Origin of the sequence: Paracoccus sp. MC1854, assembly GCF_014164635.1 — a bacterium.
In the GTDB taxonomy this organism is placed as follows: Bacteria; Pseudomonadota; Alphaproteobacteria; order Rhodobacterales; family Rhodobacteraceae; genus Paracoccus.
Genome location: NZ_JACJFU010000014.1, coordinates 1 through 56902 on the forward strand (window position 1 = coordinate 1; position 56902 = coordinate 56902).

At 67.5% G+C, this 56902-nt stretch carries 49 protein-coding genes, 1 tRNA gene and 2 pseudogenes (1 of these 52 cut by a window edge); 28 read left to right on the plus strand and 24 right to left on the minus strand.

The features are described 5' to 3' along the window. Positions 1 to 194 (plus strand): transposase (locus H5395_RS11705; protein ID WP_182791347.1); only part of this gene is annotated, 194 nt, incomplete at its 5' end. A 211-nt stretch (positions 195 to 405) separates the two neighbouring features. On the opposite strand, the gene ileS is transcribed toward H5395_RS11705, so the two are convergent. Next, complete coding sequence (gene ileS / locus H5395_RS11710; protein ID WP_182792765.1) at positions 406 to 3330, minus strand: isoleucine--tRNA ligase; 2925 nt, start codon at positions 3328 to 3330, stop codon at positions 406 to 408. Positions 3331 to 3558: 228 nt separating this feature from the next. Here ileS and H5395_RS11715 point away from each other — a divergent pair, with 228 nt between their 5' ends. Then, the gene (locus H5395_RS11715) at positions 3559 to 4263 is read left to right on the plus strand and encodes a hypothetical protein (protein ID WP_182792766.1); all 705 of its coding nucleotides are present in this window, start codon (positions 3559 to 3561) and stop codon (positions 4261 to 4263) included. Continuing rightward, the gene (gene zapA, locus H5395_RS11720; RefSeq protein WP_182792767.1) at positions 4263 to 4625 is read left to right on the plus strand and encodes a cell division protein ZapA; all 363 of its coding nucleotides are present in this window, start codon (positions 4263 to 4265) and stop codon (positions 4623 to 4625) included. The genes H5395_RS11715 and zapA overlap by 1 nt, the downstream gene beginning before the upstream one ends. A gap of 260 nt (positions 4626 to 4885) precedes the next feature. Here the strand turns inward: zapA and gltA are convergent, their stop codons facing one another. Further along, positions 4886 to 6178 (minus strand): citrate synthase, encoded by a 1293-nt coding sequence (gltA, locus tag H5395_RS11725; protein ID WP_182792768.1) that lies wholly within the window; start codon positions 6176 to 6178, stop codon positions 4886 to 4888. Positions 6179 to 6230: 52 nt separating this feature from the next. Then, positions 6231 to 7622 carry a glutamate--tRNA ligase gene (gene gltX / locus H5395_RS11730; RefSeq protein WP_182792769.1) on the minus strand — a complete coding sequence of 464 codons (1392 nt, stop codon included), beginning with the start codon at positions 7620 to 7622 and terminating at the stop codon, positions 6231 to 6233. A gap of 179 nt (positions 7623 to 7801) precedes the next feature. On the opposite strand from gltX, the gene H5395_RS11735 reads away from it, so the two are divergent. Continuing rightward, positions 7802 to 9961 (plus strand): ComEC/Rec2 family competence protein, encoded by a 2160-nt coding sequence (locus tag H5395_RS11735; protein WP_182792770.1) that lies wholly within the window; start codon positions 7802 to 7804, stop codon positions 9959 to 9961. Positions 9962 to 10366: 405 nt separating this feature from the next. Here H5395_RS11735 and wecB read toward each other — a convergent pair whose 3' ends face one another. From wecB to H5395_RS11755, 4 genes are all read right to left on the minus strand, one after another. Further along, entirely contained in the window at positions 10367 to 11467 is a 1101-nt protein-coding gene (gene wecB / locus H5395_RS11740) for a non-hydrolyzing UDP-N-acetylglucosamine 2-epimerase (protein ID WP_182792771.1), read from the minus strand. Next, a complete protein-coding gene (locus tag H5395_RS11745) occupies positions 11464 to 12393 on the minus strand; it encodes a hypothetical protein (RefSeq protein ID WP_182792772.1) in 930 nt (309 codons plus the stop codon). Before H5395_RS11745 ends, wecB begins: the two co-directional genes overlap by 4 nt. Before the next feature lie 17 nt (positions 12394 to 12410). Further along, the gene (locus tag H5395_RS19485) at positions 12411 to 15917 is read right to left on the minus strand and encodes a glycosyltransferase (RefSeq protein WP_182792773.1); all 3507 of its coding nucleotides are present in this window, start codon (positions 15915 to 15917) and stop codon (positions 12411 to 12413) included. A gap of 90 nt (positions 15918 to 16007) precedes the next feature. Continuing rightward, a complete protein-coding gene (locus H5395_RS11755; protein WP_182792813.1) occupies positions 16008 to 17384 on the minus strand; it encodes an aminotransferase in 1377 nt (458 codons plus the stop codon). A 159-nt stretch (positions 17385 to 17543) separates the two neighbouring features. Between H5395_RS11755 and H5395_RS11760 the strand changes: the two genes are divergently transcribed. Next, entirely contained in the window at positions 17544 to 17990 is a 447-nt protein-coding gene (locus tag H5395_RS11760) for a DUF2380 domain-containing protein (RefSeq protein WP_182792819.1), read from the plus strand. 60 nt (positions 17991 to 18050) lie between these two features. Further along, positions 18051 to 19358: a tRNA (N6-isopentenyl adenosine(37)-C2)-methylthiotransferase MiaB gene (gene miaB, locus H5395_RS11765; protein ID WP_182792774.1), complete on the plus strand. Its 1308-nt coding sequence runs from the start codon at positions 18051 to 18053 to the stop codon at positions 19356 to 19358. A 57-nt stretch (positions 19359 to 19415) separates the two neighbouring features. Here the strand turns inward: miaB and H5395_RS19490 are convergent. The 5 genes and pseudogenes from H5395_RS19490 to proS all read right to left on the minus strand — a co-directional run. Continuing rightward, a pseudogene (locus tag H5395_RS19490) lies at positions 19416 to 19634 on the minus strand (CcdB family protein); the annotation flags it as partial. Between the two features lie 57 nt (positions 19635 to 19691). Beyond that, positions 19692 to 19856, minus strand: coding sequence for a type II toxin-antitoxin system CcdA family antitoxin (locus tag H5395_RS11775; protein ID WP_182792814.1), 165 nt, complete (start codon positions 19854 to 19856; stop codon positions 19692 to 19694). Between the two features lie 5 nt (positions 19857 to 19861). Continuing rightward, the gene (locus H5395_RS11780; protein ID WP_182792775.1) at positions 19862 to 20422 is read right to left on the minus strand and encodes a DUF1643 domain-containing protein; all 561 of its coding nucleotides are present in this window, start codon (positions 20420 to 20422) and stop codon (positions 19862 to 19864) included. Then, entirely contained in the window at positions 20413 to 20901 is a 489-nt protein-coding gene (locus H5395_RS11785; protein ID WP_182792776.1) for a DUF2937 family protein, read from the minus strand. The genes H5395_RS11780 and H5395_RS11785 overlap by 10 nt, the downstream gene beginning before the upstream one ends. Next, positions 20898 to 22256 carry a proline--tRNA ligase gene (proS, locus tag H5395_RS11790; protein ID WP_182792777.1) on the minus strand — a complete coding sequence of 453 codons (1359 nt, stop codon included), beginning with the start codon at positions 22254 to 22256 and terminating at the stop codon, positions 20898 to 20900. Before proS ends, H5395_RS11785 begins: the two co-directional genes overlap by 4 nt. Before the next feature lie 179 nt (positions 22257 to 22435). Here proS and H5395_RS11795 point away from each other — a divergent pair, with 179 nt between their 5' ends. From H5395_RS11795 to H5395_RS11810, 4 genes are all read left to right on the plus strand, one after another. Next, on the plus strand, positions 22436 to 23851 hold the full coding sequence (locus H5395_RS11795) for an AI-2E family transporter (protein ID WP_182792778.1): 1416 nt from the start codon (positions 22436 to 22438) through the stop codon (positions 23849 to 23851). A gap of 5 nt (positions 23852 to 23856) precedes the next feature. Then, on the plus strand, positions 23857 to 24546 hold the full coding sequence (locus H5395_RS11800) for a chromosomal replication initiator DnaA (RefSeq protein WP_182792779.1): 690 nt from the start codon (positions 23857 to 23859) through the stop codon (positions 24544 to 24546). Positions 24547 to 24697: 151 nt separating this feature from the next. Further along, entirely contained in the window at positions 24698 to 26863 is a 2166-nt protein-coding gene (locus H5395_RS11805) for an RNA degradosome polyphosphate kinase (RefSeq protein WP_182792780.1), read from the plus strand. A 52-nt stretch (positions 26864 to 26915) separates the two neighbouring features. Beyond that, entirely contained in the window at positions 26916 to 28448 is a 1533-nt protein-coding gene (locus tag H5395_RS11810) for a Ppx/GppA family phosphatase (RefSeq protein ID WP_182792781.1), read from the plus strand. A 45-nt stretch (positions 28449 to 28493) separates the two neighbouring features. Here H5395_RS11810 and H5395_RS11815 read toward each other — a convergent pair whose 3' ends face one another. The 3 genes from H5395_RS11815 to groES form a co-directional block, all read right to left on the minus strand. Next, complete coding sequence (locus tag H5395_RS11815) at positions 28494 to 29435, minus strand: glycosyltransferase family 2 protein (protein ID WP_182792782.1); 942 nt, start codon at positions 29433 to 29435, stop codon at positions 28494 to 28496. 202 nt (positions 29436 to 29637) lie between these two features. Further along, positions 29638 to 31281 (minus strand): chaperonin GroEL, encoded by a 1644-nt coding sequence (gene groL, locus H5395_RS11820; protein WP_182792783.1) that lies wholly within the window; start codon positions 31279 to 31281, stop codon positions 29638 to 29640. A 43-nt stretch (positions 31282 to 31324) separates the two neighbouring features. Next, positions 31325 to 31612 (minus strand): co-chaperone GroES, encoded by a 288-nt coding sequence (gene groES, locus H5395_RS11825; protein ID WP_182792784.1) that lies wholly within the window; start codon positions 31610 to 31612, stop codon positions 31325 to 31327. A 171-nt stretch (positions 31613 to 31783) separates the two neighbouring features. On the opposite strand from groES, the gene H5395_RS11830 reads away from it, so the two are divergent. The 8 genes from H5395_RS11830 to H5395_RS11865 all read left to right on the plus strand — a co-directional run bounded on the left by H5395_RS11830 (position 31784) and on the right by H5395_RS11865 (position 38313). After that, positions 31784 to 32851: a TraB/GumN family protein gene (locus H5395_RS11830; RefSeq protein ID WP_182792785.1), complete on the plus strand. Its 1068-nt coding sequence runs from the start codon at positions 31784 to 31786 to the stop codon at positions 32849 to 32851. Further along, positions 32848 to 33189, plus strand: coding sequence for a nuclear transport factor 2 family protein (locus tag H5395_RS11835; RefSeq protein ID WP_182792786.1), 342 nt, complete (start codon positions 32848 to 32850; stop codon positions 33187 to 33189). Before H5395_RS11830 ends, H5395_RS11835 begins: the two co-directional genes overlap by 4 nt. A gap of 254 nt (positions 33190 to 33443) precedes the next feature. After that, the gene (locus tag H5395_RS11840) at positions 33444 to 34361 is read left to right on the plus strand and encodes a manganese-dependent inorganic pyrophosphatase (protein WP_182792787.1); all 918 of its coding nucleotides are present in this window, start codon (positions 33444 to 33446) and stop codon (positions 34359 to 34361) included. 79 nt (positions 34362 to 34440) lie between these two features. Beyond that, on the plus strand, positions 34441 to 35304 hold the full coding sequence (locus tag H5395_RS11845; RefSeq protein WP_182792788.1) for a TIGR01459 family HAD-type hydrolase: 864 nt from the start codon (positions 34441 to 34443) through the stop codon (positions 35302 to 35304). Positions 35305 to 35404: 100 nt separating this feature from the next. Continuing rightward, positions 35405 to 35848, plus strand: coding sequence for a MaoC family dehydratase (locus H5395_RS11850; protein ID WP_182792789.1), 444 nt, complete (start codon positions 35405 to 35407; stop codon positions 35846 to 35848). 52 nt (positions 35849 to 35900) lie between these two features. Then, positions 35901 to 36845, plus strand: coding sequence for a bifunctional riboflavin kinase/FAD synthetase (locus H5395_RS11855; RefSeq protein ID WP_182792815.1), 945 nt, complete (start codon positions 35901 to 35903; stop codon positions 36843 to 36845). Beyond that, positions 36845 to 37285, plus strand: coding sequence for a YcgN family cysteine cluster protein (locus H5395_RS11860; RefSeq protein ID WP_182792790.1), 441 nt, complete (start codon positions 36845 to 36847; stop codon positions 37283 to 37285). The genes H5395_RS11855 and H5395_RS11860 overlap by 1 nt, the downstream gene beginning before the upstream one ends. Then, positions 37282 to 38313 (plus strand): low specificity L-threonine aldolase, encoded by a 1032-nt coding sequence (locus tag H5395_RS11865; RefSeq protein WP_182792791.1) that lies wholly within the window; start codon positions 37282 to 37284, stop codon positions 38311 to 38313. The genes H5395_RS11860 and H5395_RS11865 overlap by 4 nt, the downstream gene beginning before the upstream one ends. A gap of 3 nt (positions 38314 to 38316) precedes the next feature. Here the strand turns inward: H5395_RS11865 and H5395_RS11870 are convergent, their stop codons facing one another. From H5395_RS11870 to H5395_RS11880, 3 genes are read right to left on the minus strand one after another with little or no spacing between them, the layout of a single operon-like run. After that, positions 38317 to 38811, minus strand: a complete 495-nt coding sequence (locus tag H5395_RS11870) for a CinA family protein (RefSeq protein ID WP_182792792.1) — start codon at positions 38809 to 38811, stop codon at positions 38317 to 38319. Beyond that, a complete protein-coding gene (locus tag H5395_RS11875; protein ID WP_182792816.1) occupies positions 38811 to 39299 on the minus strand; it encodes a phosphatidylglycerophosphatase A in 489 nt (162 codons plus the stop codon). Before H5395_RS11875 ends, H5395_RS11870 begins: the two co-directional genes overlap by 1 nt. Then, positions 39299 to 40480 carry a bifunctional 2-C-methyl-D-erythritol 4-phosphate cytidylyltransferase/2-C-methyl-D-erythritol 2,4-cyclodiphosphate synthase gene (locus tag H5395_RS11880; protein ID WP_182792793.1) on the minus strand — a complete coding sequence of 394 codons (1182 nt, stop codon included), beginning with the start codon at positions 40478 to 40480 and terminating at the stop codon, positions 39299 to 39301. The genes H5395_RS11875 and H5395_RS11880 overlap by 1 nt, the downstream gene beginning before the upstream one ends. Before the next feature lie 208 nt (positions 40481 to 40688). On the opposite strand from H5395_RS11880, the gene rpiA reads away from it, so the two are divergent. The 5 genes and pseudogenes from rpiA to H5395_RS11905 all read left to right on the plus strand — a co-directional run bounded on the left by rpiA (position 40689) and on the right by H5395_RS11905 (position 47294). Next, the gene (rpiA, locus tag H5395_RS11885; protein WP_182792794.1) at positions 40689 to 41417 is read left to right on the plus strand and encodes a ribose-5-phosphate isomerase RpiA; all 729 of its coding nucleotides are present in this window, start codon (positions 40689 to 40691) and stop codon (positions 41415 to 41417) included. Next, a complete protein-coding gene (gene gorA, locus H5395_RS11890; RefSeq protein WP_182792795.1) occupies positions 41414 to 42793 on the plus strand; it encodes a glutathione-disulfide reductase in 1380 nt (459 codons plus the stop codon). Before rpiA ends, gorA begins: the two co-directional genes overlap by 4 nt. A 101-nt stretch (positions 42794 to 42894) precedes the next feature. Continuing rightward, positions 42895 to 44166: an FtsH protease activity modulator HflK gene (hflK, locus tag H5395_RS11895; protein WP_182792796.1), complete on the plus strand. Its 1272-nt coding sequence runs from the start codon at positions 42895 to 42897 to the stop codon at positions 44164 to 44166. Next, a pseudogene (gene hflC / locus H5395_RS11900) lies at positions 44166 to 45020 on the plus strand (protease modulator HflC); the annotation flags it as partial. The gene hflK and the pseudogene hflC, both read left to right, overlap by 1 nt. An 822-nt stretch (positions 45021 to 45842) precedes the next feature. Beyond that, positions 45843 to 47294, plus strand: coding sequence for a DegQ family serine endoprotease (locus tag H5395_RS11905; RefSeq protein WP_370576448.1), 1452 nt, complete (start codon positions 45843 to 45845; stop codon positions 47292 to 47294). A gap of 76 nt (positions 47295 to 47370) precedes the next feature. Here the strand turns inward: H5395_RS11905 and H5395_RS11910 are convergent, their stop codons facing one another. Then, on the minus strand, positions 47371 to 48078 hold the full coding sequence (locus tag H5395_RS11910) for an invasion associated locus B family protein (RefSeq protein WP_182792798.1): 708 nt from the start codon (positions 48076 to 48078) through the stop codon (positions 47371 to 47373). Positions 48079 to 48503: 425 nt separating this feature from the next. On the opposite strand from H5395_RS11910, the gene H5395_RS11915 reads away from it, so the two are divergent. Next, entirely contained in the window at positions 48504 to 49997 is a 1494-nt protein-coding gene (locus H5395_RS11915; protein WP_182792817.1) for a helicase HerA-like domain-containing protein, read from the plus strand. Positions 49998 to 50002: 5 nt separating this feature from the next. Here the strand turns inward: H5395_RS11915 and H5395_RS11920 are convergent, their stop codons facing one another. Next, positions 50003 to 50332 (minus strand): DUF6477 family protein, encoded by a 330-nt coding sequence (locus H5395_RS11920; RefSeq protein ID WP_182792799.1) that lies wholly within the window; start codon positions 50330 to 50332, stop codon positions 50003 to 50005. A gap of 199 nt (positions 50333 to 50531) precedes the next feature. On the opposite strand from H5395_RS11920, the gene H5395_RS11925 reads away from it, so the two are divergent. The 4 genes from H5395_RS11925 (at position 50532) to H5395_RS11940 (ending at position 54004) form a co-directional block, all read left to right on the plus strand. Continuing rightward, complete coding sequence (locus tag H5395_RS11925) at positions 50532 to 51737, plus strand: DUF6456 domain-containing protein (RefSeq protein ID WP_182792818.1); 1206 nt, start codon at positions 50532 to 50534, stop codon at positions 51735 to 51737. Positions 51738 to 51838: 101 nt separating this feature from the next. Beyond that, complete coding sequence (gene lipA / locus H5395_RS11930; RefSeq protein ID WP_182792800.1) at positions 51839 to 52786, plus strand: lipoyl synthase; 948 nt, start codon at positions 51839 to 51841, stop codon at positions 52784 to 52786. Between the two features lie 44 nt (positions 52787 to 52830). Next, a tRNA-Leu gene (locus H5395_RS11935) sits at positions 52831 to 52916 on the plus strand. A 143-nt stretch (positions 52917 to 53059) separates the two neighbouring features. After that, positions 53060 to 54004 (plus strand): manganese catalase family protein, encoded by a 945-nt coding sequence (locus H5395_RS11940; RefSeq protein ID WP_182792801.1) that lies wholly within the window; start codon positions 53060 to 53062, stop codon positions 54002 to 54004. 44 nt (positions 54005 to 54048) lie between these two features. On the opposite strand, the gene H5395_RS11945 is transcribed toward H5395_RS11940, so the two are convergent. The 4 genes in view from H5395_RS11945 to H5395_RS11960 are tightly spaced (at most 4 nt apart) and all read right to left on the minus strand, a layout consistent with a single transcriptional unit that may run on beyond the window. Further along, positions 54049 to 54897: an ATP-binding cassette domain-containing protein gene (locus H5395_RS11945; protein ID WP_182792802.1), complete on the minus strand. Its 849-nt coding sequence runs from the start codon at positions 54895 to 54897 to the stop codon at positions 54049 to 54051. Continuing rightward, complete coding sequence (locus tag H5395_RS11950; RefSeq protein WP_182792803.1) at positions 54894 to 55733, minus strand: ABC transporter ATP-binding protein; 840 nt, start codon at positions 55731 to 55733, stop codon at positions 54894 to 54896. The genes H5395_RS11945 and H5395_RS11950 overlap by 4 nt, the downstream gene beginning before the upstream one ends. A gap of 4 nt (positions 55734 to 55737) precedes the next feature. Next, a complete protein-coding gene (locus H5395_RS11955; protein ID WP_182792804.1) occupies positions 55738 to 56640 on the minus strand; it encodes an ABC transporter permease subunit in 903 nt (300 codons plus the stop codon). Beyond that, on the minus strand, positions 56637 to 56902 hold the final stretch of the coding sequence (locus tag H5395_RS11960) for an ABC transporter permease subunit (RefSeq protein ID WP_182792805.1). Its footprint extends 742 nt past the window's final position; the window shows 266 of its 1008 coding nt (coding positions 743-1008); the start codon falls outside the window, past its right edge; it ends in the stop codon at positions 56637 to 56639. Before H5395_RS11960 ends, H5395_RS11955 begins: the two co-directional genes overlap by 4 nt.

A 56902-nucleotide genomic window follows, 5' to 3' on the forward strand; every position in this document is an offset into this window, starting at 1 on the left:
GCATTGCTCGGCGGACAGTGGACAGCAGCGAGAGGTTGGGCTGCCACCGCTGGGTCGTCGAACGAACGCTTGCCTGGCTCAACCGCTTCCGCCGTCTGACTATCCGCTATGAGCGACGCGCCGACATTCACGAGGCCTTCGTAATCCTCGGCTGCGCCCTCATCTGCCTCAACCAGATCAGAAGGTTTTGTTAGATGCTCTTAGTGCCATTCCGAGGTGCAGCACAGATTACCGGTTTGGACGGAACCTCCGTGATTTTCTGACGGTTCAAGGAAAAAATCCTGCGGATCGTCAAGGGAAGGTGAGGGCCGCAACATCAGGCCGGATCAGCGCGTGATATGATCGATCCTTTTTCAGCCTGCGCCGCATGATGCCTGGTTTGCCCGGCACCATGCGGCTGACACGTCACACAGCCGCGTCCAGCACCTCGTCGCAGCGGGTGCAGGTGGCGGGGTGGTCGTGGCTGCCCACGTCGGGCAGGATCTTCCAGCAGCGCTGGCATTTCTCTCCCTCGGCCTGCTCGAAGACGACGCCGATGCCGGGGACTTCGGGCAGGCGGAAGGCCTCGGCCGGGGCGGGGTCGGGGGTCAACTGGATGGCGCTGGTGATGCAGACATCTGCAAAATCGACAGAGCGGAGGGATTTCAGCAACGCGGCATCCTCGACATGGACCACGGGCGCCGCCTCAAGGCTTGCGCCGATGGTCTTGTCGGCCCTTTTCAGTTCCAGCGCGGCCGTTACCACGCGGCGGGCACGGCGGATGGCGTCCCACTTGGCGGCCAACGTCTCGTTGCGCCAGTCGGCGGGCGTTTTGGGAAATTCGTGCAGGTGGACGCTGTCCTCTTCGGACGGGAAGCGCGAGAGCCAGATGTCCTCGGTCGTGAAGGGCAGCATCGGCGCCAGCCACAGCGTCAGGCGGTGGAACAGCGCGTCCATGACCGTGCGGACGGCGCGGCGGCGGGGGCTGTCGGGCGCGTCGCAGTAAAGCGCGTCTTTGCGGATGTCGAACCAGAAGGCCGACAGGTCAACGGTGGCAAAGTCGAAAAGCGCCCGGAACACGCCTTGGAAGTCGTAGGCCGTGTAGCCCTCGCGCACGCGGGCATCGAGTTCGGCCAGACGGTGCAGGACCCAGCGTTCCAGTTCCGGCATCTCGGCGGGCGCGATCCGCTCGGCATCCGAAAAGCCCGCCAGTGCGCCCAGCATGAAGCGCATGGTGTTGCGCAGCCGGCGATAGGCATCGGCGGTGCCCTTGAGGATCTCCTTTCCGATCCGCAGGTCGGCGGTATAGTCCGACTGCGCCACCCACAGGCGCAGGATGTCGGCGCCGTATTGCGAGATTACCTCTTGCGGGGCGACGGTGTTGCCCAGCGACTTGGACATCTTCATGCCCTTTTCGTCGAGCGTGAAGCCGTGGGTCAGCACGCCCCGATAAGGTGCGCGCCCCTTGGTCGCGCAGGCCTGCAGCAGCGAGGACTGGAACCAGCCACGATGCTGGTCGGTGCCTTCAAGGTAAAGGTCGGCGATGCCATCAGGCGAGCCATCCTCGCGGTCGCGCAGCACGAAGGCGTGGGTCGAGCCCGAGTCGAACCACACGTCCAGCACATCCGTGACCTGCTCGTAGTCGTCAGGATTCACGATGCCGGACAGGACGCGATCCTTGAAATCTTCCCGATACCATACATCTGCGCCGTCCTTCTCGAAGGCTTCGAGGATACGGGCGTTTACTGTCTCGTTCCGCAGCAGGAAGTTCGCATCGTCGGGCTTGGCGCCGCGCTTTGTGAAGCACGTCAGCGGCACGCCCCAGGCGCGCTGGCGAGACAGCACCCAGTCGGGGCGGTTCTCGACCATCGAGAAGATGCGGTTGCGCCCCGAGGGCGGCGTCCACTTCACCAGCCGGTCGATCGATTCCAGCGCCCGGGCGCGGATCGTGTCGCCATGCTCGCCCATGCCATCGGCCAGCGGCTTGTCGATGGCCGCGAACCACTGCGGCGTGTTGCGGTAGATCACCGGCGCCTTGGACCGCCAGGAATGGGGATAGGAGTGCTTCAGCTTGCCCTTGGCGAACAGCGCCCCCTGCGCCGCCAGCGCCTTGATGTTTCCGACATTGGCCGGGCCTTCCTTGCCCTCGGGCGTCAGGATCGCCTGACCGCCGAAGACCGGCAGGTCGGCGCGATAGCTGCCGTCGGGCATCACGTTGTAGGTCATCGGCAGGCCATGTTTCAGGCCCATCTGATAGTCGTCCTCGCCGTGGCTGGGCGCGGTGTGGACAAAGCCGGTGCCCGCGTCCTCGGTGACGTGGTCTCCGGGCAGCAAGGGCACGTCATGGTCCCACTCGCCCGCGCCACCCTCGATCCCGCGGTAGGGGTGGGCGAGCACCAGCGAGGCCAGTTCCTTGGCCGGCACGTCGCGCAGGCGCTGCCAGTTCTCGGCTTCCAGCTTCGCTGCCTTGAAGACCTCGGGCGCGAGCCTGTCGGCCAGCAGGTAGGTGCCCGGCTTCTCTCCGCCGACCTGATAAAGCCCGTAGGCGATGTCAGGCCCGAAGGCGACGGCACGGTTCTGCGGGATGGTCCAAGGCGTCGTCGTCCAGATCACCACCGAGGCGTCCAGCAGGTCCGTTCTCATGCAGCCGTCCAGCGGCGCGAAGTCGCGCTGCGACGCGACCGGGAAGGCCACCCAGACCTGGTGGCTGGTGTGATCGTGGTATTCGACCTCGGCCTCGGCCAGCGCGGTCTGTTCGACCGGCGACCACATCACGGGCTTCGAGCCCTGATACAGCGAGCCGTTCATCAAGAGCTTCATGAACTCGCCCGCGATCACCGCCTCGGCGTGATAGTCCATGGTCAGGTAGGGGTCGTCCCACTTGCCGGTGATGCCGAGGCGCTTGAACTCCTCGCGCTGGATGTCCACCCAACCTTCCGCGAAGTGCCGGCATTCCTGGCGGAACTCGACGATGTCCACGGCGTCCTTGTCGCGGCCCGCCTTGCGATATTCCTCCTCGATCTTCCATTCGATCGGCAACCCGTGGCAGTCCCAACCGGGGACATAGCGCGCATCGCGCCCCATCATCTGCTGGCTGCGGACGATGAAGTCCTTGAGAACCTTGTTCAGCGCGTGGCCGATATGCAGGTGCCCGTTGGCGTAAGGAGGGCCGTCGTGCAGCACGAAGGGCTGGCGATCTTCGGCTTGCGCCCGAAGCCGGTCGTAGACCCCCAGCCGTTCCCAGCGTGCCAGCCACTCGGGCTCGCGCTGGGGCAACCCCGCGCGCATGGGAAAATCGGTTTCGGGAAGGAAGACGGTGTTACGGTAGTCGGGTGTCTGGTCGGCGCTCATGGGCGGAAATCCTTGGGGCAGGGCGGTCGGGCAAGCGTCATCCCGGCGGCGCGAAACCTCACGCCGCCGGGTCGCTAATTCGGGATATCCACGCCGCTGAAAGCATGGGGCGCGTTATAGGAACGGTGCCGGGCGGGGACAAGCGGCGGCGCGCCGCCTTTGGTTCGGCCGTCCTTGTCTTGGCGGGCGGGCTTTGTCACAAAGGGCCAACCAGATTGAGGCTCTTTGATGAAAGTCCTTTCCGCCGCCGAACGTCGGCTGATCGCCGCCCTGGACCGCCTGGACAACGCTGTCGAGCAGGCGGGCCGCTGGATGGCCGAGGCGATCGCGGCACCCCCGCCCCGGCCCCCGGCAACGGCCGATGCCGAGATTTCCGCCGAAGTCGCCTCGCTGCGCGAGCGTCAGGCGGCGATGCTCGCAGCCGTGCAGGCGCGCCTGTCCGAGGCGCATGAGCGCATGGCCGTCATGGGCGGAGAGGCCGCGCGGCTTGCGGCGGCCAACGAGGATCTCGCGCAGGCCAACCGGGCACTGATAGAGGCGACCGGCGGCGGACCGGAGTCCTGGGCCGAAAACGGCGAGGTCGCGACTTTTGCCGCTCTGCAGGCCGAGGTGGATGCGCTGCGTGCCGCTCGCGCGGCCGAGATCGCGCAGATGGGCGAAATCCTTGACGCGCTGGACCGAATGCTGGGCGTGACTACCGCGCCGCGCAGTCACGCGACGGACGGCCGGAACCCTGCCGATGCCGTGCAGAAACCGGAAGCTGATGCCGCCAGCACTCAGCCGCAGGACCGTCCTATGGCGATCCCGGAACCCGGCGTCCTTCGCGACGAGGACCCTCTGCCCGAGGACGAGCCTGCCGCCCATGCCGAACTGCCCGAGGACATCCCGGCCGGCGAGAGCGGCAACGGGTCTGTTGAAAAGGAAAGCCGCTGATGCCCATCGTCGAGTTCACCATCGGCCACAGGAAATACGAACTTTCCGCTCAGGAAGGCGAGGAGCGGCTGCTGAAGCGCGCGGCCGCCATGCTGGACACCGAGGCCCGCACCATCCTGGAACAGGCGGGGCGGATGCCGGAACCGCGCCTGTTGCTGTTGGCGGGGCTGATGCTGGCCGACCGGACCTCGGGGCTTGAGGATCGGCTGGTCAATGTCGAACGCGAGTTGGCGCGGCTGAAGTCGAACCCGCCGCGGGTCGAGGTGCCGGTGATCCCGCCGCAGATCGGCGAGGCGCTGGCCGAACTCGCCGCCCGCGCCGAGGCGCTGGCCGACAAGGCCGAGGAAAGTCTGACCCGCTGACTGCCAGCGCCCTGAGGGACCGCGTGCCGCAGGAATCGGGTCGCCTCGTCTGACAGGTGGGGAAATGGGACATGGCGTTGCAAGCTGTCTGGAAAGGGCAGCCGAAGGCCGTCGCTGCCCGCCACTTGTGTTGAGATTTGTCCTGCACACAGGTCCAGCCAGAGGATCAACTTTCGCCAGATCCACAGGCTGACAGACCGATCATCGGCGCATTCCGATGAAAAAGGAGGCCACGGCGGCCTCCTTCGTCTTTCGCAGATTCAGCGCGCGTCCACGGCGACGTAGTCTCGCCGGTCCTCGCCCACGTAAAGTTGGCGCGGGCGGCCGATCTTGCTGTCCGGGTCGCCCAGCATTTCCTTCCACTGGCTAATCCAGCCGACCGTGCGGGACAAGGCGAAGATCGGCGTGAACATCGAGGTGGGGAAACCCATCGCCGACAGGATGATGCCGGAATAGAAATCGACATTCGGATAAAGCTTCTTGGAAACGAAATAATCGTCTTCCAGTGCGATCCGTTCCAGTTCCTTGGCGACCTGCAGCGTCGGGTTGTTCTCGATCCCGAGGATGCCCAGAACCTCGTCCGCCGACTGCTTCATGATCTTCGCGCGCGGGTCGAAGTTCTTGTAAACGCGGTGGCCGAAGCCCATCAGGCGGAAGGGATCGTCCTTGTCCTTGGACCGGCGGATGTATTCGGGGATGCGGTCCACGCTGCCGATTTCCTGCAGCATTTCCAGCGCAGCCTGGTTGGCGCCGCCATGCGCGGGGCCCCACAGGCAGGCGATGCCCGCCGCGATGCAGGCAAAGGGGTTCGCGCCCGAGGAACCTGCCAGCCGCACGGTCGAGGTCGAGGCGTTCTGCTCATGATCCGCGTGCAGGGTGAAGATGCGGTCCATCGCCCGGGACAGTGCCGGATCGGGCCTGTATTCCTCGGCCGGGACCGAAAAGCACATGTGCAGGAAGTTCGAAGCGTAATCCAGTTCGTTCTTCGGATAAACAAAGGGCTGACCGATGGAATACTTGTAGGCCATCGCCGCGATCGTCGGCAGCTTGGCAATCAGCCGGTGCGAGGCGATCTCGCGCTGCTTGCGATCGTTGATGTCGGTCGAATCATGGTAAAAGGCCGACATCGCCCCGACGACGCCCACCATGGTCGCCATCGGGTGGCTGTCGCGGCGGAAGCCGCGGAAGAAATAGTGCATCTGCTCATGCACCATGGTGTGGCGCGTGATGATGTTCTCGAACCACTCCATCTTTTCGCGGGTGGGCAGTTCGCCGTTCAGCAGCAGGTAGCAGACCTCAAGGTAGTGGCTGTGCTCGGCCAATTGCTCGATGGGATAGCCGCGGTACCACAGCTCTCCCTTGTCGCCGTCGATATAGGTGATCGCGCTTTCGCAGGCGGCGGTCGAGGTAAAGCCGGGGTCGAAGGTGAACACATCGCCCTGGGCATAGAGCTTGCGGATGTCCACGCATTCCGGCCCCACGGTCGGGGTCAGGATGGGCAGTTCCACATCCTTGTCGTTCAGCGTGATCCGGGCAGTCTTCGCGTCGGCCATCGCACAATCCTTTTGCCATTGACCCATTCCGGGCCGGTAAGGTCGGGTTCTTTCACGCCGTGGCGTCCGCCAGACGGGAAATCGTTTCATCGCGGCCCAAGGCCAGCATCATGTCGAATACGCTGGGGGTGGCGGTCCGGCCGGCCAGAGCGGCCCGAACGGGCGCCGCGACCTTTCCCAGAACCACGCCCCGCGCCTCGGCAATCCGCTGCGCCGCCGCCTCCAGATCATCTCGCGCCCAGTTAGCATTCTGCAGCGCAGCGGTCAAATCTTCGAGTATACCTTTGGACACCGTATCAAGCGCATTTTTCGCCTTTTCGTCCGCCTCGACCGGCCGCTCGATCAGCGCGAACCTTGCCTGGTCCAGCAGTTGCGGCAGGGTGCGGGCCTTCTGCTTCAGCGCGGCCAGCGTAGGCGTCATGCGCTGCAATTGCACAGACGTCAGGGCAGGCTGGTCCGTGGCCTTCAGAAAGTCGGCCAGTTCCTGCAGCAGCGCCTCGTCCGTCATGGCGGCGATATGGTGGCCCGAGACATGCTCCAGCTTCTTGAAGTCCAGCCGCGCCGGCGCCTTGCCGATCCCGCCGAGGTCGAACCACTCCAGCGCCTGCGCGTCGTCGAACAGCTCGGCATCGCCATGGCTCCACCCCAGACGGGCGAGGTAGTTGCGCATCGCCGCCGCCGGATAGCCCAAGGCCGCATATTCGTGCAGGCCCACGGCGCCGTGACGCTTGGACAGCTTCTTGCCGTCGGTGCCGTGGATCAGCGGGATATGGGCGAAGACCGGCAGGTCCCAGCCGTTCGCCGCATAGACCTGCGCCTGCCGCGCGGCGTTGGTCAGGTGGTCGTCACCACGGATGATATGCGTCACCTCCATGTCGTGGTCGTCCACCACCACCGCGTGCATGTAGGTCGGCGTCCCGTCCGACCGCAGCAGCACCATGTCGTCCAGCTGGTCGTTGCGGAAGGTCACGTCCCCCTGCACCGCGTCATGGATCACCGTTTCGCCCTCGCGCGGTGCCCGCAGGCGGATCGCAAAGGGCGCGTCGGGCCGGGTCGCAGGGTCCGCATCGCGCCAAGGGCTGACAAAGGGCTGGTTCGGGTTCCCGGCACGCCATGCCTCGATCTCGGCGGGCGTGGTGTAGCAGGGATAGGCGGTGCCCGCCGCCATCATCTGCCGCGCCACCTCGGCATGGCGGTCGGCGCGGGCGAACTGGCTGACGGGCTCGCCGTCCCAGTCGAGGCCCAGCCATGTCAGCCCCTCAAGGATTGCCTCGGTCGCCTCGGGGGTGGAACGGGCGCGGTCGGTATCCTCGATCCGCAAAAGGAACCTGCCGCCGCGGCCGCGGGCGTAAAGCCAGTTGAACAGCGCCGTGCGCGCGCCGCCGATGTGCAGATAGCCCGTGGGCGAGGGCGCAAAGCGCGTGACAACGGGGGATGAGGGCATGGCGGGTCCTGCTTTTCGGTCTTCGGGCGGGCCTTAACCTTTCGGAAAGGACCGGAGGGATAGGATCGCGGAAGGGATACGGACAGGAACGGGGAAGAACAAGATTGACGGCGGTCGAGGCGGCGGAACCTTCCGGTGGGCGCTTCCGCGCAAGGTTGCGGGTGCTTCGGACGTTCCTGATGACTCGCGGAAGTTCGCGCGCATTGCCGACGGCCGAACGGGTGACGCGCGCCGGGCTGCTGATCTGGGCGCCAGTGCTGGTTGCCCTGGGGATCGGCGGCTGGTTCCTGCTGCGGTTCGAGCCGGGTTTGGCGCATTACGCCTTTGCCGCGGCGGGAATGGCAGGCGCTCTCTGGGCCGCGCGCATCGCGCGGGGTCGTGCGGTCGCGGGCCGGCTCGACTGGAACCGCGCCGACCTGCTACGGCTCGGCGCCATGGGCATGGCGCTGGTGCTCACAGGCTTTCTTGCGGCGGGGCTGCGCCTGCATCTCGTGGCAGCACCGGTGATGGATTACCGCTATTATGGTCCCATCGAGGGCCGCGTGGTGGAAATCGACCGCTCGGCCCGCGACCGGATGCGGGTGACGCTGGACCGGGTGGTGCTGCGCGACACAGCCCCCGGACGAACGCCCCATCAGGTGCGGCTGTCCCTGATGGGCGAACTAGCGCTTCCTGCGCCGGGCAGCCGTGTCATGCTGACGGGCCACCTGGGTCCGCCGCCCGGTCCGGCCGAGCCTAACGGCTTCGATTTCCGCCGCGCCGCCTTTTTCGAGAGGCTGGGCGCGGTCGGCTACACCCGCACGCCGATCCTGACCGTCGAGCCGGCACCCGCCCGGCGGATCGACGCGACGGCCGTCCGGTTGCGGCTTTCGCAGGCCATGCAGCAGTCCATCGGCGGGCAGGAAGGCGCGGTCGCGGCGGCCCTGATGACAGGAGACCGTTCCGGCATCGCCGAGGCCACGAACCAGATGATGCGTGATTCGAATCTTTATCACATCGTCTCGATCTCGGGCCTGCACATGTCGATGCTGGTGGGGTTCGTTTATGCGGCGCTGCGGCTGGCGCTTGCCGCGCTGCAGTCCCGTGGCGGCGGGGTGCCTGCGGGGATCGCGGTCCACAAGATCGCGGCGCTTGTGGCCCTTGTGGTGGCCACGGCCTATCTATGGATCTCGGGCGGCGGCGTGGCGACCGAGCGGGCCTGGCTGATGGTGGCGGTGATGCTGTCGGCGGTTCTGCTGGACCGCCGCGCGATCTCGCTGAGGACGGTGGCGCTTGCGGGGCTGGTGATCCTGCCGCTGGCGCCCGAGGCGCTGGTGACCTCGGGCTTCCAGATGAGCTTTGCCGCCACCGCCGCGCTGATCCTGCTGTTTCCCGCCTGGTCGCGGCGGGCGCAGGCGCTGCCTTGGATCGTCCGGGGCGTGGCTATGCTGGTGATCTCGTCGCTGATCGCGGGGCTGGCGACCTCGCCCATCGCGGCGGCGCATTTCAACCGCTCGGCGCAATACGGCCTGGTCGCGAATCTGCTGGTGGTCCCGGTCATGGGGGCGGTGGTCATGCCCGCGGGCGCGCTCGCGGCGCTGCTGGCCCCTGTCGGTCTGGCCGAGCCAGCCTTATGGCTGATGGGGCTTGGGACGCGCTGGATGCTGTTCGTGGCCGAGCAGGTGACCGGCTGGGGCGGCGCGGTGCTGACGGTCCGCGCGCCCCACTGGGCGGCGCTGCCCTTTGGCGGAACGGGGGTGACGGTCGGCCTGCTTGCCCTGCATGGAACGCGCGGCCGGCTTTCCCGGATCACCCTTTTCCTCGCAGGGCTGATGGTGCTGGGCAGCGCGGCGCTCTGGCATGCGACCGGGCGCCCCCATCTTCTGATAGCGTCGGATGGGACGGCGGTCGGGTTGATGACCCCGGCAGGACGGTCGCTGTCCAAGCCGGCCGGGGCCTTCGTGGCGGACAGCTGGCTGCGCGCCGACGGCGATCTCGCCAGTGCCGAGGACGCCGCCGCCCGACCGGGATGGCATGGCGAGCAGGGCGCGCGCCGCGCGAGCCTCGCCGGTCGGGACGTCGTTCACCTCACCGGCAAGGGCGCGGCCGGGCGGGCAGCCGACGCTTGTACCAGCGGCACGATCGTCATCCTTGCCGCCCCTGCGCTGGATGGCCTGAGTGGCGGCTGCGAACTGTTCGATCAGTCGCGCCTGTCGCTCGGCGGCGCCACGGCGGGCTTTCTGCAAGACGGGCAGATGCAGTGGATCAGCGACGCATCCGCGAACGGACGGCGGCTCTGGACCTCGCGGGCCGTGCGAAGGCAGTGGATGCCCTCTGCGGCCCCAAGGCTGTCTGACTGACGCCGCGCTGCTGCGGCGTTTCCATAGCGAGATATGGCTTTGCCTCCAGCAAGGTAGGCACGATTGTACTCCCCGAAAGGCTGTTATCGGCTTGAAGCGTGATGAGCCAACGGTGAGCCGAGGAATGGAATCAAGCTGCTCGGGGTTGGCCGCGAGAAGCAGAATCCAGAACGCCCTTCCCTCCTTCCGTCGAACCTCGGGCCTGCGGTCGTGCGTCGCATATTCCCGCGCTGCCCGGCCCGGCTCCATGATCCTGGCCGCGACCTGTTCCATATGCGTGGCTTCGATTGGAGGATGTGCCCTCGCCGGAACCGTCACGGCCAAGCGCATCCATGTCGAAGATCCGCGCGGCGCAAGTGGATGAGGTTGCCTAGAACGCTGTTCCTCCGAAGCAATCCTCTGCCGTCAACAAAGATCGCGGCGCAGGACCTCGACGATTCGGCTAGCGGCCTTGCCGTCGCCGTAGGGCGATCCGCGGGAAGCCATGGCCGCGCAGGCTGCGGGATCGTCCAGCAGGGTTTGGGCCGCCGCGCGGATCGGCTCGGACTCGGTGCCGACAAGCCGCGTCGTCCCGGCGCTGACCGCCTCGGGGCGCTCGGTCGTCTCGCGCAGCACCAGGACCGGCTTGCCCAAGGCCGGCGCCTCTTCCTGCACGCCGCCCGAATCCGACAGGATCAGCGTCGCCCGGCTCATCGCGGCGACAAACGAGGCATAGTCCAGCGGCTCGCACAGAAGGACGCGGTCCATCGCGCCGAAGCGTTCATGCACGACCCCGCGCACATTCGGGTTGTGGTGAACCGGCAGAACCATCTGGACGTCGGGATTGTCCTCGACCAGCCGCGCAAGCGCGTCGCAGATGCGGCCCAGCGGCTCGCCGAAGTTCTCGCGCCGGTGCAGCGTCACCAGCAGCAGGCGCTTGCCGGGGTCGAGGGCAAGGCCGATATGGGGTTTGGTCGCGGCCACATGGTGCAGCGCGTCGATGACCGTGTTGCCGGTCACATGGATGTCGGCCGCGGGATAGCCCTCGGCCAGCAGGCGGTCGGCGGAAAGCCGGGTCGGGGCAAAGTGCCAGCGGCTCAGGCGGCTTGCCACGACGCGGTTCAGTTCCTCGGGAAAGGGGTTGGCGATGTCGCCGGTCCGCAGCCCCGCCTCGACATGGCCGAAAGGCACCTGCGCGTAAAAGGATGACAGCGCCGTCGCCAGAACGGTGGTCGTGTCCCCCTGCGCCAGCACCGCGTCCGGCTGTTCGGCCGCCAGCACCTCCTCCAGCCGGATCAGCAGCCGCCCGGTCAGGCCGCCGAGGGTCTGGCCGGGTTCCATGATGTCCAGGTCGATATCGGGCGTGATCTCGAACAGGTCGAGCACCTGGTCCAGCATCTGCCGGTGCTGCGCCGTCGCAAGCACCCGGCATTCAAAGGAGGGATCAGCCTGCAATGCCCGGATCACCGGCGCCATCTTGATCGCCTCGGGGCGGGTGCCGACGGTGCAGAGAATCTTCTTCCTCATATCCGGTGGTCCGCTGCGATCAGCGCGCAGGCGCGGTCGTAAAGGGCGGCGTCCTGCCAGTTGGCGCGGATCAGCCGGTCGCGCAGGGCAGGGGGCAGCGCGGACAGCATCGCCTCGACCCGCTCGGCCGTGCTGTCGGGCGCGGCATCGGTGACGTTGTGGCGCGTGTCGTCGGGCAAGGACAGCGTCAGCCCGTGGCCGGCCAGGATGTCGCCGAAACGGGTGACGTCGGCCTCGAACTGCTCGGTCCGGCCCAGCAGCTCGATCCCGGCAAGGGTCCTCAGCGCGGTTCCCAGATCATAGGTGATCCCCTCTGCCGTGCGCTTGAGGACGGGCCGCGTCCGGTAGGGCGAGGCGAAGAAGCGGGTCTGCGCATTCGAGACATGGACGACCTCTGCCGGCGAGTTCAGGCAATGCTCGATCCAGCCCGCAAGGTCGTGCCGGCGCGCGGCCATCGCCGTCGTCGTCTTGTCGAAATCGGGCGCGGGCAGCGGCTCTGGCAGGGGCAGCGTTCCTTCGGGCAGGCCGGGGTTCACGGTGCGTTGGGCCTCGGCGGCCTGCCGGGTCAGTTCGGCCTCAAGCTCCTCGGGCACGAGCGAGCCCAGCGGCGTTCCGTCAGCGCGTTCCGGCCCGCGCTTGAAGCGGTAGATCGAGGCGATCCGCAGAAAGGGGTTGCGCAGGAAGATCGCGGCCAGCGCGCGGTAGCCAATCGAACTGGGCGGCGGCAGCAGGATCTGGTGCGAGGAGAACGCCACCGCCTGCGGACGGCGCATGATGATCCGGTCCAACTGGTCCTGGTCGATGGTGAAGAAGGGATAGGGACCGTCAAACAACTCGTGCCGGTCGCCGAAGTTGTGGGTGAGAACGTGATCGAAGGACGTCCCCGCGTTCTTGTAGATATGGTAATGAAGGATGACGGTCCGCATCGGGAACTTCCGGGCGATCAGCGGCCGGGCAGGCTGCCCGAGGGGCGGCCCTGCCGATAACGGTGCGGCATCCATGTGCCCCAGCGGCTTTCGAAGATGTCTCTGTTGCGCTGGAACAACTGCTGCTTTTCGCCCGATGGCAGCGCGTCGAAGCTGGCCGACAGGTGGTGGTGGCAGAAGGCGTCCTCGGCCAGCGCCATCTGCAGCCCGGCCTTGCGGAAGGTGGCGCAGTGGTCGTCGTCCTCGAACATGCCGAGGCCGTAGACCTCGGGCAGATGCCCCAGCCGGTCGAGGTCGGCGCGGCGGAACATGGCGCAGAAATAGGCGCAGACGTGCAGGGGCGTCCATGCCCCCCGGTGCCCGGTCGCAAGAACGCGAGCGGCGCGGATCATCTGGTCCATGTCGGCATAGGCGACCTCGACCCGCGCCTCGTTGCCGATGTTGTTGGTCATCGGGCCGACGATGCCGATGACGGGATTGCGCTGCAGGTGACGGACCATCGCCAGAAGCGCGCCCGGCGCAAGGAAGGTGTCGTTGTTCAGCAGCAGGACATATTCCCCGCTGGACGCGGCGATGCCCCGGTTGTTGCCCCGGGCGAAGCCGAGGTTTTCGCCGTTCTCGACCAGCAGGATACGGTCGTCCTGGCCCGCGCGGTCGCGCAGCACCTCTCGCACCTGGGGGGGCGAGCCGTTGTCCACCAGCACGACTTCGAGGTTTGGATAGACCTCGCCCCGCCCCAGCAGCGCGTGCAGCGTGGCCAGCGTCATGTCGGTGTCCGTGCCGTAATGCAGCACGATCACGGACAGCTTCGGCTCGCGCCGCATCTCGGCCAGCAGGTCGGCGGCGCGGAAGGACCAGGCGTTGTCCAGGGCATATTGCCGCAGCCGCTGGCCGAACACCGCGTCCCGTGCCAGCGGCGCCGCGCGGCGGATGGCCGCGGCGAAGCCCGCCGGATCGTCGGCGCGGAACACCAGATCGCCCGCGCGGTCGAGTTCGGGCAGCGAGGTCGAGACGGTCGGCCGCATGACCGCGGAATATTCGTAGAACTTGACCGGGTCGCAGGCCTTGATGATCGGCAGCAACTGGAAGGGAATGATCAGCACGTCCATCTGGCCGTGAAAGGCCGGCACGTCGGCATAGGGGATTTCCCCGTGCAGCGTGACATTCCGCAACCGGCCCAGCCGCAGCGGAGGCTCGGCCGTGACCGCGCCGCAAAGATGGATGTCGAAGCTCGGATTGTCGCGGGCGACGGCTTCCAGCAGGTCGGTGTCGAACCATTCGGCGATCGCCCCCACATAGCCCACGCGGATCGCGCCGGGCCTGAGCCTGCCGGCAAGCCAGGCGGGGGCGGGGTCGTCGCCCTCGCGGATGAAGTGGCTCACGTCGGCGCCGTTGCGGACCATCGCCACCTCGCGCATCGGGGCGAACTTGTCATGAAGATATTGCGAGCTGACGATCATCTTGTCGGCCCGCGCGATCATCTCCAGCTCGGCCTCCAGCACATGGGGTTCGGTGTTAGAAAAGCCGCCGATGTCGTCCATGCAGTCGAAGGTGATCTGGTATTCCGGCGACAGGTGGCGGGCGAGGTTCCACCAGAAGGGATGCTCGATCACCACATGGCTAACGGGCGAGGCGCCCACCGCATCGGCCAGCGCGTGGAAATGTTCGACCCAGGCACGCGCCTGCGCCCCGGTCGGCACCCCGGTATAGGATTGCAGCCCGCGCATTCCCCGGCCGGGCAGCCGGACCACATGGACCATCGGCGCGACCTCGCGCACGCTGCCTTCGCGCAGGTTCTGCTCCATCTCGATGAAGAAGACGCGGTGGCCTTCGGCCGCCATCCGGGTGGAAAGATGCTGCGGCCGCTGGGTGCGGAAATCCCAGTTGATGATCGACAGCACGAAGATGTCGGGCTTGTCGCCTGTCCGCGCGGGAACGGTCCCGTAGCCTGCGGCGCTGGATGCCGACAGCGGCGGAAAGGCCAGCGCCCGCGGGATGCCGCCCGGCACCGGCAGGCCGCGCTTGACGCGCTCGACGGCGGCGCCGGGCAGCACCCGGCGCAGGGTCCGGCCACCGCTGCGATAAAGCCGGCGGTAGATCGGCTTCAGGATGGTCTGGCGTTCCCGTTCAAGCCATGCCGTGGCCGAGGCGAGCGCCTGCCCCGTCGCCTCAAGCCGGGCCTCAAGCTGGGCTGCATGATCCTGCAGATGCTCGATGGTGGCCCAGCGCGCCTCGGCGATCTCGGTCATCTCGTCGCGCTGCGCCTCGGTCGCGGCGACAAGCCGTTCAAGATCGCCCGCCGCAGCGGCGGCCGCTGTTGCAGCCACGCGATGCGCCTCGCTTGCGCGCCGCTCGGCGGCAAGGGCGGCCATGCCCTCGTCCCGCTGCGCCTCGGTGGCCCGAAGCCGGGCCGTGAAGGTGGCAACGGCCTCATCCCGCTGCGCCTCGGTGGCGCGCAAGCGGGCGGTGAGGCTGGCGGTCGCCTCGTCTCGCTGGGCCTCGGTCCGGGCAAGCTGGTCGGCCATGGCGGCGAGGCTTTCGTCGCGCTGGGCCTCGGTCGATTGCAACTGCTCGGTCAGGATTGCCACGCTTTCGTCGCGCTGCGCCTCGGTCTGGCGAAGGCGGTCCTGCTGGGCGGCCAGATCGCGGCGCAGGGTGGCGGCGGCCAGATGACCGTCCCGCAAAGCGGCGGCATTCGCCTGCTCGACCGCGCGGGCCGGGGCGGACAGCGCATGGAACCGCCGGGCGAAGGGGGCAAGCCCTGCCGCTGCCGGAACCTCGCCGCGCCTTGCGGCTGCGGCGAGGGCGTCGAAGAGTTCAAGCGCAAGGTTTTCGATCAGGCCGGCGTTGGCCGTGATGTCGTCCCGCCCGTGGACAGCCTCGGGCAGAAAGGTTCCCGCAACACGCGACTGCGCCCCGCCTGGCGCGTCCTCGTCAAACAGACCCGCGATACGGGCAAGGACGGGGGAGGGGTCCTGCGCCCAGTCGGGGAACAGCACGATCTGCCGCGGCAACCCCTCGGACCCGGCAACCGCAGAGAGCGTGTGATTGATCCAGGACAGCATCGCTGCATCGGCGGCGAATCCGTTGCGGCGGTTGATCGACCGGGCCACATCGCGCGGATCGCGCAGGGCGATCAGCACCGCCCCGCGCCCGCCCCGCGCATCCAGCCACGCCCGCCAGAGGGGCAGCGTCAGCGACAAACGCGGGTCCTTGACCATGATGCGGTCGGCCTTGCCGAAGCTGGCCGCTACCGCCCTGTCTATCCGGCCCAGGATCGCATCATCCGGCGCAGGAAGGTCCAGCGGCCCGACACGGAACCACAGCGCGCCCTGATCCGACAGGATGGCCTCGTTCAGCGCGACAACGGCCTGCGGCTCGAAATGCCCGCGCGGGTTGTCGTCGGCCGGGCCACCCGCATCGCGCGGCAGCGCAAATCCCAGCGCGCCGCAGCTTTCCCCCAGGAACGAGGTCCCGCTGCGGTGCATTCCGGCAATCAGCAGCACGGTCGGGGAAGAAGGCACTGCGCATTCCTGTCTGGATCAACGGGTCGTGACCTATCGGGCGCATCCACCGGGGTCAACGCGCGGATGGGGCCACCCTGCGCGGATCGGTCAGGCGTGCCCCTCGGCCCGCAACCCGTCGAAGACGCGGCCGAGCGCGCCGTCCAGCTTGTCGAACATCTCGTCCATCTGCGCGTCGGTCAGGATGAAGGGCGGGCAGAGGACGATGGACTGCCCCAGAGGGCGGCAGATCAGGCCCATGTCGGTGCAGGTGTTGGCGATGCGCTCGCTGACCGACAGATGCGGGGGGAACGGCTCCTTCGTTTCGGCGTTCTTCACGGCCTCCAGCGCCCACATGAAGCCGACGCCGCGCAACTCGCCGATGTTCTGGTGGCGCTGCATGATGTCGCGCAGGCCCGCCTCCATCCGGGGGGCCTTGTCGATGACATTCTGCGCCAGCCCCTCGTTCATCACCACGTCGATGGCCTTCAGCGCGATGGCGCAACCGACCGGGTGGCCGGATGCGGTGAAGCCATGGGGGAACTCCTCGATCGGGGCGATGGCGGCATCAAGCCGGTCGCTGAGTTCGGGGCCGAGGATCACGGCGCCCATCGGGAAGAACCCGGCAGTGAGGTTCTTGGAACTGATGATCGCGTCGGGCATGAAGTCGTAGGTCTGGCAGCCCCAAGTGTTGCCAGTGCGGCCGAAGCCGGTGATGACCTCGTCGGCGATCAGCGGGATGCCGTGTTTTTTCAGGATCGGCTGGACCGCCTGGAAATACCCCTTGGCCGGCGGGATCACCCCGCCCGCGCCCTGCACGGGTTCTGCGAAGAAGCCCGCGATGGTGTCCGCACCCTCGCGCTGGATGGTGTGCTCAAGCTCGCGGGCGAGGCGGGCCACGAACTCGGCCTCGGATTCGCCGGCCTTCCCCTCGCGCCAGAAATGCGGGCAGGTCAGGTGGATGAATCCGTCCAGCGGCAGGCCGAAGACCTCGTTATAGGGCTTGCCGGTCATGCTGGCCGAGACGACCGTGACGCCGTGATAGGCGTTCCAGCGCGTCAGGATCTTGCGGCGCTGCGGGTTCCCTTCGGCCCTGTGCAGAAACCACAGCATCTTGACCATGGTGTCGTTCGCCTCGGACCCCGAGTTGGTGTAGAACACCTTGCCGCGCCGGAACGGAGAGACCTCGACCAGCTTTTCCGACAGCATCACCGTCTGGTCCGACATCCGCCCGAAGAAGGCATGATAGCCGGGAAAGCGGTCGTATTGCGCCTTGGCGGCCTCGATCATTCCCGGATGGTCGAAGCCCGCGACCATGTTCCACAGCCCCGAGTTCGAATCGAGCCACTTCCGGCCCTGGGTGTCGAAGACATAAGGCCCTTCGCCATGGGTCAGGACGATGGTGCCCCGGCTTTCGACGCTGGGCAGGTCGGTGAAGCCATACATCGAAACGGTTTCGGCCCGCGCGGCCCAGCTCTTGTCGTCCATGATCGCCTCCAATGCGGTTGGCGCAAGGCTACCCGGGCGGGCTGGCGGGTTCAACAAAGCCTTCGTCACGAGAGGACAGGGTGGCAGTCTAGGACATTGGTCGGGCTGTTGCAGCCTTGTGCGCAGGATCATCCTGCAGGGGCAGGGATGGAGGATGCCATGCGGAAGCTTCTGTTTGCTCTGGCCTTGCTGCCGATGCCGCTGATGGCGCAGGACCTGGCGATCCCGCCGGTCAAGATGCTGGACACCTCGCACGAGGTGCAGGACCAGCAGGCGGACCATGACCGCCGCATGGCGCTGATGGAGAGCATCCTTGCCGACGAGCTTTCGGCCGCGCTGGTCAGCCGCGAGGAGATCGCCGCCGCCTGCCCGCGCGAGACGACAGAATGCCTTGTCGCGGCCCTGCGCGAGCGAGGGGCCGAGCGGGGCCTGTTCATCGTCGTGCAGAAGACCAGCACCCTGATCCTGCAGGCCTTCGCCAGCCTCGTCGATCTGGAGGGCGAGAAGCTGGTGACGCACACCGAACTCAGCTTCCGCGGCGACAATGACGAATCCTGGGAGAAAGCGGCGCATTTCCTTGCTGACAAGCTGCGGGACGCGGGATAGCGGCGCTTTCCCCTGCCGCCCCAAGGCGCTATATGGCCCGGGTTCCACGGAAAGCGCGCCATGACCGACCAGACCCCAAAGCGGCTGTTCATCAAGACCTACGGCTGCCAGATGAACGTCTATGACAGCCAGCGCATGGTCGAGGCCATGGGTGCGGAAGGCTATGTCCAGACCGACCGCCCCGAGGATGCGGACATGGTGCTGCTGAACACCTGCCACATCCGCGAGAAAGCAGCCGAAAAGCTGTATTCCGACCTCGGGCGGCTGAAACCCCTGAAGGGCGCGCGGCCCGACCTGAAGATCGGCGTCGCGGGATGCGTGGCGCAGGCCGAGGGCGAGGAAATCATCCGCCGGATGCCGCTGGTCGATCTGGTCGTGGGTCCGCAGGCCTATCACCGCCTGCCCGCGATGGCGCGGGGCGATGCGCCCGCCGTCGACACCGACTTCCCGGCCGAAGACAAGTTCGACCACCTGCCGCCGCGCGCCGCGACCCGCCGGGCGCCGGCAGCCTTCCTGACCGTGCAGGAGGGCTGCGACAAGTTCTGCGCCTTCTGCGTCGTCCCTTATACGCGCGGGGTCGAGGTCAGCCGTCCGGCCGAGCGCATCCTGTCCGAAGCCCGCGACCTGGTGGCGCGTGGGGTGCGCGAGATCACCCTGCTGGGCCAGAACGTCAACGGCTGGCACGGTGATGCGGGCGAGGGCTTCGGCACCCTGATCCGCCGCATCGCCGGGATCGAGGGCCTTGACCGCATCCGCTATACGACCAGTCATCCGAACGACATGGGGGGCGACCTGATCGAGGCGCACCGCGACATCCCGCAACTGATGCCTTACCTGCACTTGCCCGTGCAATCCGGGTCGGACCGCATTCTCAAGGCGATGAACCGCAAGCACACGGCGGATCAGTATCTGCGCCTGATCGACCGCATCCGCGCGGCGCGGCCCGACATCATGCTGACCTCGGACTTCATCGTGGGCTTCCCCGGCGAAATGGAAGAGGACCACGCCGCGACCCTGTGGCTGGTGGAACAGGTGGGCTTCGGCACCGCCTTCAGCTTCAAGTATTCCCCGCGTCCCGGCACCCCCGCCTTCGACCGCCCGCTGGTCGAGGATGCCGTGGCAAATGCGCGACTGCAGGAACTGCAGGCGTTGCTGGACCGCCAGCAGAAGGCGGCGCAGGTCTCGATGGTCGGTCGGACGCTGAGCGTGCTGTTCGAGAAGCCGGGCCGGATGCCGGGGCAACTGGTCGGCAAGTCGGACTACCTGCATTCCGTCTTCGTCCATGCGCCTCAGGCACAGGTGGGCGATCTGGTGCAGGTGCGGATCAAGGCCAGCGCCTCGAACTCGCTGGAGGGCGAGCTGGCCTAGAACCCTTGGGTCAGGATGTCGATGGCGGGGAAGATTTCGTCGCGCCACGGCGTGGCCGATCCAATCGCGGGGCCGCATCACCGACATCTGCGGGATGCGGACCATCCATGTCCGGCCGTCGAACAGGATCACCGGCGTCAACTGCGCAAGCGTCGCGCGTTCATCCACCCGGAACATCGGCGCGACAAGGCGCGATTGCGGCAGGTCGATCAGATCCGTCTGCACGTCCACGACATGCAGCCCGTCGGGCAGGCGGTGGATGTCGAACTGCGCCAAGGTTCAGAACATCCGGTATTTTTCAAGCGGAAGCCCATGCTCCTCGACGTCGCGGGCCTAGGCCGCAAGCGCCTCGCGGTTCTCCTCGACCCAGCGGCGGTTGCGTTCCAGCTTGACGGCGTGGCGCAGCGCGTCCTCGGCGATGCGGGACAGGTTCAGGCCGTAGTCGCGGGCCTCGTGGACGACAGAGTCCTCGACGGTCAGGTTCAGGCGGGCGCGCATTGGGTTCACCTCGGGGTCATGCGCATGAAGGATGCGCGCCCCGCTGGCGCCTGTGAATCGGCGGCGAAGGGCTGCGGCGCCACTGTGTAGGCCAGATGCAGCGGATGGCGCGGCTGGCCTGCCTTGGTCAGGCCGAGGTGCAGCGGTTCGGCCCCCGCGCGACGGAACAGTGCCAGCGCCGCCTGCGCGCGATCCGGCGCGGCGTGCATCCCCCAGCCGCAGATGACCCGACGCGCCCACGCCGCCGCATCCTGCAGGGCGGCGTCGTTCCCTTCGCCAACCGGATCGACCGCGGTGCGCAGATCCTTCGGATAGGTCGCGCGGAAGGCGTAGAGGTTCACGATCCGGTAGGCGCCGCAGCCCATCGCGCGGCTCCGCGCCTCGCAGCGGGCGATGGTGGGATCGTTGCGGCGCTCGTCGGCGGTCGAGGGGTTCAGCATCACCCAGACCAGCCGCGGCAGCGCCGCATCCCAGGCCCGCGTAAGGGCATAGCGGTAGCGTTCGCAATCCGAGAACACCGCTTCGGACTCGACCCCGCCAGCCTGATGGCGGCGGATCAGCGCCATGCTTCCTGCTCGCTCCGGCGGAACGGCAGCAGCACCAGCCCGGCAAGTAACCAGCCCAGCAGGAAGCCGAAGCCGGTCGCCCAGAAACCGGCCGCCGTCAGCGGCACCGCCGGGCGAAAGTCGCCCCAAGTCGCGGCCAGCGTCTCGGTGTCGCGCATCCGGTGGGGCAGGGCGATGCGTTCCAACGGCGAGGCCGCGCGCAGAAGGTCAAGGTCGCTTTCGATCCGGGCCAGCCGCACGAACACCCGGCCCATGTCCTGCCCGTGCGAATCGAGGAATGCGGACCCTGCGATCTGCTCCAGCGCCGCTTGCCGGGTCAGACCGGCGCGGTCGGCGCTGGTGTCGAACTCGGCCGCGACCTGGCGCAGGGCGTCCGCCTGGCCGCCCAGCCGCTGGACATACTGGTCCGAGAAGGCCGGGAACTGCGACAGCGCCAGCGCGAAGGCCAGCGCCATCAACAGGCGGAACAGCCCGCTCACGGCTTGTAGGCCGCCGCGAGGATGGGGGCGTAGATGTCGGCCAAGCGGGACACGGCTTCCGAGGCCGATATTTCGGCCGACTCGCCCGTGCGGCGGTTGGTCAGTTCGACCACGTTGTTCGCCAGACCGCGCGGGCCGACGGTGATCCGCCAGGGCAGGCCGATCAGGTCCATGGTGGCGAACTTGGCGCCCGCGCGCTCGTCGCGGTCGTCATACAGCACCTCAAGACCCCTTGCGGAAAGTTCCCGCTCCAGCGCCTCGCAGGCGCTGTCGGTGGATGCGTCGCCCTGCTTGAGATTGACCAGCCCGACGTGGAAGGGCGTCACGCCCTCGGGCCAGATGATGCCGCGGTCGTCGTGGCTGGCCTCGATGATCGCGCCCAGCAGGCGGGAAACGCCGATACCGTGCGAGCCCATGTGGACGGGCACGCGCTGCCCGTCGGGACCCACGACCGTGGCGCCCATCGGTTCGGAATACTTGGTGCCGAAGTAGAAGATCTGGCCGACCTCGATGCCGCGGGCGGACTTGCGGCGTTCCTCGGGGACTTCGGCGAACAGCGCCTCGTCATGGGTCTCGTCGGTGCGGGCGTAGCGGCTGGTGAACTCCTCCAGCACGGCGGCACAGGCGGCCTTGTCGTCATAGTCGATCTGCCGATTGCCAAAGGTAAGGTCGGTGATCTGGCTGTCGTAGAAGACCTCGGATTCGCCGGTTTCCGCCAGCACGAGGAACTCGTGCGTGTTCTCGCCGCCGATGGGGCCGCTGTCCGCCCGCATCGGGATGGCCTGCAGGCCCATGCGTTCATAGGTCCGCAGGTAGCTGACGAGGTGCCGGTTATAGGCGTGCAGCGCGTCCTCGCGCGTCAGGTCGAAGTTGTAGCCGTCCTTCATCAGGAACTCGCGGCCCCGCATGACGCCGAAGCGGGGGCGGATCTCGTCGCGGAACTTCCACTGGATCTGGTACAGCGTCAGCGGCAGGTCCTTGTAGCTGTTGACATGGCCGCGGAAGATGTCGGTGATCATCTCCTCGTTGGTGGGGCCATACAGCATTTCGCGCTTGTGGCGGTCGGTGACGCGCAGCATCTCCTCGCCGTAATCGTCATAGCGGCCGGATTCGCGCCACAGGTCGGCGGGTTGCAGCGTGGGCATCAGGACAGGGATATGGCCCGCGCGCTGCTGTTCCTCGTGCACGATCTGCTCGACCCGGCGCAGGACCTTCAGGCCCAGCGGCAGCCAGGAATAGATGCCCGCCGACTGCTGCTTGATCATGCCCGCGCGCAGCATCAGCCGGTGGCTAACGATCTGCGCCTCGGAAGGGTTCTCTTTCAGGACGGGCAGGAAATAGCGCGACAGACGCATGGGATTGACCTTTGGCGAGTTCAGGCGCCGGGTTAGCGGATCACCCCGCGCGGGGCAACGGTCGCGGCCGGGCGCAAGCGTGCTTGCGCCGCTGGGCGGGACGCGACAAAGAAGATCACGGGCGGGGCTTTCCCGCAGGCACCATGGCCGCACCCCGGCCGGGAACGGAGCGTTTCGCAATGCGGTTTGCCGGCAGCAAGCAGGCCATCTGGTGGAGCGCGGTGGCGCTGATCCTCGCGCTGGTCCTCTGGGTGCTGGGCGGCGCGATCATGCCCTTCCTGCTGGGCATGGCCATCGCCTATTTTCTTGATCCCGTGGCGGACCGGCTGGAACGGGCGGGGCTGTCGCGGGTGCTGGCGGTTGTGCTGATCACCGCCATCGTGGTGCTGGCGCTGGCTGCTGCGCTGGTCTGGCTGGTGCCGCTGCTGATCCGGCAGGGCACGCAACTGGTCGAGACCGCCCCCGCGATGATCGACCGCCTGCAGGAACTGGTGCAGCGCCGCTTTCCGCAGCTGCTGCCGGACGGCGGCTTCATCGACACCGCGATCGAGCGGGGGCGCGAGACGCTGGCGGCCAGCATGGGCATGATCGTCGGCACGGTGATGGGCTCGCTCAACGGGGTGATCGGCTTCGTCATGGTCATGGTGATCTCGCCGGTCGTGGCCTTCTACATGCTGCTGGACTGGGACCGGATGGTGCGCCGCATCGACGCGCTGCTGCCGCGCCCGCATCTGGACACGCTGCGCGGCATCTTCGGGCAGATCAATGACAGCATCTCGGGCTTCGTGCGGGGGCAGGCGGTCGTCATCCTGATCCTCGCGGTGTTCTATTCGGTGGGGCTGGCGATCGTTCAACTGCCCTTCGGCATTGTGATCGGGGTCTCGGCGGCTTCGCTGTCCTTCATTCCCTATGTGGGCACGCTGCTGGGTGGCGTCATGTCCATCGGGGTCGCGCTGTTCACCTTCTGGGGGGAACCGGCGAGGATCATCGCGGTGGCGGGCATCTTCGTCGCGGGGCAGATGCTGGAAGGCAACTACCTGCAGCCCAAGATCGTGGGTGGCCATGTCGGGCTGCACCCGGTCTGGCTGATGCTGGCGCTCAGCGTCTTCGGCACGCTCTTCGGCTTCGTCGGGCTGCTGGTCGCGGTGCCGCTGGGCGCGGCGTTGGGGGTGATCGTGCGCTACTCGGTCGATCGCTACAAGGTCAGCCCGCTTTACACGGGGGCCGAGGCGCCGGCCCCCGTGCCCACGCCCACGCTGGTCGAGCTTGTGCCGCGCGGCACCGTCGCGCACCGGGTAGAGAGCCAGCAGCGCACCCACCGGGAGGCCATGCGCGACGCCCGCATCGAATCGGCCCGCGACGAGGCCGCCATTATCGCCATCGAGGCCGCCGAGGAGGATCATGCCAAGGTCGCCGTCGCCGAGGTCGAGGTGAAATGGCCCGACGCGCCGCCTGTGATGGGCACCGGGCAACCGAACCCCCGCGTGCGGACCTGGGGCGGGCGCACCGAGGACGGCACCGACCCGCAGGAGCCGGAGGAGCGACGCGCGCCCCGCACCGCCGCCGAGATGATCGAGGAAGGACGGAAGGGCTGAGCGGGGTGGCGCGGCAACTGACGCTTGATCTGCGGACGCCCCCCGCCCTGTCGCGGGCGGATTTCCTACCCGCACCCGCCAATGCCGAGGCCATGGCGCTGCTGGACCGCCCGCGCGACTGGCCGCAGGGCCGGTTGCTGCTGGTCGGGCCCGAGGCCTCGGGCAAGTCGCATCTCGCGGCCTTCTGGGCGGCCGAGAACGGGGCGCAGCGGGTCCGCGCCTCGGCCCTGCGGCCCGAGATCGCGGATACGCTGGTGGGACAGGACGGCGCGCTGGTGGTCGAGGACGCCCATCGCGCAGGGGGCGCGGCGGGGGCAGAGCTTGCGCTGTTCCACCTGTGGAACCTTTCCGCCGAGCGGGGGGCGCTGCTGCTGATCACGGCACGGACGCCACCCCGCGACTGGGGGCTGGCGCTGCCCGATCTTGCCTCGCGCATGGCCTCGACCGCGCTGGTGCGGCTGGAACGCCCGGACGAGCCGCTGCTGACTGCCGTGCTGGTCAAGCTGTTCGCCGACCGCCAGTTGTCGCCCGGACCGGGTGTCGTCGAGGCGCTGGTGCGCCACATGGACCGGGACTTGGGCCTTGCCCGCCGCCTCGTGGCCGAGATCGACCGCGCCGCCTTGTCCGAAGGGCGGGCAGTGACGCGGCCGCTGGCGATGGCGGCGCTGGAGCGGCTGAACGGCGGCCTTGCCTGAGGCTGCGCGGTCGCAGCGGGGGTTTTCCCCGGGATGTCCGACCCGGAAAGAAGCACAAGGCCTTGAGATGCCGGGCCGCATCCGTTTGACAGCGGGACGCATGGGGGCCACAAGTCGGGCGGTTGCTTGATCCTTGCCGCGTGATCGTTTCATGACCCAGGCTGACTTCCTGAAATGCCCGTTCCCGCCGGCGCGCGCCCTGCCGGACGGGCCGCCGACCGGGCCTGCCCGCTTCTTCAACCGGGAAATGAGCTGGCTCAGCTTCAACTGGCGGGTGCTGGACGAGGCGAGGAACCCGCGCGTGCCGCTCTTGGAACGGCTGCGGTTCCTGTCGATCTCGGCCACCAACCTTGACGAGTTCTATACCGTCCGCGTCGCTGGGCTGATGGAACTTGTGCGCGAGGGGAACGCCACGCCCTCGGACGACGGATTGACGCCGGCCGAGCAGTTGAGCCTGATCAACGCCGACGCCCGCCGCCTGATGGGCGCGCAGCAGACCGTCTGGAACAAGCTGCGCCGCGAGATGGAGCGCGCGGGAATCGTCATCCTGTCGCGGTCCCGCGTCACCCGTGCCGAGGCCGCCTTCCTGCGCCAGCATTTCATCGAACAGGTGTTTCCGGTGCTGACGCCCATGGCGGTCGATCCGGCGCATCCCTTTCCCTTCATCCCGAATGCCGGCTTCAGCCTTGCGCTGGAACTTGCCCGCGAATCCGACGGGCAGCAGATGCAGGCGCTTCTGCCGATTCCGGGCCAGCTCAAGCGGTTCATCCCCCTGCCGGGCGGGCAGCGCTTCCTGCGGTTGGAAGACCTGCTGCTGATGCACCTGTCGCGCCTGTTCCCCGGCTATCGCGACATTGGCCATTGTGGCTTCCGGGTTCTGCGCGATAGTGACCTCGAGGTCGAGGAGGAGGCCGAGGACCTCGTGCGCGAGTTCGAGACGGCGCTGAAACGCCGCCGACGCGGCGAGGTGATCCGCCTGAAGATCACCGCCGGCTCGCCCGACCGCCTGCGCCGCACCATCATGCAGGAACTGGACGTCGGGTCCGATGAGATGGTCGAGGTCGAGGGCCTGCTGGGCATGGCCGATGTGCGCGAACTGGTGCTGGACAGCCGCCGCGACCTGCAATGGCCCTCGTTCACGCCGCGGGTGCCGGAACGGGTGCAGGACCACGACGGCGACATGTTCGCCGCGATCCGGCAAAAGGACATGCTGCTGCACCACCCCTACGAGACCTTCGACATGGTCATCCGCTTCCTGAACCAGGCGGCGCGCGACCCGGATGTGGTGGCGATCAAGCAGACGCTTTACCGCACCAGCCGCGACAGCCCGATCGTGGACGCGCTGTGCGAGGCGGCCGAAAGCGGCAAATCCGTCACCGCGCTGGTCGAGCTCAAGGCCCGCTTCGACGAGGCCGCGAACATCCGCCAGTCGCGGCGGCTGGAACGGTCGGGCGCCCATGTCGTCTATGGCTTCATGCAGATGAAGACCCACGCCAAGATTTCCAGCGTGGTCCGACGCGAGGGCGAGCGGCTGGTGACCTATACCCATTACGGGACAGGCAATTATCACCCGATCACCGCGCGCATCTATACCGACCTGTCGCTGTTCACCTGCGACCCGGCGCTGGGTCGCGATGCGGCCAAGGTCTTCAACTTCCTGTCGGGCTACGTCCAGCCCGAGGGGCTGGAAAACCTCGCCATCAGCCCCATCGACCTGAAATCGACGCTGATTGACCTGATCGGGCGCGAGGCCGAATTCGCCCGCCGTGGCCGCCCGGCCGAGATCTGGGCCAAGATGAACAGCCTGATCGAGAAGGACGTGATCGACGCTCTTTACGCCGCATCCAACGCGGGCGTGAAGATCAACCTCGTGATCCGCGGCATCTGCGGCGTCAGGCCCGGCATCGCGGGGCTGTCGGAAAACATCCGGGTCAAGTCCATCGTCGGGCGCTTCCTGGAACACAGCCGCATCGTCTGCTTCGGCAACGGCCACGGGCTGCCCTCGCGCAAGGCGCGGGTCTTCATCAGTTCGGCCGACTGGATGGCCCGAAACCTGTCCCGCCGGGTGGAAACCCTGGTCGAATGCATGAACGACACGGTCAAGGCCCAGATCACCAGCCAGATCATGGCCGCCAACATGGCCGACGAGGCGCAGAGCTGGCTGTTGCAACCAGATGGCCGCTATCTGCGTCATCTTCCCGAGGATCGTGACGACCTGTTCAACTGTCACCGCTTCTTCATGGAAAACCCCTCCCTGTCGGGGCGGGGCACGGCTGGGGCAGGAGACGTGCCGGCCCTGACCCACGCCAGCGAGTGAACCTCGACCGCGGCCGGGCCTGTCGTCCCGTCGCCAGCCAGTGAGAAGACCGATGAACGTGACGACCGCCCCCGGCCAGAAACCTTCCCCCTTCGGCAAGCAGGGATTGCCCATCCGCTCGGCGCGCGAATTGAAGCGGGTCGGGGTCGTGGATGTGGGGTCGAACTCGATCCGCCTTGTCGTCTTCGACGGCGCCGCCCGCAGTCCCGCCTATTTCTACAACGAGAAGGTCATGGCCGGGCTGGGGCAGGGGCTTGCCACGACCGGCCGGCTGAACCCCGAGGGCGTGGTCCGAGGGATGGCCGCGCTCAAGCGGTTCGCGGCGCTGGCCCGCGGGATGGGGATCGAGGATCTGACCTGCGTTGCCACTGCCGCCGTGCGCGAGGCCGAGGACGGCCCCGCCTTTCACCGCGCCGTCACCCGCCAGACCGGCCTGAAGCTGGTGGTGATCGAGGGCACGGAGGAAGCGCGCCTGTCCGCCCAGGGCGTGCTGCTGGGTTGGCCCAACGCCCGCGGGCTTGTCTGCGACATCGGCGGCAACTCGATGGAGGTGGCAGAGGTCGGCAATGGCACCGTGGGACGCCGCGCGTCGTCCCCGCTGGGTCCCTTCCGGTTGCAGCAGGTCGAGGCCAAGGGCCTCAAGCGCCATATCGAGACGGTGATGGAGGGGCTGGTCGAGGCCGTGGGCGCCGACCACGAACTGATCTACCTGGTCGGCGGATCGTGGCGGGCGATCGCGCGTCTGGACATGGAACGGCGCGGCTATCCCATGACGGTGCTGCACGAATACCGCATGACGCCCGACGCCGTGGCGGCCACGGCCAAGTTCATCGCCCGCATGAACCTGTCCGAGCTGAAGGCGCTGACCGGGATTTCGGCGTCCCGCCTGGAACTGGTGCCCCTGGCGGTGCAGGTGCTGCGCCAGCTTGTCCAGACGTTCCAGCCGCGCGAGATCGCTGTCAGTTCATATGGCATCCGCGAGGGGCTGCTTTACGAACAGATGTCCGACAGCATCCGCCGGCGCGACCCGCTGATCGAGGCCGCCCGCTTCACCGAGCGGCAGATGTCCCGCATCCCCGGCACGGGCAAGAAGCTTCACCAGTTCCTGTCGCCCTTGTTCGAGGGCGCCCCGCCCGAGCGTCACCGCCTCGTCCGCGCGGCCTGCCACCTGCACGACACGAGCTGGCGGGCGCATCCCGACTACCGGGCCGAGGCGTGCTTCGACAACGTGACGCGCTCGAACCTTGCTGCGCTGTCGCACCCCGAGCGTGTGTTCCTGGGGCTGGCGCTGCTGAACCGCTACAAGAACGGGCGCGCCGTCGGCACGTCGCCGATGGCGCCGCTGCTGAAGCTGCTCAGCGACGAGGAGATCCGCGACGCGGAAACCTTGGGTCGCGCCATGCGCTTCGGCGCGATGTTTGCCATCGGCGAACCCGCCGAGGCGGGGACGTTGACGCTGGACCGCGAGGCCGGGACCCTGACACTGACCCTGACCCGCACCGGCCGCAACCTGATGGCCGAGGTCGCCGAGGCCCGGCTGAAGGCGCTTGCGGCGGGAATGGGTGTCGAGGCGGTGGTCAACTGAAACCATGCTGCGGGCCGTTCTGCCGAAGGCAGGACGATTGCGGTTTCAGGCAGCGTGAATTTCCTCGATCCGGGGATGTCCTCTGGCATCGGTATAGCCACGGTGCCAGTGGTAGTTCCACAGCCCTTCATGGGCATCGAACGTATCTGCCAACGAGGATCTGAAAGCCAGGTATCCTTTTGCCTGTCTCAATCTGCCCAGGACCACGCTCGGCAGACGCCTCCTGAGAGGAATGATGTGCTCGCTTCTTTCCATGCGTTCGCGCAGCCCGACGCCGAGTCCATGCCGATAGGCGCGAAAGTTCCAGAACGACGGAGAAACCTGATGCGGGCGGACAATGTGCTGGACACGCGGGCCTGACGCAAAGAAGGACCTGTATCCCAAGGACTCAAGGCGCAGGCAGAATTCGGTTTCGCTGCCCATGGGGTAGGTCCTGTTGTTCGCATTGGGGCCGATGGCCTCGTTGAAGGTGATCCCCTTGTCGAACACGGCCCGGCGAACGGCCATGTTGGGACCGAAGATGTCGCCCGCGTCGATCGGGCCTTCCATGTGGTTGCAGGCGGCAAACAACTCCGCGAAATGGAAGCGGGACTCGAGCATCCACGCCGGGGGCTCCTTCTGGAACAGCAGATCGACCTGGCCGCCGAACAGGTCGAAATCGGGCTGGGCCTTCGCAATACGCGCCCACTGATTTAGAAGATCAGGGGCCGGAATCGCGTCGTCATCCGTGACAACGATCAGCGATCCTTCAAGCTTCGGCAAAGCCGCATTCAGCGCACCATTCTTCCCTGGCACCGGATGATTGATGACGGTCAGAGGCAAGCGTGAAGAATAGCTGCGAAGGCATTCCGCTGTTTCATCGGTGCTGGCATTGTTCACGACAACCATGTTCCAGGTGCAGTCGCAGCTTTGACGGGCATACGCATCCAGAACGAAAGGCAGCACATCCGCACCGTTGTGCGTCGAGAACAGAACAGTCAAATCCATGGCAGACAATCAACCAACATCCTGAACCCTGCTGTTTTGCAGCCAGGGTGTGAACTCTGTAAAGTAGCGGATAAATGCATGAACCCGGGGCTTGGTTTCCGGTTTCCTCGTACCCTGCAGGATAATGTGCCTTTTCATGGCTCGGGCAAACACAAAGGGCGCCCGCAGGCGCCCTCTGGTCTTCTTCCGCTTTATCAGCGGATCACATCATGTCCATGCCGCCCATGCCGCCCATGCCGCCGCCGGCACCGGCCGCCGACTTCGGCTCGGGCTTCTCGGCGATCATGGCTTCGGTGGTGATCAGCAGGCCCGCGACCGAGGCGGCGTCTTCCAGCGCGGTGCGGACGACCTTCGCGGGGTCGATCACGCCGAACTTGAACATGTCGCCATATTCCTCGGTCTGCGCGTTGAAGCCGAAGGACTTGTCATCCGATTCACGCACCTTGCCCGCGACCACGGCGCCGTCGACGCCGGCGTTTTCCGCGATCTGGCGCATCGGAGCCTCAAGCGCCCGGCGGACGATGGCGATGCCGGCGTTCTGATCGGAGTTCTCGCCTTCCAGTCCTTCCAGCGTCTTGGCGCCCTGAACCAGGGCCACGCCGCCGCCGACGACGATGCCTTCCTGCACCGCGGCGCGGGTGGCGTTCAGCGCGTCATCGACGCGGTCCTTGCGCTCCTTCACCTCGATCTCGGTCATGCCGCCGACGCGGATCACGGCCACGCCGCCGGCCAGCTTGGCAACACGCTCCTGCAGCTTTTCCTTGTCGTAGTCCGAGGTGGTTTCCTCGATCTGCTGGCGGATCTGGGAAACGCGGGCCTCAATCTCGGACTTTTCACCGGCACCGTCGATGATGGTGGTGTTGTCCTTGTTGATCGTGATCCGCTTGGCGCGGCCGAGCATGTCGATGCCGACATTCTCAAGCTTCATGCCGAGGTCTTCCGAGATCACCTGACCGCCGGTCAGGATCGCGATGTCCTGCAGCATGGCCTTGCGGCGATCGCCGAAGCCCGGCGCCTTGACGGCCGCGACCTTCAGGCCACCGCGCAGGCGGTTGACGACCAGCGTGGCCAGCGCCTCGCCCTCGATGTCCTCAGCCACGATCAGCAGCGGCTTGCCCGACTGGATCACGGCTTCCAGCAGCGGGACCATCGGCTGCAGCGAGGACAGCTTCTTTTCGTGCAGCAGGATCAGGCCGTCTTCCAGTTCCGCGACCATCTTTTCGGGGTTGGTCACGAAATAGGGCGACAGGTAGCCGCGGTCGAACTGCATCCCTTCGACGACTTCGACCTCGGTCTCCATCCCCTTGTTTTCTTCGACGGTGATGACACCCTCGTTGCCGACGCGCTGCATCGCCTGGGCGATCTGCTCGCCGATGAAGGCTTCGCCGTTGGCCGAGATGGTGCCGACCTGGGCCACTTCGGCGCTGTCGGACACGGGGCGCGAGGCCGACTTGATCGATTCCACGACCTTGGTCACGGCCAGGTCGATGCCGCGCTTGAGGTCCATCGGGTTCATGCCGGCGGCGACGGCCTTCAGACCTTCCTTGATGATCGCCTGGGCCAGGACTGTCGCGGTGGTGGTGCCGTCGCCCGCCTCGTCATTAGTGCGCGAGGCCACTTCGCGGACCATCTGCGCGCCCATGTTCTCGAACTTGTCGGTCAGTTCGATTTCCTTGGCGACGGTGACGCCGTCCTTGGTGATGCGCGGTGCGCCAAACGACTTGTCCAGGATCACGTTGCGGCCCTTCGGACCCAGCGTCACCTTGACCGCATCGGCGAGAATGTTCACGCCCTTCAGCATCCGATCGCGCGCGTCGGTGCTGAACTTGACTTCTTTACCAGCCATTTATTCGTTCCTTGTCTGAGGGTTGAAGCGATGCCGTCAGGGATCAGCCGATGATCCCGAGGATGTCGCTTTCCTTCATGATGAGCAGCTCTTCGCCGTCCAGCGTCACTTCGGTGCCCGACCACTTGCCGAACAGGATACGGTCGCCGGCCTTGACCGCCGGTGCGATCAACTCGCCCGAATCCTTGCGGGCGCCTTCGCCCACGGCGACGATCTCGCCCTCGGCGGGCTTTTCCTTGGCGGTGTCGGGGATGATCAGGCCGCCCTTGGTCTTTTCTTCCGACTCGACGCGGCGGACCAGCACGCGGTCGTGCAGCGGTTTGAATGTCATCGTGAACACTCCGATATTTCAGGTTGCAGTGTGTTGTTGGCACTCAGACCAGCCGAGTGCCAATGGCGTCGAGATAGGCCAGCCTCACGAGGGTGTCAACCCGTGGATGCACGGGTTGGGACGGCCGGGTCCCTGTGCCTAGATGGCATCGGGAATGAAAGGAAACCGCCCATGAACCTTGTCACCCGCCTGCTTGCGCCAATGGTGGCCGCTGCCGCCCTGCTGCTGGCCACCGGCCCGGGCCATGCGCTGACCGATCCCGGCCGCGCCAGCGGGACGGATGCGCCCCTCTGCACCGGCGCCGACCTGATGGCGGATCTTCCCGCCGAACGGCAGGCGCAGATCGCCGAGGCCGTGGCGGCGACCCCCTATGCGCAGGGCATCCGCTACCGCGCGACCAGGGGTGACGCGGTGATCGAGATCGTCGGCACCTATCACTTCGGCGACCCGCGCCACGATCCGACGGTGACCGCCATGCGCCCCTTGATCGAAGACGCAGGCGCGCTGCTGGTCGAGGCGGGGCCAGACGAGGAACGCCGCCTGACCGCCGCGCTGGCCGACGACCCGTCGCTGATGGTGGATGCCGATGGCCCGACGCTGCCCGAGCGGATGGACGATGCCGAATGGCGGGAACTCAGCGCCGCCATGGCCGCGCGTGGCCTGCCCGCGATCATGGTCAGCCGCCTGCGGCCCTGGTATGTCGCGATGATGCTGGGGCTGTCCCCCTGCATGATCGAGGCCGCGCAATCTGGGGATGGTGGCGAGGGCCTCGACCATCGGCTGATCGAGGTCGCCGAGGACAGCGGCACGCCCATCCTTGCGCTGGAACCCTGGGACACCGTCTTCGGCATCTTCCGCGACCTGACGCCCGAAGAGGAGCTGGACATGATCCGCGCCGCGTTGCCCGCGGCGCAACTGGCCGATGACTATGCCGCGACGACGCTCGAAGCCTATTTCCGTGGCGACATCTGGGCGATCTGGGAATACGGGCGGCTGGATGCCTACGACTCGGGCCTGCCGCGCGAGGCCGTGGACCGCCAGTTGCAGCTTGCCGAAGCGCGGCTGATGACCGAGCGGAACAGATCGTGGATCGAGCCGTTGACGCAGGCGGCGGACAAGGCCGCGGCAGAGGGCAGGCCGGTCGTCGCGGCCTTCGGAGCGCTGCACCTTCCGGGCGAGACCGGGGTGCTGCGGCTTCTGAAACGCGATGGCTGGACGATTACAGGGGACAGGGAATGAGCAGGACCGACAACCGCTGGGCCGACGAGGAAGCCTTGTGGACCATGGGGGCCGCCGAGGCGTGGCGCCGGATGCATCCCTCCTGCGTGATGGTTTTCCCAAAGGGGCTGATGCAGGGCGGCGAGGTCCGGACCTGGCTTGACGCCGGCCGCCGCTGGACCGCCGCGCGGCTGACCGACCGCCGCATGGTCGAGACCGAGGATTGCGTCGTCCTAGCCTATCGCGTCACGGCGAATGGCAAGAACGGCGACACCGAGGCGCTGTGCAGCTCGACCTGGGTGCGGCAGAAGGACGACTGGCAGATGATCCAGCATCAGCAGACGACGATCACCGGGTAGGCCCCGCGCCGCTTCACGCCCTCGCAGGGGCGGCATGCCATCCCGAACCCGCCACGATGGGCCGCTAGCCGCACGGATTCTCCGGCGGCCAGCGCCAACGCATCGCCATCTGCGCCCATCTTCTTCGTGCAAGTATCCCGGGGGTCCGGGGGCTGGCCCCCGGTCCGGCGCTGCCGCCTGCGCGGCGGTTCTGCTTCACAACAGGCCTCCCCGCACCTATAAGCCGCCGCGACTCCGCCATGAAGGGATGCTCCATGATCCAGGTTTTCGGCCACAAGGCCCCCGACACCGACTCGACCGGCTCGCCCCTGATCTGGGCCTGGTATCTTTCCGAGGCCCGCAAGACCCCGGCCAAGGCGGTGCTGCAGGGGATGCCCAACACGGAAGCCGTGTGGATGCTGGGCAAGTGGGGCGTCGAGATGCCCGAGATCATCGACGACGTGGCCGCGGGCGACCGCTGCGTGATCGTGGACACCAACAACCCGGCCGAACTGCCCGCCTCGCTGGCCGAGGCCGAGGTGATCGAGATCATCGACCACCACCTGCTGGCCGGCGGCATCACCACCCGCACGCCGATCAACATCACCATCCGCCCGCTGGCCTGCACTGCGACGATCATGCACGATCTGATCGGCGCCGACCTCGACCGCGCGCCGCGCTGGGTCAAGGGCCTGATGCTGACCTGCATCCTGTCCGACACGCTGGAATTCCGCTCGCCCACCACCACGCCGCATGACCGCAGGGTCGCCGAAAAGCTGGCCAAGGACCTCGACATTGCGATCCCGTCCTTTGCGACCGAGATGTTCACTGCGAAATCCGACGTCTCCTCCTTCTCGGACGCGGCGCTGCTGAAGATGGACAGCAAGGAATACATGGTGGACGGCAAGCAGATGCGGATTTCCGTGCTGGAAACCACCGCGCCGCAGGTGCTGCTGGACCGCAAGGACCGGCTGATGGCCGCCATGCCCGGTGTCGCGGCCGAGGACGGCGCCGACCAGGTGATGCTGTTCGTCGTGGACATCCTGAACGAGGAAGCCACCCTGCTGGTCCCCAACGACTTTGTCCGCCGTGTGGCCGAGGCATCGTTCGGCGTCCCGGTCGAGGGCGACACCGTCGTCCTGCCCGGCATCATGAGCCGCAAGAAGCAGATCATCCCTGCGCTCAAGGTCTGAGCCGGGCAATGAACGACCATGGGGGCCGGGGCGATTCCCGGCCCCTCGCATTTCCGAAGGCCAGCGAAAGGGCAGGGACGTGACCCGCATCATCAAGAACCTCGCCGAGATCGGCGGCGACTATGGCGTGCTGTTCTGCGACCTGTGGGGCTGCGTCCATAACGGTCGCGAGGCCTATCCTGCTGCCATCGCTGCCCTTCAGGCCTATCGCCGCCAGGGCGGACGCGTCGCGCTTGTGACCAATGCCCCCCGCCCGCGCCCGCTGGTGGCCGAGCAGATCGCGCGCCTTGGCGTGCCGGATGATGCCTGGGACGACATCGTGACCTCGGGCGATGCGGCGCAGGATGCGATGTTCTCGGGCCGCGTCGGCGCCCGCGTCTGGCATGTCGGCCCCGATCGCGACATCGGCTTCTTCACCGAAACGGACGATCCGCGTGTCGCCGAAATCACCCGCGTGCCGCTGGACGAGGCAGAGGGCATCGTCGTCACCGGCCCCTACGATGACATGACCGAGACGCCCGAGGATTACCGCGAGCGTCTGGAACAGGCCCGCGCCCGCAACCTGCCGCTGCTTTGCGCCAATCCCGACCTCGTCGTGGATTACGGCGAGCAGCGGCTTTACTGCGCCGGGGCGCTGGCTGCGCTTTATGAGGACATGGGCGGCGAGTCGCTGTATTTCGGCAAGCCCCACGCGCCGATCTACGACCTCGCCCGGCGTCACCTCGGCATCGGCCCCGAGGTTCCGGCGCTCGCCATCGGCGACGGCATCGGCACCGACATCGCCGGCGCCGTGAACCAAGGCATCGATTCGCTGTTCGTCACCGGGGGCCTCGCCGCCGAGCACATGGGTGCGGACGTGGAGCGCCCCGATTCCAAACGGATGCTGCAATGGCTGGAAGAACAGGCGATCTCGCCCACCTATGCCATCGGCAGGCTGCGGTGACGCTGCGGCAATAATCGTTCCCTGCCGCGCATTGAACTTTCGTATTATTGCTCGATGCCAAGGCTTTTGCTACGCTGCAATGCAGCAGGGGATCATGGACATGCTCGACAACCAGCCACGCGGCACCATCGTCATCGAGGATCTCGAGATCGGGATGATGCGCCACCTGCTCAAGCAGGTGACGGACCAGGACATCGAGATGTTCGCGCAGGTCTCGACCGACCGGAACCCGGTGCATCTGGACGAGGCCTATGCCCGCGACACGATCTTCGAGGGACGGATCGCCCACGGGATGCTGACGGCGGGGCTGATTTCCGCGGTGATCGGGGAACAGCTTCCCGGCCACGGCACCGTCTATCTGGGCCAGACGCTGAAGTTCATGGGGCCTGTCCGCCCCGGCGACATGGTGCGGGCCGAGGTGCAGGTGGAAGGCATCGACCATGCGAAGCGCCGCGTCACCCTTGCCACGCGCTGCCTCGTCGGCGATACGGTCGTGCTGAAAGGCGAGGCGGTGGTTCTGGCGCCGTCCCGCAAGTTCGACTGACCGATCCGGCCAAGGCATGGCCCGGACATGGGGGCCCATGCAGAACCCGCCGATGCACATCCACCGCGACTGGCGCGGCCTTCCCGCCGCCGCCCGGGGTGCGACCGTGGCCATGGGCAATTTCGACGGCGTCCATCGCGGCCACCGCGCCGTGATCGATGCCGCGCGCGGCGCGCGGCCCGATGCGCCGCTGGGCATCGTCACCTTTGAACCCCATCCGCGCGAATATTTCGCCCACCTCAAAGGCCGCGAGGAACTGCCCTTCCGCCTGATGAACGCCGAGGCCCGCGCCAACCGCCTTGCCCGTTACGGCGTCAGCCAGCTTTACGAACTACCTTTCGGCCCGACGCTCGCCAGTCTGACCCCTGAGGACTTCGCCCGCGAGGTGCTGGCCGAGGGGCTTGGCGTCACCCATGTCGCCGTGGGCGAGGATTTCCGCTATGGCCGCGGCCGCGCTGGTGATGTCCGCACGCTGGCCGAGGCCGGTCGGCGCCTCGGCTTCGGCGTCACCGCCGTGCCGCTGCTGGAAATCGACGCCGCCGCCACCAGTTCGACCGCGATCCGCGCGGCGCTGGCCGAGGGCCGCCCCCGCGACGCCGAGCGGATGCTCGGCCACTGGCACCGGATCGAGGGCAAGGTTCTGCATGGCGCCAAGCGTGGCCGCGAACTCGGCTACCCCACCGCGAACCTTGCCGTCGATGGGTTGCACCTGCCCAAGCTGGGCGTCTATGCGGTGCTGGTGGACGTGCTGGACGGACCGGACAAGGGCAATTACCGCGGCGTGGCCTCGCTGGGGGTGCGCCCCATGTTCGGCGAGAACGCGCCCAACCTGGAAACCTATATCTTCGACTTTGACGGCGACCTTTACGGCCGCCATCTTTCGGTCGCGCTGGTCGATTACCTCCGCCCCGAGGCCAGGTTCGAGGGGCTGGAGGCGCTGATCTCCCAGATGCGCAAGGATGAGGACCAGGCCCGCCGCATCCTTTCGGCCGCCTGATGCGCGCGCGCTTCTGGGAACTGCCGCTGGATCAACTCAGCGCCGCCGAGTGGGAATCGCTCTGCGATGGCTGCGGCAAGTGCTGCCTGAACAAGATCGAATACGAGGATGACGGCAGCCTCGATTTCACCTGCGTCGCCTGCCGATTGCTGGACGGGGAAAGCTGCCGCTGCTCCTCCTACCCGAACCGCCACGATTATGTGCCCGACTGCGTGGTGCTGACGCCGGACAAGCTGGCCGAGATCTCATGGTGGCTGCCCGCCACCTGTGCCTATCGCCTGCGGGCCGAGGGCAGGCCGCTTTACCCTTGGCACCACCTGATCTCGGGCGACCCCGAGGCGGTCCATCGCGCCGGGGTCTCGGTGCGCGGCCGCACCGTCAGCGAACTGGACGTCCCGGAAGAGGAATGGGACCGCTACGTCATCGGGGATCTGTCATGAATTTCGGCTCGGACAACGCCTCGGGCGTCCATCCCCGCATCATGCAGGCGCTGGCCGCCGCCAATGAGGGGACCGCCCCGTCCTATGGCCGCGACCCGCTGACCGAACGTGCTGCCGAGCGGCTGCGCGAGGTGCTTGAGGCCCCGGATGCCGCCGTCTTCCTTCTGGGCACCGGCACCGGCGCGAATGCCCTTGCGCTGGCGCAACTCTGCCCGCCCTGGGGCCGCATTTTCTGCCACAGGACCGCGCATATCGAGACCTCGGAATCCGGCGCCCCCGCATGGATGGCCGGCGGCGCGCAGCTTGCGCTGGTAGAGGGCGGGGCAGGCCGGATGACCCCCCAGACGGTGGCTGCGCGGCTTGCGGACTATCCGCAGGAGGACGAGCATGACGGCAGGAACGCCGTCCTGTCGATCACCAACGCGACCGAATGGGGCACCGTCCACGATGCCTCGGGCCTGTCCGCGCTGGCTGCGGTCGCGCGGGACGCCGGGCTGGCCGTCCACATGGACGGCGCGCGCTTTTCCAACGCCGTGGCGGCGACAGGTGCGACACCCGCCGACCTGACCTGGCGGGCGGGCGTCGATGCGCTGTCGTTGGGGGCGACCAAGAACGGCTGCCTCGCGCTGGAGGCCGTGGTGTTCTTCGATCCCGACCATGCCCGCGATTTTTCCTTCCGCCGGATGCGGGCGGGGCACCTGTGGTCCAAGCACCGTTTCCTTGCCGCGCAGATGCTGGCATGGCTGGACGGCGGGTTGTGGCTGGACCTCGCCCGCCACGCCAATGCGGCGGCGGCGGAACTCGCCTCTGGCCTGCGGGCGGCGGGGTTCCAACCGCAGGTCGCCGTCGAGGCGAACGAGATCTTCATCCGTCTGCCGCGCAACCTGACCGCCCGCCTGCGCGCCGCAGGACTGCGTGCGGCGGACTGGCCCGTGGCCGAGGACGACGAGGCTGCGGGAACGATCCGGCTGGTGACAAGCTGGGCCACCATGGAGGAAGAAGTCAGCGCGCTGCTGGGGACGCTCTAGCCCTCAGCCCAGCGCCTTGATCAACAGCTTCAGCGCATGGGCGGTCGAGGCGTGGCGCACGCCGTCACGACCCAGCGGGCCGAAGTCCACAATCTCGGTCCGCACACCGTTATCGTCGGCGATGCCGAAGCAGACACGGCCTTCGGGCTTCTTCTCGGTTCCGCCGGGTCCGGCGACGCCGGTGATCGATACGGCGATATCGGCTGCGGAACGTTCGCGCGCGCCTTTCGCCATCTCGGCCGCGACTTCGGGGCTGACCGCACCATGGGCGTCGATGGACTGCGCGCTCACACCCAGCATCTCGTGCTTGGCCTGATTGGAATAGGTGATGAAGCCGCGATCCAGCGCCCCGGACGATCCCGGAATATCGGTCAGCGCCGCCGTCACCAGCCCGCCGGTGCAGCTTTCGGCCGTCGCCAGCATCACCCCTTTCGCCTCGGCCGCCTTCAGGACGCGGGCAGCAAGGTCCTTGAGGCTTTTGGTCGGCTCGTTGTCCATCACATCACTCCATGCGAAAGGCCCGCCGCGAGGATCGAGGCCACGGCGGCGAAGATACCGGCCCAGATGTCGTCCAGCATCACCCCCGCCGCGTCGCTGCGGCGGTCGGCGCGGCCGATGATCCAGGGCTTCCAGATGTCGAACAGGCGGAAGAACAGGAAGGGCACGACATAAGCGGGCCAGGGAAAGACGCTGGCGGGCATCCCGGCAAACCAGAACCCAGCCGAGGTGGCGCAAAGCGCGATCATCTGGCCGGCGACCTCGTCGATGACGATGGCGCTTTCGTCCTTGATCTCAAGCTCGGCGGTAGCCTTGTTGACGGCCCAGAAGCCCAGGCCGATCACCAGCACCGTGCCCAGCGCGACCAGCGGAAAATGCCCCAGCCGGTGCAGCGCGTAGCCAAGCACAAGCGTCGCGGCCGAGGCCCAGGTCCCGGGGGCGGGGCGCAGGTATCCGATACCGAAGCCGGTAGCGATCTGCCGTTCCATCATCCCTCTCGGATCAGCGTTGCTGTGGCGATCGAGGCGATGCCTTCCTCGCGCCCGGTGAAGCCCAGCCGTTCCGAGGTGGTGGCCTTGACGCTGACACGGTCGGCCTCGACCCCCATGATTTCGGCCAGCTGCGCCTGCATGGCGGTGGCGTGCGGGCCGATCTTCGGCCGCTCGCAGACCAGCGTCACATCGGCATTGCCGAGGCGATAGCCCATCCCCCGCGCAAGCTCGGCGGCATGGCGCAGGAAGATCTCGCTGGCCGCGCCCTTCCATTGCGGGTCCGAGGGCGGAAAGTGCCGCCCGATGTCGCCCTGCGCCAGCGCGCCATAGATGGCATCCGTCAGCGCGTGCATGCCCACATCGGCATCGGAATGGCCCATGAGGCCCTTGTCATGCGGCACCTTCACCCCGCACAGCCAGACATGGTCGCCCGGCCCGAAGGCGTGGACGTCGTAACCATTGCCAAGCCGCACATCCATGTCGTTCCCCCGCATCCGCAGTATCCGCCCGGCGCGCTCCATGTCGCCCGGCCATGTGATCTTGAGGTTGTCTTCGTCCCCCGGAACGATGCGGACGGCAACCCCCTGCCTCTGCACCAGCTCCACATCGTCCGCCGCGCCCCCGGCTGCTGCACAATAAGCGGCAAGGATCACCGGCAGCGAAAACCCCTGTGGCGTCTGCGCCCGGAACAGGCCCGTGCGGTCGGCAAAGCCGGTGACGGTGGCAGCATCCCCGCGCCACAGCGCATCGGTGACTGCAAGGCCGGGAGCAGCGGCCTCGGCGCCCTCGGCCAGCGCGTCAACGACTGCGCGGATCGTGGCCGGCGTGACCAGAGGCCGCGCGCCGTCATGAATCAGGACATGAGAGATGCCCGACCCTTCCAGCGCCTCAAGCCCCGCGCGGACGCTGCCGGACCGCGACTCGGCACCCGCGACCAGCGTGACGCGCCCGCCATGCTCGGCGATGGCGCGGTCCATGTCCTCGGGATGGACGGTCACGACGATGCGCTCGAAGCCCGCGAATGCGTCGATGCTGCAGGCCAGCACGCTGCGACCCGAAAGGTCCAGCCACTGTTTCGGCATCGCGCCCCCCATGCGCGTTCCCCGCCCGGCGGCAGTGATCAGGACGGCAATGCGGTCGTGGGGCAGGGCGGGGCGGGAAGCAGTGTCGGAACTCATGCCAGCCGATTAGCGCGACCGGTGTCCCAAGGCCAGTGCAACACCATTTCCAGCCCAGCAGGACTTCTTTCTGGATCAAATACCCCACGGGGGACCGGGGGTGTGAAACCCCCGGTGCGGCGGCTCGACCCCGGAACGCCCTCTCGCGCAGGCCGCCCGTCGCCGCTATACCCTTGGGCAACACCGCGCCAAGCGACAGGAGCCGCCGATGACCGATCTTTCCCCCAGCGACCTCGCCAAGGATGCCGCCGCGCGCGCCGGGGTCGCGCTGGTGCAGGACGGGATGCGGCTGGGACTTGGGACAGGCTCGACCGCCGTCTTCATGGTCCACCGGCTGGCCGGGCGGATCAGGGCCGAGGGGCTGCGGTTGCGCTGCGCCGCGACCAGCAGGGCAACTTGCGACCTTGCGACGCATCTCGGCATCCATATCGAGGAACTGGACGAGATCGGCTGGCTCGACCTGACGCTGGACGGCGCGGACGAGATCGACCCCGACCTCAATCTCATCAAGGGCGGGGGCGGCGCGCATCTGCGCGAAAAGATCACGGCCGCCGCATCCGACCGGATGGTGGTGATCGCGGACCCGACCAAGGTGGTGGAAACGCTGGGCGCCTTCCACCTGCCGGTCGAGGTCATCCCCTTCGGCGTGGAAACAACCGTCACCCATATCCGCCGCCTGCTTGAATCGCTGGACCTGACGCAGCGGCCGATCCTTCTGCGCCAGCGCGACGGCCACACCTTCCGCACCGACGAGGGCAACCTGATCATCGACTTGTCGCTGGAAGTGATCGAGGATTGCTCGGGGCTTTCCTCGGGCCTTGCCGCGATTCCGGGCGTGGTGGAACACGGGCTGTTTCTGGGCATGTGCGATCTTGCGCTGGTGGGCGCCCCCGACGGCTCGGTGATCGAGATGACCCGGCCCGAGGTGGGGCCATGAGCTTCGATTACGACCTGTTCGTCATCGGCGGCGGCTCGGGTGGGGTCCGGGCCGCCCGGATCGCCGCCGGGCAGCATGGCGCGAAAGTGGCGCTGGCCGAGGAAAGCCGCATGGGCGGCACCTGCGTCATCCGCGGCTGCGTGCCGAAGAAGCTGATGATCTTCGCCTCGCAGGCCCCTGCAGCCGCCGCCGAGGCGCGAGGCTACGGCTGGGCGGATGCCGATGCCGGCCGGTTCGACTGGCCCGCCTTCCGCGACAGCCTGCATACCGAACTGTCGCGGCTGGAAGGCATCTACGAAGGCGGGTTGCTGACCGCGGGCGTAGAGGTCCACCACAGCCGCGCGACCCTGGTCGATCACCACACCGTCGCGCTGGCCGACGGGCGGCAGTTCACCGCCAGGCACATCCTGATCGCCGTCGGTGGCCGTCCCGCCCTGCCGGGCATCCCCGGCGAGGAGCTGGGGATGATCTCGGACGACCTGTTCACCATGGAGAAGATGCCCGGCCGCGTGCTGGTCGTCGGCGGCGGCTTCATCGCCTGCGAATTCGCGACGATCCTGCAGGGCATGGGGGCCGAGACGACGCTGGCCTATCGCGGCGACAGGCTGCTGCGCGGCTTTGACGAGGGCGGGCGCACGCTTGTCACCAACCAACTGGCCCATATCGGCGTCACCCTGCGGCTGAACGCCAATCCCGCAAGGCTTGACCGTGACAGCGACGGCATCCGCGTCACCTATGAGGACGGGGCAACTGAACACCACGACGCGGTGATGTTCGCGACCGGCCGCAAGCCCTACACCGGGGGGCTGGGGCTGGAGAACACCGGCGTCAAGCGGGGCAAGCGGGGCGAGATCGTCGTGGACGAATGGTCGCAGACCGCCGTGCCCTCGATCTTCGCTGTGGGCGACGTGACCGACCGCGTGAATCTGACCCCCGTCGCGATCCGCGAAGGACACGCCTTTGCCGATACGGTCTTCGGCGCCCAGCCCCGCCGCGTCTGCCATGACCTCGTGGCCAGCGCCGTCTATGTCCGTCCGCATGAGCTTGCCACCATCGGCCTGACCGAGGAGGACGCGGCCGAGCAAGGCCCCATCGAGGTCTATGAGGCGGTGTTCCGCCCCATGCGCTCGCTTTTCGCGGGGTCGGATCTTCGCGCGATGATGAAGCTGATCGTGGACGCGGACAACCGCCGGGTGCTGGGCTGCCATATCTTCGCCCCCGAGGCGGGCGAGATGATCCAGCTTGTCGCCGTGGCGGTGGGCATGTGCGCGACCAAGGAACAGTTCGACGCCGCCATCGCCGTCCACCCGACGCTGGCCGAGGAACTGGTAACGATGCGCCTGCCGGTGCGCCGCGCAGGCGGCGCCAGGGCCTGACGCGATCTTGTGGCGCGCAGGGCGGGGCGCCTGCCGGCAAGGTCTTGTCCCTGCGGGCAATGTCCCTAGTTAGGACATGACTTCACACGAAAGGCAGACGGATGGCACAACAGGGACCATGGGGCGGCGGCAATGGCGGTGGCGATGACGACCGGCCGGCCCGTCCGCAGGCCCCGAAACCCGATGGGGGTGGGCCTCAGCGTCCCTGGGGGCAACCGGGACCCGATCAGCAGCCTCCGAACGGCGGCAAGCGCCCCGAGCAGATTCCCGAGATCGAGGAACTGATGCGCAAGGGCCAGGACCGGCTGCGCGTGCTGATGGGCGGGCGCGACGGCACCCCCCGGACGGGTGGTCCGCGTGGCCCGCGCCGCCAGATGCCCAGCATGGACCGCGGCAAATGGGGCATCGCCGCCCTTGTCGCGGTGGCCCTTTGGGGATTTGCCAGCATCTACCAGGTGGACACCTCTGAAAAATCGGTCGAGCTTCTGTTCGGGCGTCCCTATGCCGTGCGCGATGACGGTCTGAACTTTGCGCCTTGGCCCTTTGTCACCTACCAGATCGTCGGCGTGACCCGCGAACGGACCATCGACATCGGCACCGGCCGCGACCCGATGGACAGCGGCCTGATGCTGACCCGCGACCAGAACATCGTGGACCTGACCTACCAGGTGGTCTGGAACGTGTCGAACCCGGAACAATACCTGTTCAACCTCGCCGATCCCGAGGGCACGATCCGCGCCGTGGCCGAAAGCGCCATGCGCGACATCGTGGCCCGCAGCGAGCTTTCGCCGATCCTGAACCGCGACCGCGGCGTGATCGCCCGCGACCTGGAACTGGCGATTCAGGCGACGCTGGACAGCTATCAGGCCGGCATCAACGTGGTGCGGGTGAACCTCGGCCGTGCCGACCCGCCCGCCGAGGTCATCGACAGCTTCCGCGAGGTGCAGGCCGCCCAGCAGGAACGCGACCGGCTGGAAAAAGAGGCCGACGCCTATGCGAACCGTGTGCTGGCCGGCGCGCGGGGCGAGGCCGCAGCGGTGGTCGAGCAGTCCGAGGCCTACCGCGCCCAGGCTGTCAACGCGGCACAGGGTGAGGCTGCGCGCTTTACCTCGGTCTATGACGAATATGTCAAGGCGCCCGAAGTGACCCGGCGCCGGATGTATCTGGAAACCATGGAGCGGGTTCTGGGCAACGTGAACAAGGTGCTGATCGACGGTGAAGCGGGGCAGGGCGTCGTGCCCTATCTGCCGCTGGATCAGCTTCGCAGCGGGCCGCCGCCCGCCGCCCGCAGCGGCACCAGCGACGTCAACGCCGCGAACAGCGGGGCCACCAGCAACACGACCATCGCAACCGCGCCGACGGGGGGCAACTGATGCGCCGTACCTTATCCATCCTTGCCCTGCCGCTGGTTGTCGTCGTGGCGGTCGTCGTCATGGCCTCGATCTACATCGTCGACGTGCGTGAAAAGGTGCTGGTCCTGCGCTTCGGCGAGGTCGTCACCGTTCGTGAGGAGCCGGGCCTTGGCTTCAAGCTGCCGATCATCGACCGCATTGTACGCTATGACGCGCGGATCCTCGGCCTGCAGACCGACCCGATGGAAGTCACGCCGCTGGACGATCGCCGCCTTGTGGTGGACGCATTCGCGCGCTGGCAGATCGCCGACGCCGTCACCTTTCGCCGCGCCGTTGGCGAAGGCGGGATCGAGTTCGCCCAGCAGCGGCTTGCCGGCATCATGACCAACGCCATCCGCGGCGTGCTGGGGTCGGTTCCCTCGACCACGGTGCTGTCGGATGACCGGACCGCGCTGATGGCGCAGATCCGCGACGTGGCCCGGCGCGAGGCGGATTCCCTCGGCATCCAGGTCATCGACGTGCGCCTGACCCGCACCGACCTGCCGGAACAGAACCTGGCCGCCACCTATGCCCGAATGCGGGCGGAACGGGAACGCGAAGCCGCCGACGAGATCGCGCGCGGTGGCGAGGCCGCGCAGCGCGTCCGCGCCACCGCCGACCGGACGGTGGTGGAACTGACCTCGGACGCGCGCCGCAAGGCCGAGATCGTCCGCGGTGAGGCCGACGCCCAGCGCAACGCCATCTACGCCGAAGCCTTCGGCCGCGACCCCGAGTTCTTCGCCTTCACCCGCTCGATGACCGCCTATGAGCGGGCGCTGCAGCAGGGCAACAGCTCGATCGTGATGAACCCGACCGGCGAGTTCTTCAGCTATCTCGGCACCGGCGCGGACAGCGGCATCAACCCGGTGGCGGTCCCGCCTGAGGTCTCGGCGGCAGTTCCGCCGGATGCCCCGTCGTCCCGCGAGGTGGCCGAGGAAGCCGCGGCGCAGGCCGCTGCCGCTGCCGCCGAGGCCGAGGCCGCCGCCGAGGCTGCGTTGAGCCTCAGCGAAACCGAGGTTGTTGAGGGTGCCGAACAGCCCGTGGGCGGCGATCCCGTCCAGCCGGAGACCGCTCCGAGCGGCGATGCCCTGACGGGCGCGGCGGCTGTCGACCCCACGGCAGCCCCTCCGGCACTCGGCGACGAGGCGCCCGATGCGGCGGCCGTCCCGTCCGGGGAAGCGGTCCTGCCCCAGGCCGGGGTGACGACGCAGACCGTGCCGGTCGAACCCGCCGCCCCTGCCGGGAACTGATCCGGCGCAGGCTTGTTGACGAAAGGCGCGGCCCGTCCCGGTCGCGCCTTTTCGCATTTCCCCGGAGGAAGCCTGAAAATCCCCGTCAAGCAACTTTTGCTTTCACAGGAAAATGACGGAAAGATGTGTTGCGCGCCGGCAACGCCTTACCCCATATCCCGGCCAATCCCCGTGGCCGGTCGGGGACTGCATGAACCGGTCAAGTCATGGAGATCATGGATGAGTTTCAATCCTCTGAAGGTCCGGCTCGGCCTGACGGCCTCGGCCGTGGCGCTGTCGCTGGCCCTTGCCCCCGCCATTGCCCAGCAGGCCGAACCCGCCCCCGAGAACCTTCAGGAACAGCAGGTGACGCCGACGCAGGCGCAACCGTCCGAAACCCCCGAGACCACGACCGTCCCCGGCGAGGCGATGACGGGCGAGGTGCCGCAGGCTCCTGACGCGACCACCTCACAGGGGGAACAGGTCGCCGCGACCGCCGGCGTCATGCCCCAGACATTCGCCGACATCGTCGAGCAGGTCAGCCCGGCCGTCGTCAACATCACCACCACCGCCATCGTGTCGCGGCCGGTCAATCAGTTCCCCGGCTTCCCGCAGGGCAGCCCCTTCTCGGACCTGTTCCGCGACTTCGGGATTCCCGGTCCCGGCGGCCCCGGATCGCCCTTCGAGGGAGGGCCGCAGATGCAGCAGCGGTCGAACGCGCTGGGATCGGGCTTCGTCGTGTCCTCGGAAGGGCTGATCGTCACCAACAACCATGTGATCGAGGGCGCCGACGAGATCGAGATCGAGTTCTATTCCGGCGCCCGCCTTCCGGCGACGCTGGTCGGGACCGACCCCACCACGGACATCGCCGTGCTGAAGGTCGAGGCGGAAAATCCGCTGCCCTTCGTCAGCTTCGGCGACAGCGACGAAGCCCGCGTGGGCGACTGGGTTCTGGCGCTGGGGAACCCGCTGGGGCAGGGCTTTTCCGCCACCACCGGCATCGTTTCGGCGAAAAGCCGGGCGCTGACGGGCACCTATGACGACTTCATCCAGACGGATGCGGCGATCAACCGGGGCAACTCGGGCGGGCCGCTGTTCAACCTGCAGGGCGAGGTGATCGGCGTGAACACCGCGATCCTGTCGCCCAGCGGCGGCTCGATCGGGATCGGCTTCTCGATGGCGTCGAACGTCGTGTCGGGCGTCGTGGACCAGTTGCAGGAATATGGCGAGACCCGGCGCGGCTGGTTGGGCGTCAAGATTCAGGACGTCAGCCCCGACATCGCGGAATCGCTGGGTCTTGCATCCGAGGCGGGCGCGATGGTCACGGATGTTCCGCCCGGCCCGGCCGCCGATGCGGGCATCCAGGCCGGCGATGTCATCGCCGCCTTTGCGGGCGGCGAGGTCGAGGACACCCGCGACCTCGTCCGCCGCGTGGCCGCGGCCCCGGTCGGCGAGGCGGTGGACGTGACCGTGATGCGCGACGGCGAGCCGGTGACGCTGCAGATCACGCTGGGCCGGCGCGAGCTTGCCGATGCGGATGGCACGGGCCAGCGGCCGGAGGGCAGCGGGACGCAGGAATCGTCCAGCCAGGTGCTGGGGATGACGCTTGCGCCGATGACGCCGGAACTCGCCGCCCGGATGCAGATGCCGGAAGGCACGTCCGGGCTGGTCGTGCAGGACATCGACGCCACCAGCGACGCCTCGGCCAAGGGGCTGCGCACGGGCGACCTGATCGTCGAGGCGGGCCAGCAGCCGGTCGCGAGCGTGGCCGACCTGAACGCCCGCATCACCGAGGCGCGCGAGGCCGGGCGCCAGTCCGTGCTGGTGCTGATCCGCCGCGAAGGCGAGCCACGCTTCGTCGCCTTGTCGATCGAAGAGTGACCCACCCGTCATGAAACGAAAAGAGGCGCCCGGGGGCGCCTCTTTTGCATTGCGGAAAGCAGGCTTACTGGCTTGCTTACTGGTTTGCGCCGACAAGGCCCTGCAGCTCGGTGAAACCTGCGGTGAAGCCGGCCAGCGACACCGTCAGGTCGACCATGTTTTCCTCTGGCTCTCCGCCGAAGGGCAGCAGCGTCACGGTCGCGGTGCTGCCGCGCTTGAGCAGGTTCAGTTCGTCCTCGGTCATCCCCAGCCGCGAGACGCAGCCGATCGCGGCGCAGACGATAAAGGGATAGCGGTTGGCCTCGCCCGAGCCGATCTGCAGGCCCATGCCCGCCTGAAGGTCGGTTTCCAGGGGCGCCACGAAGTTCAGCACCGCCGCAGCCTCGCCGCTGAAGGGGATCACGGAAAGCTCGGCCACGGGAGTTTCCTTTTCGTCCCGCAGCAACTGGTAAAGCTCGCAAGGGTCCTTGCCGTCAGGGGTTCTCAGGCAGCGCAACTGCCAGTCGCCGTGGGTCGCTTTCGCGTAATAGCTGCCGACCTGGTCCTGCGCTGCGGCGGCCTGCCCCTCGGCTGGTGCTTCTGCGTCCGCGGGCGTCCCGGCCGGCGCGGCCTCGGCCCCAGATTCGGCCTGTGGCGGCGCTGCATCCGCAGCCGGGGCATCGGTGGTCTCGGCGGGCGCAGTGACGGGGGGCGGGGTCTGTTCGGTGGGTTCCTGTGCATGGGCGGCGGCGAAGGGAGCCACCGCGATCAGGGCCGCCAGCACGGCAGAGGAGGTGCGAGCCATATGGTATCCTTTCGGCTGAACGCGGCGGCCCTGTTAGCACGGGCGCGGGCCCTTGTCAGCGGCAGCCGACCCCTCTGACCGGCAAGGCGACAGGGAAAGGGGAACGACTCCGAAGCTTCGTTCCCCCTCCGTCCCTGTCGGACTGGCGGTTTATTGCCGGGGACCTTAGGGGCAGCCGCAACCAGCGTCAATTAACCGGAAAAGACAGGTGGCAACTGCCGGAAAACCATTGCGTTTGCAGCACCGGCACCGCTGGCGAGGGTGGACAAATCAGGTATGCTCGACGCGACGCAGCCGCCAGAGGCCCCCCCGTGACCGACCTGCCAACCCCTTCGGCCGAAACCTCGCTGCACCGCATCGTCGATCACGATTCCGGGACCGTTTTCGTCGGCGGCGGAGGCCCGGGACACGTGCAGCCACAGGCGATGCTGTTGCGCCAGGCCAACCGGCACGGGCTGATCGCCGGGGCGACCGGCACCGGTAAGACGGTCACGCTGCAGACACTGGCCGAGGCGATGTCGTTGGCAGGCGTCCCGGTGCTGCTGGCGGACGTCAAGGGCGACCTTGCCGGCATGGCGATGCCCGGCGGCGCCGACCCGAAGCTTGCCGATGGCTTTCTCAAGCGCGCGGCACAGTTGGGGGCGCCGCTAAACTACCAGTCCTTTCCTGTCACCTTCTGGGACATCTGGGGCGAGCAGGGCCATCCGGTCCGCACCACCCCCGCCGAGATGGGACCGCTGCTGCTGTCGCGCCTGCTGGACCTGACCCCGGCGCAGGAGGGCGTGCTGAACATCGCCTTCCGGGTCGCCGACGAGGAGGCCCTGGCGCTGGCCGACCTCAGGGACCTGCGGGCGATGCTGGTCTGGGTGGGGCAGAACGCCCGCGACCTGAGCCTGCGCTATGGCAATGTCCCGGCAGCCTCGGTCGGCGCGATCCAGCGCGCCCTGCTGGTGCTCGAGGAGCAGGGCGGCGACCGCCTGTTCGGGGAACCGGCGCTGGAGCTTTCCGACCTGATGCGGCTGGACGCATCCGGCAAGGGGGTCGTCAACATCCTTGCCGCCGACCGGCTGATGCGCTCGCCCCGGCTGTATGCGACCTTCCTGCTGTGGCTGCTGTCGGAACTGTTCGAGCAACTGCCCGAGGTCGGCGACCCGGAAAAGCCCCGGCTCGCGTTTTTCTTCGACGAGGCGCATCTGCTGTTCGACGACGCGCCCGCGGCGCTGGTGGACAAGATCGAGCAGGTAGCGCGGCTGATCCGGTCCAAGGGGGTCAGCGTCTGGTTCATCACCCAGAATCCTGCCGACCTGCCCGATGCCGTCTTGGGCCAGCTTGGCAACCGCGTCCAGCACGCGTTGCGCGCCTTTACCGCCCGCGACCAGAAGGCGCTGCGGATGGCGGCAGAAACCTATCGCCCGAACCCCGCCTTCGACACCACCGATGCGATCCGCCATGTCGGCACGGGCGAGGCGGTCACGTCCTTTCTTGACGCAAAGGGCGCGCCGGGCATCGTCGAGCGGACTCTGATCCGGCCGCCGCTGTCAAGGCTCGGGCCGATCCCCGAAGCCGAACGGGCGCAAATCGTCCGGCTCGGCCCGCTGGGCCTGAAATACGGGCAGATCATCGACCGCGACTCGGCCCATGAAATTCTGGCGCGGCGCGCGGCCGAGGCGGCCGGGCAGGCCGCCGCTGCCGAGCGGGCGCAGGCCGATGCCGACCTGTTCACCATTCCCGCCGGCAAGACGGGACGTGGCCGGCGCTATCAGCCGGGCCTGCAGGCCGGAACGCGCAACACGGCGCCGGCCCGTCGGGGCGACACGATGATCGAGGCGTTCGGCAAAAGCATGGCCCGGCAGATTGGCACCAAGACCGGACAGGCGATTGCCCGCGGCATCTTGGGAACCATGTTCCGGGGGCGCTGAACCCTTCAGCAGATTGCGCTCAGCCGCGGGCTTTCGCCCGAGGAAAGCCGTGACTCGGCCAGAATCGCGATCATCAGCATGACATGGTAGTGCATGTCGTAATCCGCCGCGCCCTCTTGCCGGGCCATGTTCATCCTGTCCTCGTCCGCCCGCAGCCGCGCCAGCGCCTTGCCCGGCGGGGGCAGGATCTCGCAGCGCAGGGTGCGGCGCAGGTCGCGGTCGCGCCGCCACTGCGACTGGCCGGCGACGGCGGCGCGGATCAGCGCGGCCGGGCGGCGCAACCGGGGCAGGACCGGCTGCGCGGGAAAGGCGAGGACGTTCGACATCAGGCTCATCGGATACTCCGGGCGACAGGTGATGGCGCAAGTCTTGCCTCAACCCTGCCCCTGTTGCGTCAACGCATGCTGCACCGTCCGCCTTGGTTAACGTTCTTTAGGAAATCTTAGCCATTCGTCACCGATGTGAGGACCACCTGTCTTTTTGGACAGGTTCCAGACCCAGGGCCATGATCGGCCCGAGGATGACAAGGGACAGATTGGAATGACGATACTGACCGGTGATTTCGCCGATGCCGCCGCCATCTCGTCGCGACCCTGTGGCGGGCTGCCGTCCGAAGCGACACCGGCGATCCCCGCAACGGCTGCCGTGGATACCGCAGAACCGATCGGGGCGCTGCCTTCGGTCCTTCCCGACGATGCGCGACTGTACCTGCGCCATGTCGAGGGGGGCGAAACGATCCGTGCGCTGGCGCGGGAAACCGGTTGCCACGCCTCGACGATCCTGCGCCGCATCCGCAAGTTCGAGAACCGGCGCGACGACCCGCTGGTCGACCGCGCGGTCGAGCGGGGGGGACGCGACACCCAGGCCGACCGCACCGAACTGCGCCGCGTGCTGCGGCGGCTGGCCGAACCGGGGGCGGTGCTGGCCGTGGCCGCGGGGATGGAAAAGGCCATTGTCACCCGCGCCGACATCCGCACGGCCGTGCTGGATCGGACGGTGGCAGAGATGCTTGCCTTGCGCGGCTGGGTGGCGATCGTCGCGCAGGGGCGCATTTCCCGCCACGCCATCACGGCGGCGGGACGGGCGGCGCTGAAGGCGATGGCGACTGGCGGCAGCGCCGGCCTGCCGGCTCCGGCGGATTTCAGCGATGCCGCGCGGGTTGATCCGGCACCCGCCGGCATGGCCGAGGCCGCGGCCCCCTTCGAGGGCGCCGATCCCGGTCCCCGGGCCGCGCAGGCCCACCGCATCATGGAAGATCGCGTCCTCGACGACCCCGATGGCAGCGGGCCACGCCGGATGCGGGTGAACATCGCGGAAAGCCCGCTGCACGTCATGGCGCGTCGGCGGGATGCCAATGGCCAGCCGTTCCTTGACAACGGCATGGTGGTGGCGGGCGAACGCCTGCGCGAGGATTTCGAGTTGGCGCAGATGGGCGTGCGCGTGACCCAGAACTGGGACGGCTTCATGACCGCCGGGATCGACGCCAGCTATGTTCCCGGCGCGGGCGGCGGCGGGTCCGAGGCAGCGCGTCGCCGCGTGGCCGAGGCGCTGCGCGAGCTTGGCCCCGGGATGGGCGACCTCGTGCTGCGGGTCTGCTGCTTTCTAGAGGGGATCGAGATGACCGAGCGCCGCCTCGGCTGGCCCGCCCGGTCGGGCAAGGTCGTCCTGCGGCTGGCCTTGATGCGGCTGGAACGGCATTACCGGGAACGCTACGGCAAGTTCGGGCCGCTGATCGGATGACCTGTTTCCGCCAGCCGGGAAGGGCGGTTGATCCGGTGCGCGGAAGGGATTACCTCGGGAAGCGACGGCCCTTCGGCCCTTGACCCCCGAGGTTTTTTGCGATGTCCGACGCCCCCCCGGTCCTGCGCCATCCCGAAAAGGCACATCGCCCTGATCAGGACCAGCCCAAGAAGCCCTCGTGGATTCGGGTCAAGGCTCCGGTCAGCCAAGGCTACAAGGACACCCGCGACATCCTGCGGACGAATCGCCTCTCCACTGTCTGCGAGGAAGCCGGCTGCCCCAATGTCGGCGAATGCTGGAGCCAGGGCCACGCCACCATGATGATCATGGGCGAGATCTGCACCCGCGGCTGTTCCTTCTGCAACGTGACCACCGGCAAGCCCGACGCGCTTGACGTATTCGAGCCGGGCCGGGTGGCCCATGCGGTCGCGACCCTTGGGCTGAGCCATGTGGTCATCACCAGCGTGGACCGCGACGACCTGGACGACGGCGGCGCGGATCACTTCGCCCAGACGATCCGGGCGATCCGCCACCGCTCGCCGGGGTCCACCATCGAGGTGCTGACGCCTGACTTCCTGAAGGCCAGGCCGGGGGCGCTGGAAACCGTGGTCGCGGCACGGCCCGATGTCTTCAACCACAACCTCGAAACCGTGCCTGGGCTGTATCCAACCGTGCGGCCGGGCGCGCGCTATTTCGCCTCGCTGCGGCTCTTGCAGCGGGTCAAGGAACTTGATCCCGCGATGTTCACCAAGTCGGGGATCATGGTGGGCTTGGGCGAGGACCGGCAGGGCGTGCTGCAGGTCATGGACGATATGCGGGCGGCCGACATCGACTTCATCACCATCGGCCAATACCTGCAGCCGACACCCAAGCATCACCGCGTCGACCGCTTCGTCACGCCCGAGGAATTTGCGGGCTACGAAAAGGCCGCCTGGGGCAAGGGCTTCCTGATGGTCGCGGCCAAGCCCCTGACGCGGTCCTCTTATCACGCGGGGGACGACTTCGCTCGCCTGCGGGCAGCGCGGCAGGCGAAGCTGGCGGGTGCCTGAGCCGCTTGCGCCGGCGCCTTTGCCGGTTTATCGCTGGCCTGCGTGCCCGAGTGGCGGAATGGTAGACGCAGCGGATTCAAAATCCGCCATCCGCAAGGATATGTCGGTTCGAGTCCGACCTCGGGCACCATCCATCCTGATCAGATGACCATGCCGTCGCAGGAGGACAGTTAACATTTTTTAAATCGTCTGACTTCTTCCGTCGTGCGTTGAGGCGCGAGGCCGCCGGTTCATCAGCCGCGCCTCTGTCCTGCCACAAAGAGGAATCGACAGATGTTTCTTCGCGTCGACAAGTTGCAAGTCGAGTTGCCTGCGCCTGCCCGCCAGGATCCCAACGCCGCTGCTGCCCTGCAGGAACTGCTGGGCGGCAAATACGGCGAGATGTCCACCCTGGGCAACTATCTGTTCCAGAGCTTCAACTTCCGGTCCAAGAACAAGCTGCGGCCGTTCTACGAACTGGTCGCCGCGATCACGGCCGAGGAACTGGGCCATGTCGAACTGGTCTCGAACGGAGTGGCGATGCTGGCCAACGGCCCCGACAAGCCGGGCGGGGACGAAGGCGACGGCGGCGACATCTCGAACGCGCCGTTCGAAGCGATGAAGGACATCCGCTCGGCTGCGTCCTTCTTCAGCCATGCGGGCGGGGCGGTTCCGGTCAACTCGAACTCGATGTCCTGGAACGCGGACATGGTGACAACGACCGGCAACGTCATCGTGGATCTGCTGCACAACTTCCACCTGGAATGCGGCGCGCGGCTGCACAAGCTGCGGGTCTATGAGTCGCTGACCGATGCGAACATCACCGGGCGCGAGGTTTGCGGCTATCTGCTGGTGCGCGGCGGGGTCCATGCCCATGCCTATGGCCTGGCGCTGAAGCGGCTGACGGGCGTGGACATCCACAAGATGTTGCCGACGCCGAACATCCCGACCGACAAGGTGCCGGAGGCCCGCAAATACCTGCAGGCCGGTGCGCATCGGCGGCTTTATACCTTCTCGCCAGGCGACTACGCCGCAATTGCCGGCGTCTGGAACGGCGAGGCGCTGCCCGACGATCCGCCCGGCCCGCTGGAGGTGATCGAGGGGATGCCCGAGGGCGGCAAGATCCACCAGTTGACGGGCGTGCCCTCGGCCTTCACCCCGGACTATGCGCCCGAGGAGATGTTCGAGATCGCCGAGAAGCTGACCAAGGCGGCCATGCAGGGCGGCGGATCGCTGTAAGGCAGAAGATGGCCGGCTCACGTCGCCGGCCACCTTTCCCCGGATCAGCCCGCCCTAGCGGCTTTCGCGGCCTTGCGGCGGGTGACGCGGGCGCGGATCGATTCTACATCCGTGATCGGGGTCGCTGCGAAAAGCTGGCGCGTATAAGGGTGCTTGGGGTCGGAAAAGACTTCTTCCCGTGTGCCCTGTTCGACCGCCACACCCTCGCTGATGACCATCACGTCGTCGGCGATATAGCGCACCACCGACAGGTCGTGGCTGACGAAGACATAGGTCAGCTGGAACTCGTCCTGCAGGTCGGCCAGCAGGTTCAGCACCTGCGCCTGCACCGACAGGTCAAGCGCCGACACCGGCTCGTCCAGCACCAGCAGCGAGGGATTCAGCATCAACGCCCGCGCGATGGCGATCCGCTGGCGCTGGCCGCCCGAGAACATGTGCGGATAGCGGTTGAAGTGTTCCGGCCCGAGGCCGACCTTGACCAGCATCGCCTCGGCCCGATCGCGGCGCTCGGCGGCGGGGGTGTCGGTGTTGATGACCAGCGGCTCCATCAGCACGTTGCCGATCTTCTGGCGCGGGTTGAGGCTGCCATAGGGGTTCTGGAACACCATCTGCACCTTGGACCGCATCGCCGGGCCGGGCCGGGACTTCGAGATGTCCACGCGGTTGCCCTCGATCAGCAACTCGCCGCCCGAGGGCGGGTCGATCAGGGCGATGATGCGCGCGAGGGTGGACTTGCCGGACCCGGATTCACCCACGATGGCCAGCGTCTTGCCCTTTTCCACGGTGAAATCGACGCCCTTGAGCGCCCGCACCGTCTTGGCCCCGCCGAAGAACCCGCCGGAAACGTGATAGTCCTGAACGAGCTTGCGGCCTTCCAGCACCACCGCGCTCATCGGGCGGCCTCGGCGGTAAAGTAGTCCGACACGGTCGGCAGGCGGTCGCCGGTCGCGTTCTCGGGCAGGGCGGACAGCAGCGCGCGGGTATAGGGGTTCTGCGGGGATTCGAAGATCGACAGCACGTCGGCGTCCTCCATCTTCCGGCCCTTGTATTGCACGACAACGCGGTCGGCGGTTTCCGCCACCACGCCCATGTCATGGGTGATGAGGATCAGCGCCATGCCGTAATCTTCCTGCAGATCCATCAGCAGGTCGAGGATCTGCTTCTGGATCGTCACGTCCAGCGCGGTCGTCGGCTCGTCCGCAATCAGCAGGCGGGGCTTCGACGCAATGGCGATGGCGATCATCACCCGCTGGCACTGGCCGCCGGAAAGCTGGTGCGGATAGGACTTCAGCTTCTCCTCGGGCGAGGGGATGCCGACCGAACGGAACAGTTCCAGCGCGCGGGTGCGGGACTGCCGGCGGCTCATGCCGAGATTCAGGCGCAGCACCTCCTCGATCTGGAAGCCGACGGTGAAGGCGGGGTTCAGCGAGGCAACGGGTTCCTGGAAGATCATGGTGATCTCGCGCCCGATCAGGCGGCGACGCTCGGCGGCGGGCATCGCCAGCAGGTCGCGGCCGTCATAGGTCATCTCGTCGGCGGTCACGGTGGCGGTATCGGGCAGAAGCCCCATCACCGCCAGCATCGACACCGACTTGCCGGACCCGGATTCGCCCACGATGGCCAGAACCTCGCCCCGGTCCACGCTGATGTCCACGCCATCGACGGCGGTGAAGCTGCCGGTGGCGGTGGCGAAGCGGACGGTCAGGTTGCGGATGTTCAGAACGGGCATCGCGTCAGCTCCGCTTCATCTTGGGGTCGAGCGCGTCGCGCAGCCCGTCGCCCATCAGGTTGATCGCCAGCACCGAGACGAGGATCGCGAGGCCGGGGAAGGTGGCGACCCACCAGGCGCGGGAAATGAACTCGCGCGCCTCGGCCAGCATGGTGCCCCATTCCGGCGCGGGCGGCTGCGCGCCCATGCCGAGGAAACCAAGCGCGGCCGCATCCAGCACGGCGGAGGAGAAGGAGAGCGTCGCCTGCACGATCAGGGGGGCCACGCAGTTCGGCAGGATCGTCAGGAACATCAGCCGCAGGTTGCCCGCGCCCGCGACACGCGCGGCGCTGACATATTCGCGCCGCTGTTCGGCCATGACCGCCGCGCGTGTCAGCCGGGCAAAATGCGGCTGATAGACGATGGCGATGGCGATCATCGCATTGGTCAGTCCGGGGCCCAGGATCGCCACCAGCACCAGCGCCAGCAGCAGCGAAGGGAAGGCCAGGATCACGTCCATGATCCGCATGACCAGCGCGTCGATCCAGCCGCCGAAGAAGCCTGCGACCAGACCGATGATGACACCGCCCACCAGCGCGATCGAGACGACCACGATGCCGATGAACAGCGAATATTGCGAACCCTTGATCAGCCGCGAGAAGATATCCCGGCCCACCGGGTCGGTGCCCAGCAGGAACTCGGAGCGCCCGCCTTCCAGCCAGGAGGGGGGCAGCAGCAGGGCGTCGCGATACTGCAGCGTCGGGTTATGGGGGGCGAGCCAGTCGGCGAAGATCGCCGTCAGAACCATCAGCACGAAGATCGCGAGGCCGACGACCGCGCCCTTGTTGCGGCTGAAGTAGAACCAGAACTCGCCCAGTTGACGCCGGCGGATGGCGGCGTCCGAAAGCTTGACGGATGCATCGCTCATCTGTGGCGGATCCTCGGGTTGATGAGGCCGTAGGTGAGATCGACCAGCAGGTTCACGACCATCACCACGCCCGCGATCAGCAGCAGGCCGGACTGCACGGCAGGGTAATCGCGGCGCGAGATGGAATCGATCATCCACTTGCCGATGCCCGGCCAGGAAAAGATCGTCTCGGTCAGGATCGCGCCCGCCAGCAGCACGCCGATCTGCAGCCCGATGGTAGTCACGACCGGGATCAGGGCGTTCCGCAGCGCATGGACGCCGA

What these genes read in the sequence shown, in the direction of transcription:
- H5395_RS11830 (WP_182792785.1), top strand. Translation starts at nt 31,784, where the DNA reads ATGAACCTTGTCACCCGCCTGCTTGCGCCAATGGTGGCCGCTGCCGCC.
- groL (WP_182792783.1), bottom strand. Translation starts at nt 31,281, where the DNA reads ATGGCTGGTAAAGAAGTCAAGTTCAGCACCGACGCGCGCGATCGGATG.
- H5395_RS11755 (WP_182792813.1), bottom strand. Translation starts at nt 17,384, where the DNA reads ATGGACGACAAGAGCTGGGCCGCGCGGGCCGAAACCGTTTCGATGTAT.
- hflK (WP_182792796.1), top strand. Translation starts at nt 42,895, where the DNA reads ATGGCACAACAGGGACCATGGGGCGGCGGCAATGGCGGTGGCGATGAC.
- H5395_RS11795 (WP_182792778.1), top strand. Translation starts at nt 22,436, where the DNA reads ATGCGGTTTGCCGGCAGCAAGCAGGCCATCTGGTGGAGCGCGGTGGCG.
- H5395_RS11915 (WP_182792817.1), top strand. Translation starts at nt 48,504, where the DNA reads ATGCTGTTGCGCCAGGCCAACCGGCACGGGCTGATCGCCGGGGCGACC.
- H5395_RS11805 (WP_182792780.1), top strand. Translation starts at nt 24,698, where the DNA reads ATGACCCAGGCTGACTTCCTGAAATGCCCGTTCCCGCCGGCGCGCGCC.
- H5395_RS11760 (WP_182792819.1), top strand. Translation starts at nt 17,544, where the DNA reads ATGCGGAAGCTTCTGTTTGCTCTGGCCTTGCTGCCGATGCCGCTGATG.
- H5395_RS11865 (WP_182792791.1), top strand. Translation starts at nt 37,282, where the DNA reads ATGAATTTCGGCTCGGACAACGCCTCGGGCGTCCATCCCCGCATCATG.
- gltA (WP_182792768.1), bottom strand. Translation starts at nt 6,178, where the DNA reads ATGGCCGACGCGAAGACTGCCCGGATCACGCTGAACGACAAGGATGTG.
- gorA (WP_182792795.1), top strand. Translation starts at nt 41,414, where the DNA reads ATGAGCTTCGATTACGACCTGTTCGTCATCGGCGGCGGCTCGGGTGGG.
- ileS (WP_182792765.1), bottom strand. Translation starts at nt 3,330, where the DNA reads ATGAGCGCCGACCAGACACCCGACTACCGTAACACCGTCTTCCTTCCC.
- zapA (WP_182792767.1), top strand. Translation starts at nt 4,263, where the DNA reads ATGCCCATCGTCGAGTTCACCATCGGCCACAGGAAATACGAACTTTCC.
- proS (WP_182792777.1), bottom strand. Translation starts at nt 22,256, where the DNA reads ATGCGTCTGTCGCGCTATTTCCTGCCCGTCCTGAAAGAGAACCCTTCC.
- H5395_RS11870 (WP_182792792.1), bottom strand. Translation starts at nt 38,811, where the DNA reads ATGGACAACGAGCCGACCAAAAGCCTCAAGGACCTTGCTGCCCGCGTC.
- H5395_RS11835 (WP_182792786.1), top strand. Translation starts at nt 32,848, where the DNA reads ATGAGCAGGACCGACAACCGCTGGGCCGACGAGGAAGCCTTGTGGACC.
- rpiA (WP_182792794.1), top strand. Translation starts at nt 40,689, where the DNA reads ATGACCGATCTTTCCCCCAGCGACCTCGCCAAGGATGCCGCCGCGCGC.
- miaB (WP_182792774.1), top strand. Translation starts at nt 18,051, where the DNA reads ATGACCGACCAGACCCCAAAGCGGCTGTTCATCAAGACCTACGGCTGC.
- wecB (WP_182792771.1), bottom strand. Translation starts at nt 11,467, where the DNA reads ATGAGGAAGAAGATTCTCTGCACCGTCGGCACCCGCCCCGAGGCGATC.
- H5395_RS11850 (WP_182792789.1), top strand. Translation starts at nt 35,405, where the DNA reads ATGCTCGACAACCAGCCACGCGGCACCATCGTCATCGAGGATCTCGAG.
- H5395_RS11735 (WP_182792770.1), top strand. Translation starts at nt 7,802, where the DNA reads ATGACTCGCGGAAGTTCGCGCGCATTGCCGACGGCCGAACGGGTGACG.
- H5395_RS11840 (WP_182792787.1), top strand. Translation starts at nt 33,444, where the DNA reads ATGATCCAGGTTTTCGGCCACAAGGCCCCCGACACCGACTCGACCGGC.
- H5395_RS11920 (WP_182792799.1), bottom strand. Translation starts at nt 50,332, where the DNA reads ATGAGCCTGATGTCGAACGTCCTCGCCTTTCCCGCGCAGCCGGTCCTG.
- H5395_RS11810 (WP_182792781.1), top strand. Translation starts at nt 26,916, where the DNA reads ATGAACGTGACGACCGCCCCCGGCCAGAAACCTTCCCCCTTCGGCAAG.
- H5395_RS11880 (WP_182792793.1), bottom strand. Translation starts at nt 40,480, where the DNA reads ATGAGTTCCGACACTGCTTCCCGCCCCGCCCTGCCCCACGACCGCATT.
- H5395_RS11945 (WP_182792802.1), bottom strand. Translation starts at nt 54,897, where the DNA reads ATGAGCGCGGTGGTGCTGGAAGGCCGCAAGCTCGTTCAGGACTATCAC.
- H5395_RS11905 (WP_370576448.1), top strand. Translation starts at nt 45,843, where the DNA reads ATGACGGGCGAGGTGCCGCAGGCTCCTGACGCGACCACCTCACAGGGG.
- H5395_RS11940 (WP_182792801.1), top strand. Translation starts at nt 53,060, where the DNA reads ATGTTTCTTCGCGTCGACAAGTTGCAAGTCGAGTTGCCTGCGCCTGCC.
- H5395_RS11745 (WP_182792772.1), bottom strand. Translation starts at nt 12,393, where the DNA reads ATGCGGACCGTCATCCTTCATTACCATATCTACAAGAACGCGGGGACG.
- H5395_RS11860 (WP_182792790.1), top strand. Translation starts at nt 36,845, where the DNA reads ATGCGCGCGCGCTTCTGGGAACTGCCGCTGGATCAACTCAGCGCCGCC.
- gltX (WP_182792769.1), bottom strand. Translation starts at nt 7,622, where the DNA reads ATGCCCTCATCCCCCGTTGTCACGCGCTTTGCGCCCTCGCCCACGGGC.
- groES (WP_182792784.1), bottom strand. Translation starts at nt 31,612, where the DNA reads ATGACATTCAAACCGCTGCACGACCGCGTGCTGGTCCGCCGCGTCGAG.
- H5395_RS11910 (WP_182792798.1), bottom strand. Translation starts at nt 48,078, where the DNA reads ATGGCTCGCACCTCCTCTGCCGTGCTGGCGGCCCTGATCGCGGTGGCT.
- H5395_RS11950 (WP_182792803.1), bottom strand. Translation starts at nt 55,733, where the DNA reads ATGCCCGTTCTGAACATCCGCAACCTGACCGTCCGCTTCGCCACCGCC.
- H5395_RS11815 (WP_182792782.1), bottom strand. Translation starts at nt 29,435, where the DNA reads ATGGATTTGACTGTTCTGTTCTCGACGCACAACGGTGCGGATGTGCTG.
- H5395_RS11780 (WP_182792775.1), bottom strand. Translation starts at nt 20,422, where the DNA reads ATGGCGCTGATCCGCCGCCATCAGGCTGGCGGGGTCGAGTCCGAAGCG.
- H5395_RS11715 (WP_182792766.1), top strand. Translation starts at nt 3,559, where the DNA reads ATGAAAGTCCTTTCCGCCGCCGAACGTCGGCTGATCGCCGCCCTGGAC.
- lipA (WP_182792800.1), top strand. Translation starts at nt 51,839, where the DNA reads ATGTCCGACGCCCCCCCGGTCCTGCGCCATCCCGAAAAGGCACATCGC.
- H5395_RS11775 (WP_182792814.1), bottom strand. Translation starts at nt 19,856, where the DNA reads ATGCGCGCCCGCCTGAACCTGACCGTCGAGGACTCTGTCGTCCACGAG.
- H5395_RS11955 (WP_182792804.1), bottom strand. Translation starts at nt 56,640, where the DNA reads ATGAGCGATGCATCCGTCAAGCTTTCGGACGCCGCCATCCGCCGGCGT.
- H5395_RS11875 (WP_182792816.1), bottom strand. Translation starts at nt 39,299, where the DNA reads ATGGAACGGCAGATCGCTACCGGCTTCGGTATCGGATACCTGCGCCCC.
- H5395_RS11855 (WP_182792815.1), top strand. Translation starts at nt 35,901, where the DNA reads ATGCACATCCACCGCGACTGGCGCGGCCTTCCCGCCGCCGCCCGGGGT.